This window comes from Streptomyces sp. NPDC079020 (genome assembly GCF_044542225.1).
Lineage (GTDB): Bacteria > Actinomycetota > Actinomycetes > Streptomycetales > Streptomycetaceae > Streptomyces.
On sequence record NZ_JBITUB010000010.1, the window covers coordinates 57672 to 113799 of the forward strand.

General features: G+C 71.8%; 51 protein-coding genes, 1 tRNA gene and 2 pseudogenes (1 of these 54 running past the window's edge). 29 read left to right on the forward strand and 25 right to left on the reverse strand.

Going from position 1 to position 56128, the window contains the following annotated elements; genetic code table 11:
- From ACIGJO_RS21550 to ACIGJO_RS21560, 3 genes are all read left to right on the forward strand, one after another.
- Positions 1-752 carry the 3' portion of an SDR family oxidoreductase gene (locus tag ACIGJO_RS21550; protein WP_399960369.1) on the forward strand. 13 nt of this gene lie to the left of the window's left edge, so the window shows 752 of its 765 coding nt (coding positions 14-765); its start codon lies beyond the left edge, outside the window; the stop codon is at positions 750-752.
- Positions 753-882: 130 nt separating this feature from the next.
- A complete protein-coding gene (locus ACIGJO_RS21555; protein WP_399960371.1) occupies positions 883-1476 on the forward strand; it encodes a TetR/AcrR family transcriptional regulator in 594 nt (197 codons plus the stop codon).
- A 368-nt stretch (positions 1477-1844) separates the two neighbouring features.
- A complete protein-coding gene (locus ACIGJO_RS21560) occupies positions 1845-3188 on the forward strand; it encodes a M28 family metallopeptidase (RefSeq protein WP_399960373.1) in 1344 nt (447 codons plus the stop codon).
- Positions 3189-3394: 206 nt separating this feature from the next.
- Here the strand turns inward: ACIGJO_RS21560 and ACIGJO_RS21565 are convergent, their stop codons facing one another.
- Both ACIGJO_RS21565 and ACIGJO_RS21570 read right to left on the reverse strand, forming a co-directional pair.
- Positions 3395-4609: an acyl-CoA dehydrogenase family protein gene (locus ACIGJO_RS21565; RefSeq protein ID WP_399960375.1), complete on the reverse strand. Its 1215-nt coding sequence runs from the start codon at positions 4607-4609 to the stop codon at positions 3395-3397.
- A gap of 8 nt (positions 4610-4617) precedes the next feature.
- A complete protein-coding gene (locus ACIGJO_RS21570) occupies positions 4618-5640 on the reverse strand; it encodes a phosphotransferase family protein (RefSeq protein WP_399960377.1) in 1023 nt (340 codons plus the stop codon).
- A 142-nt stretch (positions 5641-5782) separates the two neighbouring features.
- Between ACIGJO_RS21570 and ACIGJO_RS21575 the strand changes: the two genes are divergently transcribed.
- Positions 5783-7072 carry an enolase C-terminal domain-like protein gene (locus ACIGJO_RS21575; protein WP_399960379.1) on the forward strand — a complete coding sequence of 430 codons (1290 nt, stop codon included), beginning with the start codon at positions 5783-5785 and terminating at the stop codon, positions 7070-7072.
- A gap of 61 nt (positions 7073-7133) precedes the next feature.
- Positions 7134-8069: an NADP-dependent oxidoreductase gene (locus tag ACIGJO_RS21580; protein ID WP_399960381.1), complete on the forward strand. Its 936-nt coding sequence runs from the start codon at positions 7134-7136 to the stop codon at positions 8067-8069.
- Between the two features lie 76 nt (positions 8070-8145).
- Here the strand turns inward: ACIGJO_RS21580 and ACIGJO_RS21585 are convergent, their stop codons facing one another.
- From ACIGJO_RS21585 to ACIGJO_RS21605, 5 genes are all read right to left on the reverse strand, one after another.
- Positions 8146-8457, reverse strand: coding sequence for a DUF202 domain-containing protein (locus ACIGJO_RS21585; protein ID WP_399960383.1), 312 nt, complete (start codon positions 8455-8457; stop codon positions 8146-8148).
- On the reverse strand, positions 8454-8849 hold the full coding sequence (locus tag ACIGJO_RS21590; protein ID WP_399960385.1) for a YidH family protein: 396 nt from the start codon (positions 8847-8849) through the stop codon (positions 8454-8456). Before ACIGJO_RS21590 ends, ACIGJO_RS21585 begins: the two co-directional genes overlap by 4 nt.
- A 44-nt stretch (positions 8850-8893) precedes the next feature.
- Positions 8894-9421 (reverse strand): NUDIX hydrolase, encoded by a 528-nt coding sequence (locus tag ACIGJO_RS21595; protein ID WP_399960387.1) that lies wholly within the window; start codon positions 9419-9421, stop codon positions 8894-8896.
- A 104-nt stretch (positions 9422-9525) separates the two neighbouring features.
- The gene (locus tag ACIGJO_RS21600) at positions 9526-10299 is read right to left on the reverse strand and encodes a glucose 1-dehydrogenase (protein ID WP_399960389.1); all 774 of its coding nucleotides are present in this window, start codon (positions 10297-10299) and stop codon (positions 9526-9528) included.
- Between the two features lie 11 nt (positions 10300-10310).
- The gene (locus ACIGJO_RS21605) at positions 10311-10916 is read right to left on the reverse strand and encodes a TetR/AcrR family transcriptional regulator (RefSeq protein WP_399960815.1); all 606 of its coding nucleotides are present in this window, start codon (positions 10914-10916) and stop codon (positions 10311-10313) included.
- Between the two features lie 14 nt (positions 10917-10930).
- On the opposite strand from ACIGJO_RS21605, the pseudogene ACIGJO_RS21610 reads away from it, so the two are divergent.
- Positions 10931-10984, forward strand: a pseudogene (locus tag ACIGJO_RS21610) (hypothetical protein); the annotation flags it as partial.
- 51 nt (positions 10985-11035) lie between these two features.
- Here the strand turns inward: ACIGJO_RS21610 and ACIGJO_RS21615 are convergent.
- Positions 11036-11929: a DMT family transporter gene (locus tag ACIGJO_RS21615; RefSeq protein WP_399960391.1), complete on the reverse strand. Its 894-nt coding sequence runs from the start codon at positions 11927-11929 to the stop codon at positions 11036-11038.
- A gap of 193 nt (positions 11930-12122) precedes the next feature.
- Here ACIGJO_RS21615 and ACIGJO_RS21620 point away from each other — a divergent pair, with 193 nt between their 5' ends.
- Positions 12123-13778, forward strand: coding sequence for an FAD-binding dehydrogenase (locus tag ACIGJO_RS21620; protein ID WP_399960393.1), 1656 nt, complete (start codon positions 12123-12125; stop codon positions 13776-13778).
- A 273-nt stretch (positions 13779-14051) separates the two neighbouring features.
- On the opposite strand, the gene ACIGJO_RS21625 is transcribed toward ACIGJO_RS21620, so the two are convergent.
- Positions 14052-14480, reverse strand: coding sequence for an ASCH domain-containing protein (locus ACIGJO_RS21625; protein ID WP_399960395.1), 429 nt, complete (start codon positions 14478-14480; stop codon positions 14052-14054).
- A 226-nt stretch (positions 14481-14706) separates the two neighbouring features.
- Here ACIGJO_RS21625 and ACIGJO_RS21630 point away from each other — a divergent pair, with 226 nt between their 5' ends.
- Positions 14707-15678, forward strand: a complete 972-nt coding sequence (locus ACIGJO_RS21630) for a hypothetical protein (RefSeq protein WP_399960397.1) — start codon at positions 14707-14709, stop codon at positions 15676-15678.
- A 102-nt stretch (positions 15679-15780) separates the two neighbouring features.
- Positions 15781-17361, forward strand: coding sequence for an APC family permease (locus ACIGJO_RS21635; protein WP_399960399.1), 1581 nt, complete (start codon positions 15781-15783; stop codon positions 17359-17361).
- A 194-nt stretch (positions 17362-17555) separates the two neighbouring features.
- Here the strand turns inward: ACIGJO_RS21635 and ACIGJO_RS21640 are convergent, their stop codons facing one another.
- Together ACIGJO_RS21640 and ACIGJO_RS21645 are read right to left on the reverse strand one after the other, a co-directional pair.
- The gene (locus ACIGJO_RS21640) at positions 17556-18953 is read right to left on the reverse strand and encodes a gluconate:H+ symporter (protein ID WP_399960401.1); all 1398 of its coding nucleotides are present in this window, start codon (positions 18951-18953) and stop codon (positions 17556-17558) included.
- Positions 18954-18964: 11 nt separating this feature from the next.
- Positions 18965-19474, reverse strand: coding sequence for a gluconokinase (locus ACIGJO_RS21645; protein ID WP_399960403.1), 510 nt, complete (start codon positions 19472-19474; stop codon positions 18965-18967).
- 130 nt (positions 19475-19604) lie between these two features.
- Between ACIGJO_RS21645 and ACIGJO_RS21650 the strand changes: the two genes are divergently transcribed.
- Entirely contained in the window at positions 19605-20306 is a 702-nt protein-coding gene (locus ACIGJO_RS21650) for a FadR/GntR family transcriptional regulator (protein WP_399960405.1), read from the forward strand.
- A 33-nt stretch (positions 20307-20339) separates the two neighbouring features.
- Here the strand turns inward: ACIGJO_RS21650 and ACIGJO_RS21655 are convergent, their stop codons facing one another.
- A complete protein-coding gene (locus tag ACIGJO_RS21655) occupies positions 20340-21062 on the reverse strand; it encodes a TetR/AcrR family transcriptional regulator (RefSeq protein ID WP_399960407.1) in 723 nt (240 codons plus the stop codon).
- A gap of 99 nt (positions 21063-21161) precedes the next feature.
- Between ACIGJO_RS21655 and ACIGJO_RS21660 the strand changes: the two genes are divergently transcribed.
- The 4 genes from ACIGJO_RS21660 (at position 21162) to ACIGJO_RS21675 (ending at position 26207) form a co-directional block, all read left to right on the forward strand.
- A complete protein-coding gene (locus ACIGJO_RS21660) occupies positions 21162-22667 on the forward strand; it encodes an APC family permease (protein ID WP_399960409.1) in 1506 nt (501 codons plus the stop codon).
- A 51-nt stretch (positions 22668-22718) separates the two neighbouring features.
- Positions 22719-24362 carry an amidohydrolase gene (locus ACIGJO_RS21665; protein WP_399960411.1) on the forward strand — a complete coding sequence of 548 codons (1644 nt, stop codon included), beginning with the start codon at positions 22719-22721 and terminating at the stop codon, positions 24360-24362.
- A 130-nt stretch (positions 24363-24492) separates the two neighbouring features.
- Positions 24493-25578, forward strand: a complete 1086-nt coding sequence (locus ACIGJO_RS21670; RefSeq protein ID WP_399960414.1) for an S-(hydroxymethyl)mycothiol dehydrogenase — start codon at positions 24493-24495, stop codon at positions 25576-25578.
- A complete protein-coding gene (locus ACIGJO_RS21675) occupies positions 25578-26207 on the forward strand; it encodes an MBL fold metallo-hydrolase (RefSeq protein WP_399960416.1) in 630 nt (209 codons plus the stop codon). Before ACIGJO_RS21670 ends, ACIGJO_RS21675 begins: the two co-directional genes overlap by 1 nt.
- 33 nt (positions 26208-26240) lie before the next feature.
- Here ACIGJO_RS21675 and ACIGJO_RS21680 read toward each other — a convergent pair whose 3' ends face one another.
- Both ACIGJO_RS21680 and ACIGJO_RS21685 read right to left on the reverse strand, forming a co-directional pair.
- Positions 26241-27179, reverse strand: coding sequence for an RluA family pseudouridine synthase (locus ACIGJO_RS21680; protein WP_399960418.1), 939 nt, complete (start codon positions 27177-27179; stop codon positions 26241-26243).
- 186 nt (positions 27180-27365) lie between these two features.
- Positions 27366-27453 (reverse strand) — tRNA-Leu (locus tag ACIGJO_RS21685).
- A gap of 144 nt (positions 27454-27597) precedes the next feature.
- Here ACIGJO_RS21685 and ACIGJO_RS21690 point away from each other — a divergent pair.
- The 3 genes from ACIGJO_RS21690 to ACIGJO_RS21700 all read left to right on the forward strand — a co-directional run bounded on the left by ACIGJO_RS21690 (position 27598) and on the right by ACIGJO_RS21700 (position 30250).
- Positions 27598-28962, forward strand: a complete 1365-nt coding sequence (locus tag ACIGJO_RS21690; RefSeq protein ID WP_399960420.1) for a M20/M25/M40 family metallo-hydrolase — start codon at positions 27598-27600, stop codon at positions 28960-28962.
- Between the two features lie 141 nt (positions 28963-29103).
- The gene (gene chpH, locus ACIGJO_RS21695; RefSeq protein WP_266929372.1) at positions 29104-29337 is read left to right on the forward strand and encodes a chaplin ChpH; all 234 of its coding nucleotides are present in this window, start codon (positions 29104-29106) and stop codon (positions 29335-29337) included.
- Between the two features lie 139 nt (positions 29338-29476).
- Positions 29477-30250 carry a chaplin gene (locus tag ACIGJO_RS21700; RefSeq protein ID WP_399960423.1) on the forward strand — a complete coding sequence of 258 codons (774 nt, stop codon included), beginning with the start codon at positions 29477-29479 and terminating at the stop codon, positions 30248-30250.
- 69 nt (positions 30251-30319) lie between these two features.
- Here ACIGJO_RS21700 and ACIGJO_RS21705 read toward each other — a convergent pair whose 3' ends face one another.
- Positions 30320-30508 (reverse strand): DUF5703 family protein, encoded by a 189-nt coding sequence (locus ACIGJO_RS21705; RefSeq protein WP_399960425.1) that lies wholly within the window; start codon positions 30506-30508, stop codon positions 30320-30322.
- A 47-nt stretch (positions 30509-30555) separates the two neighbouring features.
- Here ACIGJO_RS21705 and ACIGJO_RS21710 point away from each other — a divergent pair, with 47 nt between their 5' ends.
- Positions 30556-31215 (forward strand): hypothetical protein, encoded by a 660-nt coding sequence (locus ACIGJO_RS21710; RefSeq protein WP_399960427.1) that lies wholly within the window; start codon positions 30556-30558, stop codon positions 31213-31215.
- A gap of 69 nt (positions 31216-31284) precedes the next feature.
- Here ACIGJO_RS21710 and ACIGJO_RS21715 read toward each other — a convergent pair whose 3' ends face one another.
- Together ACIGJO_RS21715 and ACIGJO_RS21720 are read right to left on the reverse strand one after the other, a co-directional pair.
- Positions 31285-33603: a helix-hairpin-helix domain-containing protein gene (locus ACIGJO_RS21715; protein ID WP_399960429.1), complete on the reverse strand. Its 2319-nt coding sequence runs from the start codon at positions 33601-33603 to the stop codon at positions 31285-31287.
- Positions 33600-34583: an aldo/keto reductase gene (locus ACIGJO_RS21720; RefSeq protein ID WP_399960431.1), complete on the reverse strand. Its 984-nt coding sequence runs from the start codon at positions 34581-34583 to the stop codon at positions 33600-33602. Before ACIGJO_RS21720 ends, ACIGJO_RS21715 begins: the two co-directional genes overlap by 4 nt.
- Before the next feature lie 139 nt (positions 34584-34722).
- Here ACIGJO_RS21720 and ACIGJO_RS21725 point away from each other — a divergent pair, with 139 nt between their 5' ends.
- Together ACIGJO_RS21725 and ACIGJO_RS21730 are read left to right on the forward strand one after the other, a co-directional pair.
- Positions 34723-35772: an LLM class F420-dependent oxidoreductase gene (locus tag ACIGJO_RS21725; RefSeq protein ID WP_399960433.1), complete on the forward strand. Its 1050-nt coding sequence runs from the start codon at positions 34723-34725 to the stop codon at positions 35770-35772.
- Between the two features lie 196 nt (positions 35773-35968).
- Positions 35969-36757 carry a ferritin-like domain-containing protein gene (locus ACIGJO_RS21730; protein ID WP_399960435.1) on the forward strand — a complete coding sequence of 263 codons (789 nt, stop codon included), beginning with the start codon at positions 35969-35971 and terminating at the stop codon, positions 36755-36757.
- 87 nt (positions 36758-36844) lie between these two features.
- Here the strand turns inward: ACIGJO_RS21730 and ACIGJO_RS21735 are convergent, their stop codons facing one another.
- Positions 36845-37840, reverse strand: coding sequence for a magnesium and cobalt transport protein CorA (locus tag ACIGJO_RS21735; RefSeq protein WP_399960437.1), 996 nt, complete (start codon positions 37838-37840; stop codon positions 36845-36847).
- Between the two features lie 111 nt (positions 37841-37951).
- Between ACIGJO_RS21735 and ACIGJO_RS21740 the strand changes: the two genes are divergently transcribed.
- The 4 genes from ACIGJO_RS21740 to mshC all read left to right on the forward strand — a co-directional run bounded on the left by ACIGJO_RS21740 (position 37952) and on the right by mshC (position 41489).
- A complete protein-coding gene (locus ACIGJO_RS21740) occupies positions 37952-38674 on the forward strand; it encodes a histidine phosphatase family protein (protein WP_399960439.1) in 723 nt (240 codons plus the stop codon).
- A gap of 71 nt (positions 38675-38745) precedes the next feature.
- Complete coding sequence (locus tag ACIGJO_RS21745; protein WP_399960441.1) at positions 38746-39336, forward strand: DUF3090 domain-containing protein; 591 nt, start codon at positions 38746-38748, stop codon at positions 39334-39336.
- Positions 39300-40136, forward strand: a complete 837-nt coding sequence (locus ACIGJO_RS21750) for an SCO1664 family protein (RefSeq protein ID WP_399960443.1) — start codon at positions 39300-39302, stop codon at positions 40134-40136. Before ACIGJO_RS21745 ends, ACIGJO_RS21750 begins: the two co-directional genes overlap by 37 nt.
- Before the next feature lie 123 nt (positions 40137-40259).
- Positions 40260-41489: a cysteine--1-D-myo-inosityl 2-amino-2-deoxy-alpha-D-glucopyranoside ligase gene (gene mshC, locus ACIGJO_RS21755; RefSeq protein WP_399960446.1), complete on the forward strand. Its 1230-nt coding sequence runs from the start codon at positions 40260-40262 to the stop codon at positions 41487-41489.
- Positions 41490-41636: 147 nt separating this feature from the next.
- Here the strand turns inward: mshC and ACIGJO_RS21760 are convergent, their stop codons facing one another.
- Positions 41637-42707 (reverse strand): PAC2 family protein, encoded by a 1071-nt coding sequence (locus tag ACIGJO_RS21760; RefSeq protein WP_399960448.1) that lies wholly within the window; start codon positions 42705-42707, stop codon positions 41637-41639.
- A gap of 258 nt (positions 42708-42965) precedes the next feature.
- Between ACIGJO_RS21760 and ACIGJO_RS21765 the strand changes: the two genes are divergently transcribed.
- The 5 genes from ACIGJO_RS21765 (at position 42966) to ACIGJO_RS21785 (ending at position 48870) form a co-directional block, all read left to right on the forward strand.
- Complete coding sequence (locus ACIGJO_RS21765) at positions 42966-44303, forward strand: enolase C-terminal domain-like protein (RefSeq protein WP_399960450.1); 1338 nt, start codon at positions 42966-42968, stop codon at positions 44301-44303.
- A complete protein-coding gene (locus ACIGJO_RS21770; RefSeq protein WP_399960452.1) occupies positions 44300-45079 on the forward strand; it encodes an SDR family NAD(P)-dependent oxidoreductase in 780 nt (259 codons plus the stop codon). The genes ACIGJO_RS21765 and ACIGJO_RS21770 overlap by 4 nt, the downstream gene beginning before the upstream one ends.
- A 191-nt stretch (positions 45080-45270) precedes the next feature.
- Complete coding sequence (locus ACIGJO_RS21775) at positions 45271-46305, forward strand: sugar ABC transporter substrate-binding protein (RefSeq protein WP_399960454.1); 1035 nt, start codon at positions 45271-45273, stop codon at positions 46303-46305.
- 7 nt (positions 46306-46312) lie between these two features.
- The gene (locus ACIGJO_RS21780; protein WP_399960456.1) at positions 46313-47830 is read left to right on the forward strand and encodes a sugar ABC transporter ATP-binding protein; all 1518 of its coding nucleotides are present in this window, start codon (positions 46313-46315) and stop codon (positions 47828-47830) included.
- Positions 47827-48870: an ABC transporter permease gene (locus ACIGJO_RS21785; protein WP_399960458.1), complete on the forward strand. Its 1044-nt coding sequence runs from the start codon at positions 47827-47829 to the stop codon at positions 48868-48870. Before ACIGJO_RS21780 ends, ACIGJO_RS21785 begins: the two co-directional genes overlap by 4 nt.
- Before the next feature lie 147 nt (positions 48871-49017).
- Here the strand turns inward: ACIGJO_RS21785 and ACIGJO_RS21790 are convergent, their stop codons facing one another.
- The 6 genes and pseudogenes from ACIGJO_RS21790 to ACIGJO_RS21815 all read right to left on the reverse strand — a co-directional run bounded on the left by ACIGJO_RS21790 (position 49018) and on the right by ACIGJO_RS21815 (position 56032).
- Complete coding sequence (locus ACIGJO_RS21790) at positions 49018-49689, reverse strand: FadR/GntR family transcriptional regulator (protein ID WP_399960460.1); 672 nt, start codon at positions 49687-49689, stop codon at positions 49018-49020.
- A 328-nt stretch (positions 49690-50017) separates the two neighbouring features.
- Positions 50018-50644, reverse strand: a pseudogene (locus tag ACIGJO_RS21795) (LLM class flavin-dependent oxidoreductase); the annotation flags it as partial.
- 231 nt (positions 50645-50875) lie between these two features.
- The gene (locus tag ACIGJO_RS21800; protein WP_399960462.1) at positions 50876-52486 is read right to left on the reverse strand and encodes an FAD-dependent oxidoreductase; all 1611 of its coding nucleotides are present in this window, start codon (positions 52484-52486) and stop codon (positions 50876-50878) included.
- 5 nt (positions 52487-52491) lie between these two features.
- Positions 52492-54039: a glycerol kinase GlpK gene (gene glpK / locus ACIGJO_RS21805; protein WP_399960464.1), complete on the reverse strand. Its 1548-nt coding sequence runs from the start codon at positions 54037-54039 to the stop codon at positions 52492-52494.
- A 40-nt stretch (positions 54040-54079) separates the two neighbouring features.
- Positions 54080-54853: an MIP/aquaporin family protein gene (locus ACIGJO_RS21810; RefSeq protein ID WP_399960466.1), complete on the reverse strand. Its 774-nt coding sequence runs from the start codon at positions 54851-54853 to the stop codon at positions 54080-54082.
- 414 nt (positions 54854-55267) lie between these two features.
- Positions 55268-56032: an IclR family transcriptional regulator gene (locus ACIGJO_RS21815; protein WP_399960468.1), complete on the reverse strand. Its 765-nt coding sequence runs from the start codon at positions 56030-56032 to the stop codon at positions 55268-55270.
- Positions 56033-56128 lie beyond the last annotated feature (96 nt).

Sequence of the window (56128 nt, forward strand, 5' to 3'; positions counted from 1 at the left end):
AGGGCGCCGGCGTAGTGGTCACAGGGGCCGGGGGCGGCATCGGCGCCGCGCTGGCCCGCAGATTCGCCGCGGAGGGCGCGCGGGTCGTCGTCAACGACCTCGACCCCGGCCGGATCGGGCCGCTCGCCGAGGAGATCGGTGGTGTCGCGGTCGCCGGTGACGCCTCACGGATCGTGGACGCCGCCCGCGACGCGCTCGACGGCACGGTGGACATCTACTGCGCCAACGCGGGCCTCGCCTCGCCCGGTGATGTCCTCGCCGACGAGGAGGTCTGGGCCGCCGCCTGGGACGTCAATGTCATGGCCCATGTCCGTGCGGCCAGGGCCCTGCTGCCGGACTGGCTGGAGCGGGGCGGCGGCCGTTTCGTCACCACCGCCTCGGCGGCCGGGCTTCTCACGATGATCGGCGCGGCCCCGTACAGCGTCACCAAGCACGGCGCCGTCGCCTTCGCCGAGTGGCTCTCCCTGACCTACCGCCACCGCGGCCTCAAGGTCCACGCGATCTGCCCGCAGGGCGTACGCACGGACATGCTCACCGCCGCGGGCTCCGCCGGTGAGCTGGTCCTCGCCCCCGGCGCGATCGAGCCGGAGGCGGTCGCCGAGGCGCTGTTCGACGCCATGGCCGAGGACCGCTTCCTGGTCCTGCCGCACCCCGAGGTGGCCGGGTACTACCGGGCCCGCGCCACGGACCCGGACCGCTGGCTGGGCAGCATGAACCACCTCCAGCGGAAGTGGGAGGGGACCGGGGCGTGACCGTCTCCCGCGCGGGCGGAGGTCCTGACCGGGCCCGCCGGGGCCGCGAGTGGGAAGATCCTCGGGCGGGAACCGCGTTTCCCTCCAGTCAGAACAGTTCACGCACGGCACGAAAGGCAGGTGGCCGCACATGGCCAAGGCGACGGACGGGGACGCCGCGCCCGTTCCCCAACGGCTGCTGGCCGCCGCCACCCGGCTCTTCGCCGAGCAGGGCTACGACCGCACCTCGGTCCAGGAGATCGTGGAGGCGGCGGGCGTCACCAAGGGGGCGCTGTACCACTACTTCGGCTCCAAGGAGGATCTCCTCCAGGAGGTGTACTCCCGGATGCTGCGGCTCCAGCAGGAACGGCTGGACGCCTTCGCGGAAGCTGACGCGCCGGTCGAGCAGCGGCTGCGGGACGCGGCCGCCGACGTGGTCGTCACGACCATCGACAACCTGGACGACGCCGCGATCTTCTTCCGCTCGATGCACCATCTGAGCCCGGAGAAGAACAAGCAGGTGCGGGGCGAGCGGCGCCGTTACCACGAGCGCTTCCGGGCGCTCATCGAGGAGGGGCAGAGGAGCGGGGTGTTCTCCACGGCGACCCCGGCCGACCTGGTGGTCGACTACCACTTCGGCTCCATCCACCATCTGTCCACCTGGTACCGGCCGGACGGCCCGCTCAGCCGCCAGGAGGTCGCCGACCACCTGGCGGACCTGCTGCTGAGGGCCCTGCGTCCGTAGCGGGTACGGCGTGGGCGCGCGGCCCACGGGCCTCCGGGCCGGTGCCCATGGGCCTGCCCGGGCGCACAACCGGCACAAAGGTGTCTCCGAAGGATTGTTCGTTTATAGAACGGACATGTCCGGTTTCCGCTCTTGACGGTGTGCCGTCATGTCGCTGACCATCGGTCACGCATCTCGCACCAGTAGCTCAGGCACCTCGCACCAGCAGCTCCAGGCACCTCGCACCAACAGCTCCAGGCACCTCGCACCAACAGCTCCAGGCACCTCGCACCAACAGCTCCAGGACCCGGCCGGGCCCGACGACGTCGGCGCGACCGGGTGCCCCCCGCACGTTCCGTCAGTCCCCGAACGGAATCCGGAGCCCCTCGATGAGCCCGAACCGCTTTGCCCTGCGCAGATCCCCGGCCCTTCCGGCCGCTGCCGTCCTCTCGCTCGCCGCACTCCTCGTGACCGCCGCCCCCGCCGCCCAGGCGACCGGGACGGCCACCGGAGCCGCGGTGGCCGCCGCCGCCCCCGACATCCCGCTCGCCAACGTCAAGGCGCATCTCACCCAGCTCCAGTCGATCGCCACCGCCAACGGCGGCAACCGCGCCCATGGCCGCCCCGGCTACAAGGCGTCCATCGACTATGTGAAGGCGAAGCTGGACGCCGCCGGATACACCACGACCCTCCAGCAGTTCACCTCCGGCGGCGCCACCGGCTACAACCTCATCGCCGACTGGCCCGGCGGGGACGCGAACAAGGTCCTCATGGCCGGGGCCCATCTGGACTCGGTGAGCTCGGGCGCCGGCATCAACGACAACGGCTCCGGGTCCGCGGCCGTGCTGGAGACGGCCCTGGCCGTCTCCCGCGCCCAGCTCGCGCCGGACAAGCACCTCCGGTTCGCCTGGTGGGGCGCCGAGGAACTGGGTCTCGTCGGCTCCCGGTACTACGTCAACAACCTGCCGTCCACCGAGCGTTCCAAGCTCTCCGGCTATCTCAACTTCGACATGATCGGATCGCCCAACGCCGGTTACTTCGTCTACGACGACGACCCGGTCATCGAGAAGACCTTCAAGGACTACTACGCCGGTCTGTCCATACCGACCGAGATAGAGACGGAGGGCGACGGCCGCTCCGACCACGCCCCGTTCAAGAACGTGGGCATCCCGGTCGGCGGTCTGTTCTCGGGAGCGGACTACACCAAGACCGCCGCCCAGGCCCAGAAGTGGGGCGGAACGGCGGGCCAGTCCTTCGACCGCTGCTACCACTCCTCCTGCGACAACACGAGCAACATCAACGACACGGCCCTCGACCGCAACAGCGACGCCATCGCCCACGCGATCTGGACCCTGTCCGCCGGCACGGGCGAACCGCCCACGGGCGAGGGCGTCTTCAGTAACGCCGCCGATGTCGCCGTCCCGGACAACGGTCCGGCGGTGTCCTCCTCGATCGCGGTCACCGGGCGTACCGGCAACGCGCCCTCCGCGCTCCAGGTCGGCGTGGACATCAAGCACACCTGGCGCGGTGACGTGGTCGTCGACCTGGTCGCCCCCGACGGCACCGCCTACCGGCTGAAGAACTCCAGCAGCGGCGACTCGGCCGACAACGTGATCACGACCTACACGGTCGACGCGTCGAGCGAGAGCGCCAACGGCACCTGGAACCTCCGGGTGCAGGACGTGGCCTCGCAGGACACCGGCTACATCGACAGCTGGAAGCTCACCTTCTGAGTCCCGGCCCCGGCCGCGTCACCTGTACGCGTGACCTGTACGCGTGACCTGTACGCGTGATCCGTACGCGTGATCCGTACGCGTGATCCGTACGCGTGATCCGTACCCGCGGCCGCCACGGCCGCCGGTACCCGCGCGAGCGGCCGTGCCCGGTCCCGGTGCGGGGCGGACCCCTCCGGTCCGCCCCGCACCGCCGGTATCACCGCTCACCGGTACTTCTTGATCTCCCGCCGGGCCAGCGAGCGCTGGTGCACCTCGTCCGGCCCGTCCGCCAGCCTCAGCGTCCGGGCCGCCGCCCACAGCTCCGCCAGCGGGAAGTCCTGGCTGACACCGCCCGCGCCGTGCAGCTGTACGGCCCGGTCGAGGATGTCCACCACCGCGCGCGGGGTCGCGATCTTGATGGCCTGGATCTCGGTGTGCGCCCCCCGGTTGCCCACGGTGTCCATCAGCCAGGCCGTCTTCAGCACCAGCAGCCGCAGCTGCTCCACCGTGACCCGGGCGTCCGCGATCCAGTTCTGCACGACGCCCTGCTGGGCGAGCGGCTTGCCGAAGGCCGTACGGGACACCGCCCGCCGGCACATCAGCTCGATCGCCCGCTCGGCCATGCCGATGAGCCGCATGCAGTGGTGGATGCGGCCCGGACCCAGCCGCGCCTGCGCGATGGCGAAGCCGCCGCCCTCCTCGCCGATCAGGTTGGACGCGGGCACCCGTACCTGGTCGAGGACGATCTCCGCGTGGCCGCCGTGGTAGTGGTCCTCGTAGCCGTACACCCGCATGGCGCGGCGCACTTCGAGGCCCGGGGTGTCCCTCGGGACGAGGATCTGCGACTGCTGGCGGCGGATGTCCTCGCCGTCCGGATCGGTCTTGCCCATCACGATGAAGACCCGGCAGTCCGGGTTCATCGCCCCGGAGATGAACCACTTGCGGCCGTTGATGACGTAGTCGTCACCGTCCCGCGTGATCCGGGTCTCGATGTTGGTGGCGTCGGAGGAGGCGACCTCGGGCTCGGTCATGGCGAACGCGGACCGGATCTCACCGGCGAGCAGCGGCTCCAGCCACCGCTTCCTCTGCTCGTCCGTGCCGAACTGGTGGAGCACCTCCATGTTCCCGGTGTCCGGCGCCGCGCAGTTCAGCGCGGTCGGCGCCAGCTGCGGGCTGCGGCCCAGGATCTCGGCCAGCGGGGCGTACTGGAGGTTGGTCAGCCCGGCACCGTACGCGGCGTCGGGGAGGAAGAGGTTCCACAGGCCCTGCCTGCGCGCCTCCGCCTTCAGATCCTCGACGACCTGCGGGGTGTCCCAGGGGGAGGCGAGGAGCGCGCGCTGTTCCTCCGCGGTCCTCTCGGCCGGGTACACATGCTCGTCCATGAAGGCGAGCAGCCTGGTGCGCAGTTCTTCGGTACGGGCGTCGAACGCGAAGTCCATGGGGGTGATCAGCCTTCCTGGAGGGTGGTGAGCCCGTGCTCGATGAAGACGGGGACGAGATCGCCGATCGTGTCGAAACCGGCGCCCACGGTCTGGCCCCGGGTGTAGCGGTAGTGGATGCCCTCCAGGATCACGGCGAGCTTGAACCAGGCGAACGCGGTGTACCAGGAGAGGGCGGAGGTGTCCCGGCCGGAGCGGGCCGCGTAGCGCTCGATCAGCTCGGCGGGCGCGGGGTGGCCGGCCGCGCCGCTGGTGGTGGAGACCGGCGACCGCGGCAGGCCGAGGTCGGAGCTGTACATCACCAGCAGTCCGAGGTCGGTCAGCGGGTCGCCGAGGGTGGACATCTCCCAGTCGAGCACGGCCCTGATCCGGTCGTCCGGGCCGATCAGGACGTTGTCCAGGCGGTAGTCCCCGTGCACCACGGTGGGCGCGGGGGAGCGCGGCAGCGCGCGGCCGAGCGCGGCGTGCAGTTCGTCGATCCCGGCGAGTTCGCGGTCGCGGGAGGCGTCGAGCTGTTTGCCCCAGCGGCGCAGCTGACGGTCCAGGAAGCCGTCGGGGCGCCCGAAGTCCCCGAGCCCGACGGCCCCGGGGTCCACGGCGTGCAGATCGACCAGGGTGTCGACCAGCCCGAGGACCGCGCCCCGGGTGCGCGCGGGGCCCAGCGGGGCGAGCTGCTCGGCCGTGCGGAACGGGGTGCCCTCGACGTACTCCATGACGTAGAAGGGCGAGCCGATGACGGTCTCGTCCTCGCAGAGCAGCACGGGCCGCGGTACCGGTACGGCGGTCGGGTACAGCGCGCTGATGACCCGGAACTCGCGCTTCATGTCATGTGCGGTGGCCAGCACATGGCCGAGCGGGGGCCTGCGGACGACCCACCGGCCGGAACCGTCGGTGACCGTGTACGTGAGGTTCGACCGCCCGCCCTCGATCAGCCGGGCCTCCAGCGGTCCGTCCATCAGCCCCGGCCGCTCGCGGTCGAGATGCCGGCGCAGCGGGCCGGGGTCGAGACCTGGCGGGTGGACTTGGCTCATGGTGCGCACCTCCGGGGCGACGGAACGATCGCAGCCCATGATGCCGACCAGTCGGTATGTCGTCCAGTGAACTCCCGGAATCGACTGCGGCAACTCCCTTCGGACTCTGGTGTTCAGTCGTATCCCTGAATAGAGTTCACGTATGGATACAGCCTTGTTGATCGACGAAGTCCGGCTCACCCCGATTCTCATTGCGGATCCGCCCCTTCTGAACACCCAGGGCGTCCATCAGCCGTACACCCCCCGGCTCATCGTCGAGGTCGTCACACGGGGCGGAGTGACCGGCATCGGGGAGACCTACGGCGACGGCACCTATCTGGACCTCGCCCGTCCGCTGGCCGAGGCCCTGCCCGGTCGCCGGGTCAGCGATCTGAACGGCCTGTTCACGCTCGCCGAGCAGGTGTGCGGCGACTCGCGCGCCGCCGACGACCGGGTCGACGCCGGTGGACTGCGCGGCGTGCGGACCGCCGACAAGCTCCGGCTCTCCGTCGTCTCCGGGTTCGAGGTCGCCTGCCTGGACGCGCTCGGCAAGAGCCTCGGCCTGCCCGTGCACGCCCTGCTCGGCGGCAAGGTCCGCGACACCGTCGAGTACAGCGCGTACCTCTTCTACCGCTGGGCCGCGCACCCGCGGACCGGGGAGCGGGACGACTGGGGGGCGGCCCTGGACCCGGCCGGCATCGTCGCCCAGGCCAGGCGCTTCGCCGACGAGCACGGCTTCACCTCCTTCAAGCTCAAGGGCGGTGTCTTCGAGCCCGACCAGGAGATCGCCGCCGTCCGTGCCCTCGCCCGGGAGTTCCCGGGGCGGCCGCTGCGCCTGGACCCCAACGGCGCCTGGTCGGTGGAGACCTCCCTGTACGTCGCAGGGCAGCTCAAGGGCGTACTCGAATACCTGGAGGACCCGGCGAGCGGTACGGCGGCGATGGCCGCCGTCTCCGCGGCCACCGATGTGCCGCTGGCCACCAATATGTGCGTCACGACCCTCGCCGAGGTGCCCGAGGCCTTCGCCCGGGACGCGGTCCAGGTCGTCCTGAGCGACCACCACTACTGGGGCGGGCTGCACCGCACCCGTGAACTGGCCGGGATCTGCCGCACCTTCGGCGTCGGACTCTCCATGCACTCCAACACCCACCTCGGCATCAGCCTCGCCGCGATGACCCAGGTCGCCGCCACCGTGCCCAACCTCGACTACGCCTGCGACAGCCACTACCCCTGGCAGACCGAGGACGTGATCACCACCCGGCACGTCTTCACCGACGGCCGGCTGACGGTCTCCGACGCCCCGGGTCTGGGCGTCGAACTCGACCGCGAGCGGCTGGCGGCGCTGCACCGGCGCTGGCTGGAGGACGACGGCGCGATGCGCGAGCGCGACGACGCGGCCGCGATGCGCGAGGCCGACCCGGAGTGGGTGACCCCGGCGATCCCGCGCTGGTGAGCGCCCGCCCGGTCCCCGGCCCTGAGTTGCGCCGAGTGTGGCCTGCGCCGAAGGTCGGAGGATGAAGGCGATCAGCTACAGCAGGTACGGCGGGGCCGATGTCCTGGAGTACGGGGAGCGGCCCGACCCGAAGGTCGGCCCGGACACCGTCCTGGTGAAGGTGCGGGCCGCGGCCGTCAACCCGGTCGACTGGAAGGCCCGCGAGGGCCACCTCCGGTCGGGCCTCGAAGCGGTCTTCCCCGTGATCCCGGGCTGGGACGTCTCCGGAGTGGTCGTGCAACCCGGGGTCGCGGTCGACGAGTTCACCGTGGGTGACGAGGTGATCGGCTATGTGCGGGAGGACTTCCTCTCCCGGGGCACGTTCGCCGAATACGTCGCCGCACCGGTGCGTACCCTCGCCCGCAAGCCGATGGGCCTGAGCTTCGAGGAGGCCGCGGGGCTGCCGCTGGCCGGCCTCACCGCCTACCAGGTGCTGCACCGCACCCTGAGGGTCCGCAGCGGCGAGACGGTCCTCGTCCACGCGGCGGCGGGCGGGGTCGGCTCGCTCGCGGTGCAGATCGCCCGGCACGCGGGCTGCCGGGTCATCGGCACGGCGAGCGCCCACAACCACGACCATGTGCGCAGCCTCGGCGCCGAACCGGTGGAGTACGGCGACGGGCTCACCGGCCGGCTGCGGGCCCTGGCCCCCGACGGCTTCGACGCCGCCTTCGACACCGTGGGCGGCGAAGCGCTCCGGGCCTCGGCGGACACCCTCGCCCAGGGCGGCCGGCTCGCCTCCATCGCGGACGGGGAGGTCTTCTCGTACGGCGGCCGCTACGCCTTCGTGCGGCCCGATGCCACGGACCTGGCCCACCTGGCGGAACTGGCCGAACAGGGGATCGTCACGGTCCATGTGGACCAGGTCTTCCCGCTGGACCGGGCCGCGGACGCGTACCGGCTCAACGAGCGCGGCCGTACCCGGGGGAAGATCGTCGTCACCGTGCCCTGGGACAACTGAGGGGTCGCGCACGGCCCGTGACAGCCCGGGAAGGGCGTGGCCCGCGGCAGCCGGGAGGGCCACGTCACGTGACGGCTCAGAACAGCATGGCCGCGGCGAACACCGCGAGCGCCACCGTGCACGCCGCCGCCGTCAGGGCGTGGCGCGAGGACAGCGGCTGCGGCCGCGCGACATGCATCCCCAGCACCCGCCGGTGCGCCACCCGGAGGAACCCCAGCCAGGCCAGCGCGCTCAGCGCCAGCGCGGCCACCGCACCGGGCGTCACGCCGCCGTGCAGCGCCTGCCGGCCCGCCAGCAGCGCCACCACCGTGCAGGACAGGGTGGTGCGCCGCCAGGCCAGCCTGGTCCGCTCCGGCTGCAGCCCCGGGTCCCTGGGGGCCTCGGTCACCGGCCTTCCCAGCCGAAGAGGACGACCACCACCATCGCCACGGCGACCACGGCGACCGCGAGACTCAGCAGCGTCGGGAAGCGGGAGACCGGCAGATCCTCACCGCGCCGCATCGCCCGTTCGCACCGCACCCAGTGATTGACCGCCCGCAACGCGCAGAGCACACCGGCGGCCAGCAGCGCCAGCGCCAGGCCCGCCCGGATGCCCCAGACGAGTTCCGGGAGGAACTGGTCGACGGCGAAACCGCCCCCGATGAGGGCCAGCGCCGTCCGGATCCACGCGAGGAAGGTGCGCTCATTGGCGAGCGAGAACCGGTAGTCCGGGGTGTCGCCCTCCTCGCGGATCCGCTGCGGCGCGAACCACAGCCGGATGCCCTGCACAAAATCGTTCACGCCCGAGCCCTGTCTGTCGTTCCGTTGCCGTCCGGGTGCCGTGCTCACCGGGAACGGAGCTCCCGCAGCCGGTGGTAGGCGGCCAGCCCGTCCGGCACCCAGGGCCACTCGCCGAGCCGGGCCGCCAGCTCCTCGTCGGTGAGAAAGGCGTGCCAGGCGACCTCTTCCGCCTGCGGATCCACCGGCGCCTCGCACCGCACCCGGTACACCTGCGACCACCAGGTGTGTTCGGCGCTCTCGTAGAGGAACTTGAAGAGCGGCTCGGGGCGGGGGAGCCCGGACACCCCCAGCTCCTCCTCCGCCTCGCGCAGCGCCGCCCCGTCGTAGGACTCGCCCGCGCCCACGACCCCGCCGACGAACATGTCGTAGTACGAGGGGAAGACCAGCTTGACGGGCGTTCTGCGGTGCACGAAGAGCCTGCCCGAGGCGTCGCGCACCTCGATGAACACACAGCGATGACGCAGGCCCCGCGCGGTCGCCTCACCGCGCGGGGCCTGCCCGACGACCTCGTCGTTCTCGTCGACGATGTCCAGGATCTCGTCAGTCGGGTCAAAGGGCTCCATACGCCCCATCCAACATCATGCCGCCGGCGGGGATCACGGCCCCATCACCCGCGGGGCGACTGATCCTGCGGGGCGACTGATCCTGCGGGGCCGGCGGGACGGCCCCTACGCGGTCACTGCCCCATGACGTACTTGACGGTCGGGCCGGTCGTCCAGCCGCCGTCCACCGCCAGCTCCGCGCCCGTGATGTACGAGGCGGCCTCCGAGAGCAGGAAGACGACGGCCTCCGCGATCTCGGGAGCCTCGCCGACCCGGCCCATCGGCGTGTTCGGGTAGTTGCCGTCGCCCTGCGCGATGCCCACGGCCGCGGTCATCGGGGTGTAGGTCATACCGGGGTGGACGGAGTTGACCCGGACCTTCGCCGTGCCCAGCTCCACCGCGCCGATCTTGGTCAGGCCGCGTACGCCCCACTTGGAGGCGCCGTAGCTGGAGGTCATGGCGAGGCCCATGAGACCGGCGGCCGAGGAGATGTTGACGATCGAGCCGCCGCCGTTCTCCTTCATCACCGGGATCACGGTCTTCATGCCGATGAACACCGCGGTCAGATTGATGTCGATCACCTTGCGGAAGTGCTCGACCGACTCGGTCTCCAGCGGCTGACCGGTGGAGACACCGGCGTTGTTCACCAGACCGTCGATCCGGCCGAACTCGTCGAGGGTGAACCGCGCGACGCGCTCCCAGTCCTCCTCGGAGGTCACGTCGTGGCGCAGGAACCGGGCCCGGTCCCCGAGCGCGGCGGCGGTCGCGGCGCCCTCCTCGTCGAGGATGTCGGTGATCACGACGTTGCCGCCGCCGGCGACGGCGAGACGGGCGGCCTCGGCGCCGAGGCCGCGGGCGCCGCCGGTGATGATGACGGTCCTGCCGGTGAGACTGGTCTTGTCGCTCATGGTGCTGTCCTTCATATGCGGGTGGTTCCGGTGCGGCCCGGCACGGGGGCGTGCAGGAACGCGGTGGTGGTCTCGACGAGATCGGCGAGGAAGAGCTCCTCGCCGGTCAGTGGTTCGGTGCCGTCGAGGTACTGGCGGGCGCGGTCGGCCATCGCCGCGCCGATCAGGGTGAGCGCCAGATCGAGCCGCTCCAGGCGCACCGGTGTGGGCAGCGCGCCCAGGCGGTCCGAGACGCGGGCGATCAGCCGTCCGTACGCGGTGGCGTCGACCGCGGGGTGCAGCTCGCCGGTGCGCAGCCCGGTCTCATGGCTGAGCTGCGCGGAGATGCGCAGACAGCGCCGGCCGCGGTCGTCGGCCAGGAGACCGGCCTCGGCCGTCACCAGCGCGCCGACCAGATCCCGTACGTCCGCGTCCGCGCCCAGCCCGTCCAGGAGCGGGGCCATCACCCGCTCGGTGCGGGACTGCCTCCCGGACATCACCGCGTCGAGCAGTCCGGCCCGGGAGCCGAAGTGATACTGCACGGCGGACGGATTGCTCTGCCCGGCGAGCCGCACGATGTCGCGTATCTGGCCACCCACGACACCGTGCGAGGCGAAGACCTCCTCGGCGGCGCGGATGAGCTTGTCCCTGGTGTCGGGCCCTGACGTTCTCGCCATGGGGCCACTGTAATGCTGGCCATTATTAATAACCAGTGCGGAGAGTACGGCCGCCGCGGGCCACCCGGACCCGGCCCGTGTCAGCGCGGCTGGAGATCCTTCGTCCGCCGCCCGCCCACCGGCCCCGCCGGCATCGCGGGATGCAGCCCGAGCAGCACGATCCCGGTGACGATCGCCGCCAGACCCGCCGCCTCCCAGGCCAGCGCCCCCGTGTCCGTGCGCACCCGGTCCCCCAGGAAGCCGATCCCGCAGGCGATCCCGGCCAGCGGCTGGGCGGCGGTCAGCGCGGGCAGCGACATCCGCAGCGGCCCCGTCTCGAAGGCGCTCTGGACCAGGATCAGCCCCGTCACCCCCAGGACGAGCACGCCGTACGGCTGCCAGGCCGTCACCAGCGCGTCCCAGCCGCCCTCGGTCAGCCGCTCACCGCTCGCCCGGGTCAGCGCGTCCTGGAGTCCGTACAGCAGCCCGGCCGCCACCGCGAGAAGAGCCGGGGCCGCCCCGATCCGCGAGTGCCTGGCGGCGGCCGTCAGCAGCAGGGCGAGCCCCACCACTACGCCGATCACCACCCAGTGCCGCAGCGGATCGGTCACCGGATCCCCACCGTGCGGCTCGCCGGCCAGCAGGAACGCCGCGACGCCCCCGGCCAGCAGCCAGAGCCCGGCCCAGCCCTGCCGGCCCAGCGGCTGCCTGGTGCGGCGGCGCGACAGGGCCATGGCGAAGAGCAGATTGGTCGCCAGCAGCGGCTCCACGACCGAGACCTCGCCCCGGCCGAGGGCCAGCGCGCCCAGCACCATGCCGCAGACCATCAGTGCGATCCCGGCCAGCCAGCTCCGCACCCGCATCAGGTCGAGCAGCAGCCTGGGGGAGAGGAAGTCGCTCATCGGGGCGCGCCGGGCGGCGTCCTGCTGCAGGACGAAGCCGAAGCCCAGACAGCAGGCGGCACCCACGGAGAGAACCAGGACCAGCACCGACACGATCTCTTCCTCAGGTCGGACCGGGAGGGGAAGTGATGTGGTTCGACGATAAGCCCTGCGCCGTACGGGAGCGGTGAGAATGCCGCCGACCGGGCGGTTGACGGCGCGGCGGACGGTGCCGAAGATCTAACGCACGAGTAACTTCGCCCACCGCTCCGCCCGGCACCGCCCCCCCCGACAAGGATGGAACCCCATGGCGTACGACGCTGATGTCATCGTGATCGGGGCCGGCCTCGCGGGGCTGGTGGCCACCGCCGAACTGGTCGACGCGGGCCGCTCGGTGATCCTGCTCGACCAGGAGCCCGAGCAGTCCATCGGCGGCCAGGCGCACTGGTCCTTCGGCGGCCTGTTCTTCGTCGACTCGCCCGAGCAGCGCCGGCTGCGGATCAAGGACAGCCGGGAGCTGGCCCTCCAGGACTGGTTCGGCACGGCGGGCTTCGACCGGAAGGAGGACCACTGGCCCCGGAAGTGGGCCGAGGCGTACGTCGACTTCGCCGCCGGTGAGAAGCGGTCCTGGCTCCACGCGCAGGGGCTGCGGATCTTCCCGGTCGTCGGCTGGGCCGAACGCGGCGGCTACGACGCCAACGGCCACGGCAACTCCGTCCCCCGCTTCCACATCACCTGGGGCACCGGCCCCGGCATCGTCGCCCCCTTCGAGCGCCGGGTGCGCGAGGGCGTCGCCAGGGGCCTGGTGCAGCTGAGGTTCCGCCACCGGGTCACCGGACTCGGCCGCTCGGCGGGCGCCCTCGACACGGTCACGGGCGAGATACTGGAGCCGAGCGGTGCCGCGCGCGGCACCGCGAGCACCCGCGAGGTCGGCGGCGCCTTCGAGCTGAAGGCCCAGGCGGTGATCGTCACCTCGGGCGGTATCGGCGGCAACCACGACCTCGTACGGGCCCAGTGGCCCGAGCGGCTCGGCACCCCGCCCGCGAAGATGCTCTCGGGAGTCCCCGCCCATGTCGACGGGCTGATGCTGGGCATCGCCGAGGAGGCGGGCGCGCACCACATCAACCGCGACCGGATGTGGCACTACACCGAGGGCATCGAGAACTGGAACCCGATCTGGGCCAGGCACGGCATCCGGATCCTGCCCGGCCCCTCGTCCCTCTGGCTGGACGCCCGCGGCAAGCGGCTGCCGGTCCCGCTCTTCCCCGGATTCGACACGCTCGGCACCCTCGAACACATCATGCGGTCGGGCTACGGATACACCTGGTTCGTCCTGGACCAGCGGATCATCGGAAAGGAGTTCGCGCTCTCCGGATCCGAGCAGAACCCGGACCTGACGGGCAGGTCGGTGCGCGACGTGATCGGGCGGGCTCGTGCCGATGTGCCCGCGCCGGTCAAGGCGTTCATGGACAACGGTGTGGACTTCGTGGTCGAGAACGACCTCGGCGCCCTCGTCCGCGGCATGAACGCGCTCACCGGCGACACCCTGATCGACGAGGACGGCCTGCGCCGCGAGATCACCGCCCGCGACCGCGAGATCGCCAACCCCTTCACCAAGGACCTCCAGGTCACGGCCATCCGCGGGGCCCGTGCCTACCTGGGCGACCGGCTGATCCGTACGGCGAAGCCGCACCGCATCCTCGACCCGGCGGCGGGTCCGCTGATCGCGGTGCGCCTCAACATCCTCACCCGTAAGTCCCTGGGCGGCCTGGAGACGGACCTGTCCTCGCGGGTGCTCGCCGCCGGCGGCGAGCCGCTGCCCGGGATGTACGCGGCGGGCGAGGCGGCCGGGTTCGGCGGCGGCGGGGTCCATGGCTACCGGTCGCTGGAGGGCACGTTCCTCGGCGGCTGCATCTTCTCGGGCCGCGCGGCGGGCCGGGCGGCGGCGCGGGCGGTCGGCTAGCGGGATCGGCGGGCAGCGGCGGCCGGCGGCGGGGCCGGTGGACGGCGGGAACCGCGCAGGCCGTGTCCCGCACCGGCCGCGTCCCGGCCGTGTCCCGCCCGGAATCCGCACCGGTCATGTCCGCCCCGGCTCCCGCACCGGCCATGTCCCGCCCGGAAACCGCACCGGCCATGTCCGTCCCGGAGCCGCGCCGCTCGCAGGCTGCCTCCCGCCCCGCTCCGTCCGCCCCGCCCCGCACGGTCCGCGCCCCGCGCAATCCGCGCGCCGCCCGTCTCACCCCGGCAGCCGCTCCACCACCCGGAACCGCTCAACCACGATCATCGTGTCGTCGTCGACGGTGAACTCCGGGTCGCCCAGCGCCTCCCGCATCTCCTCACCGTGCCAGAACCGCTCGTGCCCCGCCCGCCACTCGGCCACCGACCCGTAGCCCTCGCCCTCGTCGACCGCGTGCTGAAGGCCGATGTCGCCGAGCCGCAGCACCCGTACGTCGGTCACCTCGACCACGGCGACCTCCCGGCCCTGCGAGTCGATCAGGGCGGACCGTTCGCCGGCCGGCGGCAGTTCCTCCTTCTCCGCCTCGTACTCGGCCAGCAGCCCGGACGTGGACACCTTCTCGCCCCGGAGCACGGCCGCCACCAGCCGGTCGCGCAGCGGGCCGGGGAAGGCGAGGAGGAAGGGTTTGAGGGGTTCGCGGTTCTCCATCGCGTCAGTCTGGCACGCGTCCCCCGGCTCTCGGATCCGGGCGCCGGAGCGCGCGGGCCACCGGGGGCACGGCGGGCGAACACCTGGCGAGCAGCGTGTCATTCCAGCCAACTGTGTGGAATTCGGATGGAGTTGGCCAAGGGGATGCCCTTGACTGGGAGGCTTCCGGGCGGCTTGGCTGTGCGCGATCATTTTGCTCGTACACCGCGTCGAAAGAAGCCTGCGGATGTCTCCGCCTCCGCCGCCCCTGGGCCGCTCCCGCAGACGGGGCGGTCGCTCGGACCACTCCTTCGACCCGGCCCTGGACGACAGCGACCTCATCGACGCCCGCAACCAGTTCGCCCAGGGCAGGTGGACCAGGGCCCGCGCCCTGCTCGTCGGTACCGGCAGCGACTGGGACCGCCGCGGCCACCGGGTGCTCGCCCTCGCCGGCCTGCCCTCCGCCGTCGACTGGGCCCGTGACTGGCTGATCGCCGAACCCGACAGCGCCGATGCCACCACCCTGCTCGGCTGCGCCTCCGTCGCCCGCGTCCGGCACCGGCGGGCCGCCGCCGACGAGGCGTCCCGGGCCCGCGAAGCCTGTCTGGCCGCCGCCGGGCTCGACCCGGCCGACCCGACCCCCTGGCTCGGGCTCCTCCTGCTGGACCGCACTCTCGGCGGCGACGGAGCGGACACCGGCAAGCTCTTCGAAGAGGTACGTTCCCGGCACCCCGAACACCACCACGCGCACCACCTGATGGCCGCCCACCTCGCCGAGAGCCGCCCGGACGCCGGACAGGACCCGCTCCACGAGGTCTACGACTTCGCCGCCTGGGCCGCCGAACAGGCCCCCGCGGACTCCCCGCTCGCGGTGCTCCCGGTCATCGCCCACGCCGAGCGGTACCGCGTCCTGGTCGCCGCCGGCACGGAGTCCGAGGACCCCGTGGCCTCCGGGCACTGGTCGGGGCGGCGGGCCCGCCAGGTCATGAAGACCGCCTTCGACTGGTGGCTGGAGTGGGAGCGCGAGGACCACCCCCGCCACCGCACCGACCTCAACTTCCTGGCCCACGCCAAGTTCTGCGAGGGCCGGCCCGCCGAGGCGGCCGCGCTCTTCCACCGCATCGGCCCGCACGCCACCCCCGCCCCCTGGTCCTACTCCGGCGGCGACCCGTACCCCGCCTTCCTCGCCGCGCGGCGCTTCGCGCTCGGTACCCCCTGAGGGACACGGCACACAGACGCACCGAACACAGAGCACCGCACACAGACGCACAGCACGGACACGCACAGCACAGACGCCACCGAAGAAGGGAACAACCCCGCGATGTCGACGGGCAGTTCATTTCCGAGCGATACCGGCACCACGAAGGCGACCGGCGATACCGGCGGGATCAACACGTACAAGGGCGAGGAACGCGCCCTGCGGGCGAACCGGCTCGGCACCCCGGGCCTGCTGCTCTCGGTGCTCGCCGCCAGCGCGCCGCTGATGGTCGTCGCCGGGGTCATGCCCACGGTCTTCGGTGTGATGGGCATCGTCGGCCAGCCCCTGCTGTACGTCATCCTCGGCATCGTCCTGATGCTGTTCAGCGTCGGGTACGCGGAGATGAGCCGGCACGTCCACAACGCCGGCGCCTTCTACGCGTACATCGCCCGCGGGCTCGGCCCGACGGCCGGGGCGGGCGCCTCGCTCGTCGCGCTGGTCGCGTACAGCGCGATGCAGGTCGGCATCTACGGCATTCTCGGCTTCGAGGTCTCCGGACTGTTCGCCGTCTACCTCGACATCGACCTGGACTGGTGGGTACCGGCCCTCGTCGCCGTCGCGGTCGTCGGCTTCCTCGGCTGGCTGAAGATCGACCTCAACGCCAGGGTGCTGGGCGTGCTGCTGGTCGTCGAGTGCGCCCTTGTCGTGATCTTCGACATCGCGGCCGTCAGCAAGCCCGGCCCCGAGGGCCTGTCCCTGCACGCCTTCGACCCGGAGACCCTCACCGGCGCGGGGCTCGGCACCGCCCTGTGCTTCTGCATCGCCGCGTTCGTGGGCTTCGAACAGGCCCCGGTGTACGCGGAGGAGACCAGCCGCCCGCAGATCGTCGTCTCCCGGGTGATGTTCCTGGCCGTCGGCTACGCGGCGCTGTTCCTCGCCATCAGCTCCTGGGCCCTGACCGTCGCCACCGGACCCGGCTTCATCGCGGACACCTCCCTCAAGGAGGGCCCCGGAATGCTCTTCGGGCTCACCGAGGAGCGGCTCGGCACCACCTTCACCGACGTCCTGCACGTCCTGTTCGTCACCGGTATGTTCGCCGCGCTCCTGAGCTTCCACAACGTCGTGGCCCGCTACGCGTTCGCGATGGGGCGCGAGGGTCTGCTGCCCGCCGGATTCGGCCGCACCAACAAGGCGAGCGGCGCCCCCGTCACCGGGTCGCTGCTCCAGTCCGTCCTCTCCGCCGTGATCGTGCTGGCCTTCGCACTGACCGACGACAATCCGGTGGGCGACCCCACCGCGCCCGTCCTGCATCTGTTCACCTGGATGGGCAACGTCGGGGCGCTCGGCATCATCCTGCTGATGGCCGCCGCCTCGTTCGCCGTCATCGCCTTCTTCGTACGCCGCGGCGCGGGCCGGGCCCAGGCCCCCCGGCTCGTCGCGTCCGGGCTGGCCGGAATCGCCCTGCTGGCCATCGCCGTCTTCACCATCAGGGACTTCGGCGTCCTCGTCGGCTCGGGCCCCGGCTCGGTGCTCAACTGGGTGCTGCCCGGCGTGATCCTCGCCGCGCTCGCCGGCGGACTGGTGTACGGAGCGGTGCTGCGCTCCACCAAGCCGGAGGTGCACGCGAGGATCGGCCTCGGCAACGAGGCGTTCCAGCTGGAGAAGGCCGCCGAGAACACCGCCGCCCCGCGCCGGACGTACTGATCCGCGCGGGCGCTCCGGGAATTCCGCGGGCCCCGCACAGGGCGATGGCGCCCGTCGGCCGGTACGCATGCCGTACATGCGTACCGGACCGGCGGGCGCCATCGTGCACGGTCCCCGTACGAGCGTGGGGGGAGGGCCGTGCGGGCAGCCGGTGCCGGGGCCTCTCCGTCCGGACGGGCCGGACGGAGAGGCCCCTAGAGCACCAGCGAGAGCAGCAGGATGAAGGCCATCGAGACGACGGAGATGATCGTCTCCATCACCGACCAGGTCTTGACGGTCTGGCCGACGTCCATCCCGAAGTACTCCTTCACCAGCCAGAACCCGGCGTCGTTGACATGGCTGAAGAAGAGCGAGCCCGCGCCGACGGCGAGGACCAGCAGCGCCGCGTGCGAGGTCGACATATCGGCGGCCAGCGGGGCGACCAGACCGGCCGCCGAGATGGTGGCCACGGTCGCCGAACCCGTCGCGAGCCGGATCGCGACGGCGATCAGCCAGCCGAGCAGCAGCGCTGGGATCGACCAGTTCTCGGAGAAGTCCAGGATCATCCGGCCGACACCGGCGTCGATCAGCGTCTGCTTGAAGCCGCCGCCCGCGCCCACGATCAGCAGCACACCGGCGATCGGGGCGAGCGACTTCTCGACCGTGGTGGAGAGCCGGCCCTTGGTGAATCCGGCCGCCCGGCCGAGCGTGAACATCCCGACGACAACGGCCGCGAGCAGGGCGATCAGCGGCGAGCCGATCACATCGGTGACCCGCTGGACACTGTTCTCCGGATCGTCCACGACGATGTCGACCAGGGCCTTGACCAGCATCAGGACCACGGGCAGCAGAATCGTCGCCAGGGTGGCGCCGAAGCTGGGGCGGCGGTCCAGTTCCTCCGAGGGGCGCTGCGGGATCATCTTCTCCGGCGCCTTGATGTCCACCCAGCGTGCCGCGTAACGGGAGAAGACGGGGCCCGCGATGATCACGGTGGGGATGGCGACCAGTACGCCGAGGGCCAGCGTCACACCGAGGTTGGCACCCAGCGCGTCGATCGCCACCAGCGGGCCGGGGTGCGGCGGGATCAGTCCGTGCATCACGGAGAGCCCGGCCAGCGCCGGGATGCCGATCCGCATCAGCGAGTAGTTGCCGCGCTTGGCGACCAGCAGCACCACCGGGATCATCAGCACGATCCCGACCTCGAAGAACAGCGGCAGACCGATGATCGAGGCGATCAGGACCATCGCCCACGGCATGGCCCGTCGGCTCGCCCTGGCGAGGATGGTGTCGACGATCTGGTCCGCGCCGCCGGAGTCGGCGAGCAGTTTGCCCAGAATGGCGCCGAGCGCGATGAGGACACCCACACCCGCGACCGTCGAACCGAGCCCTGCGGTGAAGCTGGCGATGGTCCTGGCCGGCGCGGCGCCCGCGAACGAGCCGAGCGCCAGCGAACCGATGGTCAGCGCGAGGAACGCGTGCATCTTGAACTTGGTGATGAGCAGAACGATGACGGCGATGCCCGCCAGGACGGCGATGCCCAACTGCGCGTTGCCGGCCGAAGTGATCGGTTCGACGGCGTCCGCTGCCAGCGTCTCGACGCTGAGACTGGTCACGGTGATGATCCTTAACTGTCGAGCCGGCGCAACGCGGCGACGGCTCGCTGGGTGATTTCCTCGGGTGTGCCGGACACATCGACCCCGACGCCGGCCTCGTCCTCCCCGAGCGGCTCCAGGGTGGCGAACTGCGAATCGAGCAGCGCGGTCGGCATGAAGTGACCCCTGCGGTCCGCCATCCGCCCCTCGATCAGGGCCCGGTCGCCGGTCAGATGAAGGAAGACGGCACCGGGGGCCTCGGCCCGCAGCCGGTCGCGGTAGACCCGCTTGAGCGCCGAACTGCTGACGACACCGCCGAGTCCGGCCCGGCCGTGCGCCCACCGGCCGATCGCGTCCAGCCAGGGCCGGCGGTCCGCGTCGTCCAGCGGGGTGCCGGCCGACATCTTGGCGATGTTCGCCGCGGGGTGGAAGTCGTCGCCCTCGGCGTACGGAACGCCGAGGGCGGCGGCGAGCAGGGGACCGATCGTGGTCTTGCCGGTTCCTGCCACGCCCATCACCACGACGACGTGGGGGGTGCTCATGGGTGCCTCGCTGTCTTCTTCGACATCGGTCCGTCGCGCTACTGAAACTCATTAGGTACGACTTATTCAAGTGGGTGTGACGCAAACGTCGTACTTTTTGTTCCCGGGAGGTGCCCCGTAGGCTTGCCCCATGACCACACAGGGCCAGGGGCTGCATACACATGTGCTGGACTCCCTGGGTCTGGAGATCGCCTCCGGCCAGTGCCCGCCGGGCATGGTGCTGCGTACCGACGAGCTGGCCCAGCGCTTCGACGTCTCCCGTACGGTCGTGCGCGAAGTGGTCCGCGTCCTGGAGTCCATGCACCTGGTCGAGTCCCGGCGCCGGGTCGGGGTGACCGTGCGGCCGGCCGAGGCCTGGAACGTCTACGACCCCCAGGTCATCCGCTGGCGGCTGGCCGGCCGCGACCGGCCGCGGCAGCTGCGCTCGCTGACCGTCCTGCGCTCGGCGATCGAACCCGTCGCCGCCCGCCTCGCCGCCCGCAACGCCACCCCCCAGCAGTGCGCGGAGCTCACCGAACGCGCCCTCGGCATGGTCGCCACCTCGCGCGGCCAGCAGCTGGAGGGATATCTGGAACACGACATCGCCTTCCACCGGATCGTCCTCAATGCCTCCGGCAACGAGATGTTCGCCCGCCTCGGTGACGTGGTCGCCGAGGTCCTGGCAGGCCGCACGCACCACCAGGTGATGTTCGAGGACCCCGACCCGGCCGCGGTCACGCTCCATGTGCGGCTCGCCGAGGCCGTACGCGAACGGGACGCGGACGGCGCCGAGCGCCTCACCAAGGAGATCGCGGTGGGCGCCCTCCACGAACTGGACGTCCTCGCGCCCTGACCGAGGGGCCCGGCGGGGCGTGCCGGCCGGGCCCTACACCGTCCCGCCCCGCACATGCGCCAGCCGCCCCGCGGCCGCCGCGAGCACCATCTCCAGCGCCGCGGGATACCCGCTGCGCTCCATCTCCGCGACCAGCACCCCGGACGTCGCCGCGATATGCGGATGCGTCGCGGCCGGCAGCCGCGCGTACGTCTCACGCCAGGTCCGTTCCTCCAGGTCCCGGGCCCGTTCCGGAAGCGCCAGGGTCGACGCCTCGAGCGCGGCGAACGACAGCGTCTGGTCGACGAACACGTGGTAGATGCGGACGGCCTCCGCGTCCGGGAACCCCGCGCCGCGCAGCACCCCGAGGATCGCGTCGACCGACCGGATCTCGTGCCTCCGCCCCGTCACCCGGGCGCAGGCCAGCACGGCGGCCCGCGGATGTGCCATGTAGTCCGCGTACATCCTCAGTCCCAGCGTCCGCAGATCGGCCCGCCAGTCACCGGTGGGGCGCCAGTTGTTCAGCGTACGGCCGATCAACTCGTCGGCCACCGCCAGCAACAGCTCGTCCGTGTCCCTGAAGTACCGGTAGACGGCGCTCGGATCGCACCCCAGTGCCGCACCGAGCCGGCGCACCGTCAGCGCCGCCGCCCCGTGCTCGCCGATCAGTCTCAGCGTCGTCTCCACGATCAGCTGCTCGGACAGCACCGTGCCGCCCTTGGTGGGACGTCTGCGCCGACGCGCGCTCTCCGGCACCACCCTCTCGCTCGCACCCATGGGGCGCACCTTATGACAACGGCGTTGACGTGTGAACCCGTTGAGGAGTTCGATGTGCCGCCATCGGGGCCGACGGTGCCCCTCGGCGAAGGAGCGACGGTGACGGCCTCATCGACCCCGTACAGCAGCGACCCACCGGCCCCCGGGCCCCCACCGGCCCTGAGGAAGAGCCTCGGCGTCATCGACGGCGTGGCCATCGCCGCCTCCTCCACGGCGGCGACCACCAGCATCGGCATCGGCCTCGGTGTCACCGCGGGCGCCGTCGGGCTGCATCTGCCGATCATCATGCTGCTCGCCTTCCTGCCGATCCTGGGCATCGCGAGCGCCTACTCACGGCTCAACCGGGTCGAGCCGAACATGGGCAGCGGCTACGTCTGGGTCGGCCGCTCCCTCAGCCCCTGGCTGGGCTTCCTCGTCGGCTGGATCGCCATCGCCGCCACGGTCGTCTTCCTCTCGTACACCACGACCGTCACCGGCTCCGCCCTCATCCAGCTCGCGGGCGAGGCGGGGCTGCGCGAGCTCGCCGGCCTGCGCCTCGATCCCGACTCCACCGCCCAGGCGACCGCCCTCGGGATACTCGTGCTGGCGGCCGTCACCTTCACCGCGATCACCGGCCTCCGGGCCGCCGCCACCTTCCAGAAGTACCTGCTCGTCTTCGAGTACGCCGTCCTGCTCGGCTTCTGCGGATACGGACTCGTCGTCGGCCCCCACCCGTTCAGCCTGGACTGGATCAACCCGTTCACCATCCCGTCGGGGCAGCAGCTCGCCCAGGGGCTCCTGCTCTCGGTGTTCTGCTACTGGGGCTTCGAGTCCTCCTTCAGCGTCACCGAGGAGGTCCGTGACCCCGAGGACGCCTCACGGGCCGGGCTCATCACCCTGTTCACCATGCTCGGCCTCTTCCTGCTCGGCTCCTTCGCCTTCCAGCGTGTGCTGTCCCTCGACGAACTGACCGCCAACGGAGCCCAGGGCCTCACCTACTTCGGCGACCGCCTGGCCGGGCAGCCGCTCGCCGCGCTCCCGCTCATCGCCCTCACCTTCTCCGCCGTGGCATCGCTCCAGTCGGGGGTGATCCCCACCGTCCGCGGCATGTTCGCCATGGGCCGCGACCGTACGCTCGGCCCGCTGTGGAGCAAGGTCAGCCCCCGCTACGGAACCCCGGCGGCCGGGACCGTCGCCATCGGCTGCGTCGCCATCGCCGTGGCCGTCCTCTCCCTGGTCATCCCCAAGGTCGGCGACAGCATCCTGGCCTCGGTCAACGCGATCGGCGTCGTCGTCTCCCTCTACTACGCGCTGACCGCCCTGGCGGCCGCCGCCCGCTTCCGCGGCACCCTGCGCGAGAGCCTGCCGGAGGCGCTGCGGGCCGTCGTTCTCCCCGTCCTCAGCGCCGTCGTGCTGCTCGGCCTCGGCGGTTATCTGAGCTGGACCTTCTACACATCGGCCGATCACTTCGAGGTCAGCCCGGACAACGGCTGGTTCATGCTGCTGTGCCCGGCGGTCATGCTGCTGACCGGCGTGATCGCGGCGGCCTGGGCCAAGTGGGTACGGAAGTCCCCGTACTTCGTCACCGGCCGCTCCGCCGCCCCGGCCGTCGCGGAAGCGGCCTGACGGCGCACCGCACCCCGCCCCGCACACCAACGGAACGAAACGGAACCGCCCATGCGCCACGCACCCGCCGACCTCGTCCTCACCGGCGGCCCCGTCCTCACGATGGACCCGGCCGGCACCCGCGCCACCACCCTCGCCGTCACCGGCGACCGGATCACCGCCGTCGGCCACGACGAGGTCCGCGAGCTCATCGGCCCCCGGACCGAGGTCGTCGACCTCGCCGGACGCCTGCTCGTGCCCGGCTTCCAGGACGCCCATGTCCACCCGGTCGCCGCCGGACTGGAACTCGCGCAGTGCGATCTCACGGACACCCGAACGGCGGCGGACACCGTCGCCGCCGTTCGCGCCTACGCCGACCGGCTGCCCGAGCGGGAATGGATCACCGGCGGCGGCTGGTCCATGGACGCCTTCGAAGGAGGGGCCCCGACCAGGGACCTGCTCGACGCGGTCGTACCGGACCGCCCCGTCTTCCTGGTCAACCGCGACCACCACGGCGCCTGGGTCAACACCCGCGCCCTGGAACTCGCCGGCGTCACCCGGGACAGCCCCGATCCGGCCGACGGACGCATCGAGCGCGACGGGCGGGGCGAGCCCACCGGGCTGCTCCAGGAGGGCGCCATGGACCTGGTCGCCCGTCTCACCCCGCGCTCCACCCCCGCCGACCGGCTCGCCGCACTGCTGCGGGCCCAGCGGATCCTGCACGGCTACGGCATCACCGCCTGGCAGGACGCCATCGTCGGCTCGTACGGGTCGATGGACGACGCCGCCGACGCCTATCTCACCGCCGCTCGGGACGGATCGCTCACCGCCCGGGTCGTCGGCGCCCTGTGGTGGGACCGCGAGCGGGGCGCCGAGCAGATCCCCGAACTGGCCGCCAGGCGGGCGGAGCTGAGCGCGGGCCGGTTCCGGGCCGGCTCCGTGAAGATCATGCAGGACGGGGTCGCCGAGACCGGCACGGCCGCACTCCTCACCCCGTACCTCGACGCCTGCGGCTGCGCCACCGCGAACAGCGGCACCAGCTTCATCGACCCCGTGGCACTGCGCGGCTACGTCACCGAACTCGACGCCCTCGGCTTCCAGGCCCACTTCCACGCCCTCGGCGACCGCGCCGTACGCGAGGCCCTGGACGCGGTGGAGGCCGCCCGCGCCGCCAACGGACGCAGCGACACCCGCCCCCACCTCGCCCACCTCCAGGTCGTCCACCCGGACGACATCCCCCGCTTCCGGGAACTCGGCGCCACGGCCAACATCCAGCCGCTCTGGGCCGCGCACGAACCGCAGATGGACGAGCTGACCATCCCCTTCCTCGGCCCCGAGAGGGCCGCCCTGCAGTATCCGTTCGGCGCGCTCCTGAACGCCGGCGCCACCGTCGCGGCGGGCAGCGACTGGCCGGTCAGCAGCGCCGATCCGCTCCACGGCATCCACACCGCGGTCAACCGGATCACCCCCGACGGCGAAGGCCCCGCCTTCCTCCCCGGGCAGCGCATCACGCTCACCTCCGCCATCGCCGCGTACACGGCGGGATCCGCCCATGTGAACCACCTCGACGACACCGGCTCGCTGCGCGCCGGGGCCCTCGCCGACCTGGTCGTCCTGGACCGCGACCCCTACGCCGGCCCGGCCGACGAGATCGGCGCGACCCGTGTGCTGCGCACCTATGTGGGCGGCCGGAAGGTCCACGACGCGGAGGGCTGACCCCGGGGGCGCGACCGGGCGGTCCCGTGGGCGTGACGCTCCGCGGGGCCGCCGCGGCACATCATGAGGCGTACGGTTGTCCGTGATCAATCTTCACAAGAGCCTCATTCGGAAACAGGGAGTCCACGGTATGGCGCAGCAGGTGCAAGGGGTCATCGCACCGGGCAGGAACGAGCCGGTGCGGGTCGAGACGATCGTGATCCCGGACCCCGGTCCCGGTGAGGCCGTGGTGAAGATCCAGGCGTGCGGGGTCTGCCACACCGACCTGCACTACAAGCAGGGCGGCATCAACGACGACTTCCCGTTCCTGCTGGGCCACGAGGCCGCGGGCGTCGTGGAGTCCGTCGGCGAGGGCGTCACGGACGTCGAGCCGGGCGACTTCGTCGTCCTGAACTGGCGTGCGGTGTGCGGACAGTGCCGTGCCTGTCTGCGCGGCCGGCCCTGGTACTGCTTCGACACCCACAACGCCAAGCAGAGGATGACCCTGCTGGACGGCACCGAGCTGTCGCCCGCCCTCGGTATCGGCGCGTTCGCCGAGAAGACCCTGGTCGCCGCGGGCCAGTGCACCAAGGTCGACCCCGAGGTGTCCCCGGCCGTCGCCGGACTGCTCGGCTGCGGCGTCATGGCGGGCATCGGCGCCGCCATCAACACCGGCGAGGTCGGCCGCGGCGACTCGGTCGCCGTCATCGGCTGCGGCGGCGTCGGGGACGCGGCCATCGCCGGTGCCCGGCTGGCGGGCGCGGCGAAGATCATCGCCGTGGACATCGACGACCGGAAGCTGGAGACGGCGAAGAAGATGGGTGCCACGCACGCCGTCAACTCCCGTGCCACCGACCCCGTCGAGGCGATCCGCGCGCTGACCGGCGGCAACGGCGCCGACGTCGTCATCGAGGCGGTCGGCCGCCCGGAGACGTACAAGCAGGCCTTCTACGCCCGCGACCTGGCCGGCACGGTCGTCCTGGTCGGCGTTCCGACCCCGGAGATGCAGCTCGAACTGCCGCTCATCGACGTCTTCGGACGCGGCGGCTCCCTCAAGTCCTCCTGGTACGGCGACTGCCTTCCCTCGCGCGACTTCCCCATGCTGATCGACCTGCACCAGCAGGGCCGCATCGACCTCGGCGCGTTCGTCACCGAGACCATCGGGCTCGGCGACATCGAGCAGGCCTTCGCCCGTATGCACGACGGGGACGTCCTGCGCTCGGTGGTGGTCTTCTGATGACCGCCCGCATCGACCACCTCGTCACCTCCGGCACCTTCGCCCTCGACGGCGGCGAGTGGGACGTCGACAACAACGTCTGGATCGTCGGCGACGACACCGAGGCGGTCGTCATCGACGCCGCCCACGACGCCGACGCCATCCTGGCCGCGCTCGGTGGCCGTACGCTGCGCGCGGTCATCTGCACGCACGCGCACAACGACCACATCGACGCGGCCCCGGCCCTCGCCGCCGCCACCGGCGCACCGGTCCTGCTGCACCCGGACGATCTGCCCCTGTGGAAACAGACCCACCCGGACCGCGCGCCCGACGGCGAACTGGCCGACGGCCAGGAGCTGGAGATCGCCGGTACGGTCCTGAAGGTCCTGCACACCCCGGGCCACGCCCCGGGCGCGGTCTGCCTGTACGCCCCCGGGCTCGCCACCGTCTTCACCGGCGACACGCTCTTCCAGGGCGGGCCCGGTGCCACGGGCCGTTCGTTCTCCCACTTCCCCACGATCGTGGACTCGATCAGGGACCGGCTGTTCGCCCTGCCCGCCGAGACCGCCGTCCGTACCGGGCACGGCGACTCCACCACCATCGGCGCGGAGTCCCCGCACCTGGACGAGTGGATCGCCCGCGGCCACTGACCGCGCCGTGCGCCGCGCCGCGCACCCCGCCGTTCACTGCTCCGGCCACGCGGAGAGCCGCAGCCCGCTCTCGAAGCGGCGCGGTTCTCCCGTGACCGGGTCGGTGAACTCCAGCGTCCTGGCGAGCAGTTGGAGCGGGCGTGCCCAGTCCTCCGGGGTGCCCTCCGGCACCACCACCGGGTAGAGCGGATCGTGTACGAGCGGGAGACCCAGGCTGTTCATGTGGACCCGCAGCTGATGGGTCCGTCCGGTGGCGGGCAGCAGCCGGTAGCGGCCCAGCCCGCCCCGGTGCTCCAGCAGCTCGATCCGGCTCTCGCTGTTCGCCGCGCCCGGCTCCTCCCGGGCGGCGAGCACCCCCCGCTCCTTGACGATCCGGCTCCGTACGCTGCGGGGGAGGGCGAGCGACGGATCGTACGGGGCCACCGCCTCGTACTCCTTGCGCACGAGCCGGTCCCGGAACAGCGTCTGGTACGCGCCCCGCTCCCCGGGCCGCACGACGAGGAGCACCAGCCCCGCGGTCAGCCGGTCCAGCCGGTGGGCGGGCTGCAGCGCGGGCAGGTCCAGCTCGCGGCGCAGCCGGGCCACCGCGGTCTCGGTGATGTGCCGGCCACGGGGAGTGGTGGCCAGGAAGTGCGGCTTGTCGGCGATGACGAGGTGCGCGTCGCGGTGCACGACCCCGACGGGGAAGGGCACCGGCTCCTCCGGCGCGAAGTCCCGGTGGAACCAGATCAGCCGCCCGGCGGTGTACGGCTCGTCGCCGCTCACCGCACCGCCGTCCGCGCCCACGAACCGGCCCTCGTCGAGCATCGCGGCCACCCGCCCCGCCCCGATCGCCCCCGCGAACCGTTCCAGCAGATGGTCCCGGACGGTGGCCCAGGTGCCGTCGGCGTCCTCGGGCAGCCGTACCCGCACGGCGTCGACCCCGTTCCGCTGCGGCAGCGGTGCGGCGGGCGGCCTCCCACGCCCCCTCACCGGCTGGTGCCGGACGGGGCGGGAGCGGGAGCGGGAGCGGGAGCGCGGTGCCGGCAGTCGGCGGTCGTACGGGGCATGCGGTCGTCCTCCCGGCGGGCGGCGGTGCGCGAGGCGCCGCGCGCCCGGACGCACAGCGCGAAATGGCCCTCATCGTGTTCACGATGAAGGCCACTGCGGTGTACTGCATGGTGTCCGAGGGGGGACTTGAACCCCCACGCCCGATAAAGGGCACTAGCACCTCAAGCTAGCGCGTCTGCCATTCCGCCACCCGGACAAGGTGTCTGTCTCGCGGGCCCGGCCCGTTCCGACGTGGAAAACCATAGCAAACAATCGGGGGTGCTCGATCACGCACCAGGAGGTGTGAACGGCGCATGACGGGGGGTGGGTGCCCTTGGGTGTGCGCCGCCGGCGCGGGAGGATGAGAGGGAGCACCACAGCGACAGCGGAAGGAATCAGTGTGAGCGAGACCAACGCGGCCCGGACCGTATCCGGCGAGGACGAGGTCGTGGACCTCTGCCGTGAGCTGATCCGGATCGACACCAGCAACTACGGCGACCACTCGGGCCCCGGTGAGCGGCTCGCCGCCGAGTACGTCGCGGAGAAGCTCGCCGAGGTCGGGCTCGAACCGCAGATCTTCGAGTCCCACAAGGGCCGTGCCTCCACCGTGGCCCGCATCGAGGGCGAGGACTCGTCGAGGCCCGCGCTGCTCATCCACGGGCACACCGATGTCGTCCCGGCCAACGCGGCCGACTGGACCCATGACCCGTTCTCCGGGGAGATCGCGGACGGCTGCGTGTGGGGCCGGGGTGCCGTCGACATGAAGGACATGGACGCCATGACCCTCGCGGTCGTCCGTGACCGCATGCGCAGCGGCCGCAAGCCCCCGCGCGACATCGTGCTGGCCTTCGTCGCGGACGAGGAGGCGGGCGGCACCTACGGCGCCCGTTACCTGGTCGACAACCACCCCGGGCTGTTCGAGGGGGTCAACGAGGCGATCAGCGAGGTCGGCGGGTTCTCCTTCACCGTCAACGAGAAGCTGCGGCTCTACCTCGTCGAGACGGCCCAGAAGGGCATGCACTGGATGAAGCTGACCGTGGACGGCACCGCCGGCCACGGCTCGATGATCCACCGGGACAACGCCATCACCGAGCTGTCCGAGGCCGTCGGGCGGCTGGGCCGGCACAAGTTCCCGGTGCGGGTGACCAAGACGCTGCGGCACTTCCTCGACGAGCTCTCGGACGCCCTGGGCACGGAGCTGGACCCCGAGAACATGGAGGAGACGCTCGCCAAGCTGGGAGGTATCTCCAAGCTCATCGGCGCCTCGCTGCAGAACACCGCGAACCCGACCCAGCTCGGTGCGGGCTACAAGGTCAACGTCATTCCGGGGCAGGCGACCGCCCATGTGGACGGCCGCTTCCTGCCGGGGTACGAGGAGGAGTTCCTGGCCGACCTGGACCGGATCCTCGGGCCCAACGTGAAGCGCGAGGACGTGCACGCGGACAAGGCCCTGGAGACGACGTTCGACGGCGCCCTCGTCGACGCGATGCAGACGGCTCTGGTCGCCGAGGACCCGATCGCGCGGGCCGTGCCGTACATGCTCTCGGCCGGCACCGACGCCAAGTCCTTCGACGACCTGGGCATCCGGGGCTTCGGGTTCGCCCCGCTGAAGCTCCCGCCGGAGCTCGACTTCGCCGGGATGTTCCACGGTGTGGACGAGCGGGTGCCGGTCGACGGTCTGCAGTTCGGCGTGCGGGTGCTCGACCGATTCATCGACAACTGCTGAAGCACCGGCACGTATTCGACTGCCTGTGCGTATGTGACCGGAAAGGGTGAAAGGGGTTCCCCACTCGTAGCCCCGTTGACCACCCCTCGTTACAAGGGATGCGGTCCGCGGCTGGGACCGCGTTTCCAACGAGGAGGAATAATGATCAAGAAGGTCGTCGCAATCGCGGCTGCTACCGGTGGTCTGGTGCTCGCGGGTGCGGGTATGGCCGCCGCCGACGCCGGTGCCCAGGGTGCCGCTGTCGGCAGCCCCGGCGTGCTCTCGGGCAACGTCGTCCAGGTTCCGGTCCACGTGCCGATCAACCTGTGCGGCAACACGATCTCCGTCATCGGGCTGCTGAACCCCGCCTTCGGCAACACCTGCGTCAACGCGTGACGTTGTGCATCAACCCGTAAGGGTGTGAGCCCGGCCGGTCCCGGAGTGCGTGCCATGCACTCCGGGGACGCTCGGCATTCGGCCCTCGCACGGTTGTGTCCGGGGGTATTTCGAAAGGCAGAAGGCAGGAAACGAACCTATGCGACAGGTCACTCGAAAAGGCCTGATCACCATCGCGGCGGCGGGCGGAGTGCTCGCGCTGAGTGGTGGCTACGCACACGCCGACGCCGGGGCGAACGGTGCGGCGACCAATTCCCCGGGGGTACTGTCCGGGAATTCGGTCCAGATTCCGGTCGAGGTACCGGTCAATCTGTGCGGCAACTCCGTGAACGTGGGCGGACTGCTGAACCCGACGTTCGGCAACGACTGCGAGAACGGAACGTCGGGGACCGCGTCGCACGCCGGTGCGGCCGACAGCGGCGGCTCGGGCAGCCACGCGGCGGCGGGCAGCACCACCGCGCAGGCGCCGGGCGCTGACGCCGGGACAGCGGGCGGCGGGACCGGCGGCGGGAAGCACCGTGCCCCCGGCGCCTCGGCGGAAGGCACGGCGCAGGGATCCCCCGGACTCCTGTCCGGCAACAACGTCGCGGTGCCGATCGACATCCCCGTGAACGCCTGCGGCAACAGCGTCACCATCGGCGGGCTCCTCAACCCCACCTTCGGCAACAGCTGCGGCAACGACGCCGGGATCACCCCGCCGCGGCCGGAGGTGCCCGTCACGCCGGAGACGCCCCCCACCCCGCCGGTGAACAGTCCGCCCGAGCCCAACGCCCCGCAGGCCCAGGGCCACCCCGGCGAGCAGCTCGCACAGACCGGTGGCGGCGGGCTCGACCTGCTGATCCCGGCGGGCGCGGGCCTGCTCCTGGCCGGTGTCGGATCAGTCCTGTACCGCCGCTCCCGGAGCGCCGCGTAGCGGCTCCGAGACGGTCGCGGACCGTACGGTGAGCGGAGCGGGCCCCTCATCCGCGGGGCCCGCTCCGTGCTACCAGGTGGCCCGTATCTGGCGGATGATCCGTCTGCGCAGCCGCACTCTGCGGCTGCCGTCGAGGCGCCGGGTCAGGCGGTCCAACTCCCAGTGCCCGTACTCGGCGTGGTCGGTCAGCAGTCGGGCCGCATCGTTGCGGGACACCCCGCGCGGCACGTACACGTCGATAAATTCGTATTCCGGCATCGCATCTATTGTGCGGGCACAGCCCCGGTACGGATAGCGTCTGCTCTATGTCTGATGCTGTGCAGCCCACCGCTGCCGAGGTACGTGCCGCCGCCGAAGCGGTCAAAGCCGCGCTCGACCATCACCTTGAGGCGGTCGAACGCCGTACCGGGGACGACGACCCCGCCGTCTATGACGCGTTCAATGAACTGGCCGCCGCGGCCGAGGTCTACGACGAACTCCTCTACGACCGCTACGACGAGGTCACACCCTTCGAGATCCCCGGCGCGGACGACTCCCTGCCGCCCTATGCCGGTCCCGGGGAGCCCAGCGCGCTGAGCGTGCTGATCCGGCGCGACTACACGGTCGTGGAACCCCCGCGACTGCTCGCTCAGGCACAGCGCCTCGCAGATCTGGAATCGGACGACCTGGGCACCGGGGACGGCCCTGTCGTCGGCACCAGCGTCCATGCCGCGCTCGGCGTGCTCTTCGGTGAGTACGAACCGGACGAGATCGCCTCCCGGCACAAGGAGTTCGGCCTTGAGGAGGGTGACTCCACGCTCTGGGTCGCGGCCGCCGACGTGCCCCCCGAGCCGGGCGAATGGCTCGGAGCACCGTTCGACCACGCCGATCCCCGGCTCGTGGTGTGCCGGTTCGACGTCAGCTCGGTCTTCGACGAGGAGGAGCTGGACGAGGACCTGGACGATATGACGGCAGGTACTTCCTGAACACCCGGTGAGCACCCGTCGGCCGTGGCCCCCGGCACACCGGGGGCCACAGTGCTGCCGGGGCGGTCCTCAGGACGCGGCGCCGGGGGTCGGCAGAGCCTCCAGCAGGGCGCGCAGCCGCGTTGTCCGCTCCTGGGCGGGGATGTGGGCGACCGCGTGCGCGAGCGCCTGGTCCACACCGTGCACGACGGACAGATGCCGCTCCCCGCGGCTGAAGGCGGTGTACACCCAGGGGCGGCTGAGCCCCTGCGCGGCGTCGCCGGGCAGCACGACGACCGCGGCGGGCCAGCGCATCCCGGCCGCCTGATGGGCACTGAGCGCCCAGCCGTGCCGCACGGCCGACTCCACCCGGTCCTGGGGTACGACGACGGGGACGCCCGCGCAGTCCAGGCGCAGTCCCTCGGCGTCGGCCGAGAGCACCACCCCGGGCACGGTCCGGCCGGGCGCGGGGACATGGACGACGCGGTCGCCGGGATCGAAGCCGCCGAACCGTCCGGGGCCCGGGTTCAGACGCTGCTTCAGCGCGGCGTTCAACGCCAGGGTGCCCGCCGAGCCGCCGTGCCCGACGGTGATCACCTGGGTGTCGGCGGAAGGGATGCCGAAGGCACGCGGAACCGAGTCGGCGACCAGCTGGACGGTGCGGTGGACCGCCTCGCCCGCATCGCGCACGGGGACGATCACCACCTCCTTGCCCGGCGCCTCGACCTGGTTCAGCTCACCGATGCCGATGCCGGAGACGAGCTCACCGACCGGGCCCGGGTCCGGTGTACGGGACACGACCTGCGGGCACGCACGCGCGGCCAGCACATCCGCGAACACCCGGCCCGCGCCCGCCGAACCCAGCACACCGGGGTCGCCGCTCAGCACCAGCCGGGTGCCGTCCGCGAGCGACTCCACCAGGATCGCCGCCGCTTCCACGTCCAGCTGCGGGGCGTCCAGCACGACCAGCAGATCCAGGGCCAGCGCACCGTCCTCGTCCCGCCCGGGGCCCTCGGCGCCGCTGAGCAGCCCGGCGACGGTGACCGCCGACAGCGGGTCGCCGACCGCCCCGGCCAGCCTGTCGCGGCCGTCCTCGCTGTGGGTGGCGCCCAGGGCGCGCAGCCCCAGGCCCCGGGCCGCCGCGATCAGGGCGGCCGGTTCGGCGCGGGCCGCCTCGCCGCCGCTGTGGGTGACCAGACCGCCGGTGGCGGCCGTACGGATCAGCTCGGCCGCGGACGGGGACGGGGCGGCGGCAGCGGCGGCGGACCAGTCGGCGGTCCTCCCGCCGGCGTTGACCAGCCGGGCCAGGCCGTCGGCGAGGCTCTCCTCGGCCAGTGCGTACCGGTCCAGGCCCAGCAGAACCTGGACCGGCTCCGGCGCCTGACCGGCGCCGCCCTCCGCGTCCTCCCCGTCGGCGGGGCCGGGCTCGTCCGCGGCCTCCGCCGCCTCCAGGCCGTCCTGGAAGACCAGCACGACGCCCTCGGCGACGGCGTGTTCCACGGCCGCGTCCGGGTCGCTCACCGCGCGCTCGGCGAGCGCGGCCCGTACGTCCGCGGCGTCCAGCGCCGTATGGCCCTGACGGGCCGCCCGCTCCAGCAGCCAGCCGACCAGTGCCGCCGTCCTGCGCTCGTCGTCCGGGCCGCATCCGGCGCCCAGCAGCGCCCGCGCGAACCCGTCCGCCTGCTCCGGTCCGACCCCGGGAACGGCGAGCAGCCGCCACGGGTCCTCGCGCAGGGCCTCGGCGGCCTGCTCGCCCAGCGTTTCGGCGGCCGGGCGGGCCAGCGCCCCGGGAGCCCCGCCCTCGGCGAGCAGCGCCCGCACCGAAGCGGCCGCCTCGGGCGAGGCGCCCGGTGCCGCGGGGGCCGGCCCGGCCGGCCGGGGGCGCGGCGCGGCGGGCTGCGTGGGGGCGGGGGCGGCGCGGCGGGGGGCGGGGGCGGTCGCGGGGGAGTCGAAGAACTCGGTGCCGGCCTGGTCACCGCTCTCGACGGCCCGGACGGCCGCGAGGAGATCGGCGGCGGTGCCGCTGAGCTTCGTACCGGCGGGGATGGGCCCGGCCTTGTCGGCCTTGCGCTTCTCGATCCGCTCCCGCAGTTCGCGCTGGGCGGCGAGCTCGGCCTCCGCCTCGGAGGGCGCGGCGGCGGCTTCCGCCGCACCGGCCCCCTCGCCGGCGGCGGCTTCCGTCCCGTCGGCCTTCTCGTCGGCCGTCCCGTCGTGCGGGGCCGGTGTCCCAGGACCGCCGGACTCCGGCACGGCTTCGGAGACGGCCTCGTCGGCGGCGTCACCCCCGGCACTCCCGTCCGCGGCGGCCTCCGCCCCGTCGCCCGTCGCCCCGTCCGGCGTGTCGGGGGCGTCCGGCGGGCCGTCCTCGGCCGAGGGGCCTGGGGTTTCCCCCCGGGGAAGCGCAGTCACAGAGTGCTCCAGTCCTGGTCGGGATAGCGGTGCACGGGCGCCGACACATCGTCGAGCGCCCGGCAGATCTCGTCAGGAAGACTAAGCGCCTCCACTGACAAAGCCTCTCTGAGCTGTCGCGCGTTGCGCGCGCCGATGACCGGGGCCGCCACCCCGGGCCGGTCCCGGACCCAGGCCAGTGCCACCTGGAGCGCCGTCGTGGCGAGGCCGTCCGCCGCCGTCGCCACCGCGTCGACGATCCGGCTCGCCGCATCGTCGAGATAGGGCTCGACGAAGGGGGCCAGCTGATCGGAGGCGCCCCGGGAGCCGGACGGGGTGCCCAGCCGGTACTTGCCGGTCAGCACCCCGCGGCCCAGCGGGGACGAGGGCAGCAGGCCCACCCCGAGGTCCAGCGCGGCCGGCAGCACCTCCCGCTCGACGCCGCGCTGGAGCAGCGAGTACTCCATCTGCGTGCTGGCCAGCCGGGTGCGTACGCCGGGCGAGGCGAGCTGCCAGGTGGCCGCCTTGGCCAGCTGCCAGCCGCAGAAGTTCGACACCCCCGCGTACCGGACGCGGCCGGACGACACCGCCAGGTCCACCGCCTGCAGGGTCTCCTCCAGCGGGGTCGCCGGATCGAAGGCGTGGACCTGCCACAGGTCCACGTAGTCCGTCCCGAGCCGTTCCAGCGAGGCGTCGAGCGCGGCCAGCAGATGGCCGCGCGATCCGTCGAAGCGGCGGTAGGGATCGGGGACGCTGCCCGCCTTCGTCGCTATGACCAGATCCTGCCGGGGCACGAGGGTGTCCACGAGCTGCCCGAGCAGATACTCGGCCTCCCCGCCCCCGTACACATCGGCGGTGTCGATCAGCGTGCCGCCCGCGTCCCAGAAGGCCTTCAGCTGGTCGGCGGCGTCGTGCTCGTCGGTGTCCCGGCCCCAGGTGAGGGTGCCGAGCCCGATCCGTGACACGCGTAGGCCGGTACGGCCGAGTTGCCTCTGCTCCATGGGCGCTGAGATTACTGGCCATGGCCCCACGGAGTGGAGGCCTGTGGACAACCGATGGGCCGCCGAGCCTGCCGGAACGCCGTGACGCGCGCTAGAGTCCGGACCACAGGGACGTTACTGATCAGTAAGGGGAGCGGTTATGCGGCTCGGCATCAATCTCGGTTACTGGGGCGCGGGCATGGACGGCGACAACCTCGCCGTCGCCCAGGAGGCCGACCGGCTCGGTTACGACGTGTGCTGGGCCGCCGAGGCCTACGGCTCCGACGCGCCCACCGTGCTGGCCTGGGTCGCCGCGCAGACGGAGTCCATCGACGTCGGCTCCGCGATCCTGCAGATCCCGGCCCGTCAGCCCGCCATGACGGCGATGACCGCGGCCACCCTCGACTCGCTCTCCGGCGGCCGTTTCCGGCTCGGCCTCGGGGTGTCGGGCCCGCAGGTCTCGGAGGGCTGGTACGGCGTCAAGTTCGACAAGCCGCTGGCCCGCACCCGTGAGTACGTCGAGATCGTCCGCAGGGCGATGTCCCGCGAGCGTCTCAGCTACGAGGGTCAGCACTGGACGCTGCCGCTGCCGGACGGTCCGGGCAAGCCGCTCAAGCTCACCGTCCACCCGCAGCGCGAGCACATCCCGCTCTACATCGCGGCCATCGGACCGAAGAACCTGGAGCAGACCGGCGAGATCGCCGACGGCGCCCTGCTGATCTTCCCGTCCGCCGACCACCTGGAGGACACCGCGCTGCGGCACCTGCGGGCGGGCCGTGAGAAGGCCGGGAAGACCATGGACGGCTTCGACGTCTGCCCGACCCTGCCGCTCGCCGTCGGCGACGACATCAACGGCCTGGCCGACATGTTCCGCCCGTACACCGCGCTCTACGTCGGCGGTATGGGCAGCCGCAAGCAGAACTTCTACAACCAGCTCGCCCAGCGCATGGGGTACGAGAAGGAAGCCGCCGAGATCCAGGACGCGTACCTGTCCGGCGACAAGAGCGGCGCCGCCGCCGCCGTACCGCACCGGCTCATCGACCAGACCACGCTGCTCGGACCCGTGGAGCGGATCGCCGAGCGGATGCAGGCGTACGCCGCCGCCGGGGTCACCACCCTCACCCTCGCCCCGGCCGGCTTCACCCTCGACGAGCGGATCGCCGCCCTGCGCGCCGGCACGGACGCCCTGGAGCGCTCCGGCCTGGCCTGAGCACCGCCGGGCAGCGCCACGGCCGTGGTGGGGGCTCGGGGTCGACCCCGCCACGGCCGTCACGCGGAACAACGCGCCGCGCGGCCGACGGTTACGCGGCGCGTCCCGGTGTCCTGCCGCGCCCTCCTCCGGTTGCCGACCGTCGCGCACCGCATTTGACTTTGCCTCTGCGGACACCCGTACGGAGGTGGCATTGATGCTCTCGGCAAAAAGCCTGTTCCAGGAGATCCTCGACGACGACGAGTCCTTCCGGCTCTTCTGTTCCATCGCTGCCAGCGGGGAGTCCCAGGGCGGCTGGGAGAACGGCCGGATCGCCGCTCTCGTCCCCGAGAGCCAGCGGGAGCTGGCTCCCCGGATCGTCCGCCACGGCGCCGACGAGGACAAGCACGGCCGGATCTTCAACGCGCTCCTGAAGAAGCGCGGACTGCGGCCCGTGGAGGTCCCGGGGGAGACCGACTACACGATGCTGCTGGAGAGGAACGGCATCGGCCTCGCGCACGGCCGGCTCAAGCGGGAGGAGCCGCTCTCCGAGCGCGACATCATCACCTATCTGGCCCACAGCAGGGTCACCGAGCAGCGGGCCTCGGAGCAGATGCGGCTGCTGTGCAGATACTTCGCCGACCACCCCGACATCGGCCGCGCGGTGAAGATGATCTCCAACGACGAGGACAACCACCTCGCGTACTGCCACGAGGAACTGCTCCGCTTCGCCCGCGCCGGACACGGCCGCGCGATCCAGCGCACCCTGCGGGAGTGCGCGCTGGCCGAGATCCGGGTCTACCGCGACGTCAGCCTCGCCGTGATGGCGCACATGGGCGAGGTGCTGCGCTGGCCCCGTGCCAAGGCCGGCGTGCTGGCGGCGGGCATCCACGCGATGTACGCGTACGAGCGTCTCATCGGCTGGCGGCGCATGGTGAGCCTGGCCCCGCCCGAGCGGCGTGACGCGCTGGGCGGCCCGGTGGTCGCCGAAGCCGAGTACGCCTGAGCCCCGCAGGCCCCGCAGGCCCCGGAGGCCCCGCAGGCCCCGCGCGGCCCTGGCCGGCCCCGGCCGCTCCGGGCCGGCCGCCCCGGCTCAGAGCCAGTCGCGCCGCTTGAACTGGCGGTACAGGCCGATCACCGCGCAGGCCATCAGCCCGATCACCACCGGGTAGGTCCATACCCAGTGCAGTTCCAGCATGTGGTCGAAGTTCATGCCGTAGATGCCCGCCACCATCGTGGGGACGGCGGCCATGGCGGCCCAGGCGGAGATCTTGCGCATGTCGTCGTTCTGCCGCACGCCCATCTGCGCCAGATGCGCCGACAGGATGTCCGAGAGGAGCCGGTCCAGGCCTTCCACCTGCTCGTTGGCGCGCGTCAGATGGTCGGCGACATCGCGGAAGAACGGCTGGGAGTGCTCGTGGACGAACGGCACCCCCGCGCTCGCCAGCCGGGACATCGGCACCGCCAGCGGCCCGCTCGCCCGGCGGAACTCCAGCACCTGGCGCTTGAACGTGTAGATCTCGGCCGCCGTGTTCTTGGAGTTGCCGCTTCCGCTCGGCGCGAACACCTGGGTCTCCAGCTCCTCCAGGTCGACCTGGAGCTCGGCCGCGACATCGATGTAGTGGTCCACGACCGCGTCGCTGACCGCGTACAGCACCGCCGTGGGGCCGTGCTTGAGCACCTCGGGCTCGGCCTCCAGGCGGCGGCGGACGGCCGCCAGCGGGGCACCCTCGCCGTGCCGGACCGTCACCACGAACGAGTCGCCCATGAAGACCATCAGCTCATCGGTGCTGACCGTGTCGCCCTCGGGTTCGTAGACGATCGGTTTGATGACCGCGAACAGCGAGTCGTCGTACACCTCCAGCTTGGGCCGCTGGTGCGCGCCCAGCGCGTCCTCCACCGCCAGCGGGTGCAGCCCGAACTCGTGGCTGACCAGGTCGAACTCTTTCTCGGTCGGCTCGTGAAGGCCGATCCAGAGGAAGGCGTCCCCGGTGGCCCGCGCCTCGTCGAGCGCGTCGGAGAAGTCGGCGGGTCCGTCGGTACGGCGCCCGTCGCGGTAGATGGCACAGTCCACGATCATTCGGGACATACTTCCTGGTTATGGGCCATTGCGTAGATGGCACGGTCCACGATCACGGCGGGCATTCTTCCCTGCCGCCGCCCGCTGTGCACCTTTGCCGGGCCAACTACCCTGGCCCGTATGCCCACGCTGATCCTCGTACGCCACGGACGCTCCACCGCCAACACGGCCGGAGTGCTCGCGGGCCGCACCCCCGGTGTCTCCCTCGACGAACGCGGTGCCGAGCAGGCCGCCGCACTTCCCGGACGGATGTCCGCGCTCACGCTCGCCGCCGCCGTCAGCAGTCCCCTGCAGCGCTGCCGGCAGACGCTCCAGCCGCTGCTCGACGCCCGCCCCGGCCTGCCCCTGCACACCGAGGAGCGGATCAGCGAGTGCGACTACGGGGACTGGTCGGGGCGCAAGCTCGCCGAGCTCTCCGACGAGCCGCTGATGACCGTCGTGCAGCAGCACCCCTCCGCCGCGGCGTTCCCGGGCGGTGAGTCCATGCGGGCCATGCAGGCCCGCGCCGTGGACGCCGTACGGGACTGGAACACCCGCATCGAGGCGGAGCACGGCGACGACGCGGCCTATGTGATGTGCTCGCACGGCGACATCATCAAGGCGCTCGTCGCCGATGCGCTCGGCATGCATCTGGACCTGTTCCAGCGCATCCACGCCGACCCCTGCTCGGTCACGGCGATCCGCTACACACGGCTGCGCCCCTTCCTCCTCAGGCTCGGCGACACCGGCGACCTCGCCCCGCTGGCACCGCGCGAACGGACCGCCGGGGCGGACGCCCCGGCGTCAGCCGCCCCGGACACCTCGGCGGACGCGGCGGTCGGGGGCGGCGCGGGGGCGCCGTGATCGCTTCGCACAGTAGGGTGGACGCGCCGTAGCGCCCCTCATCCGCCGTCAATTCTCAAGGGAGACAGGACGTGTCCCGTCAGGTGTTCCTCTACGACCCGCCGGACCGGTTCGTGGCCGGTACGGTCGGGCTGCCTGGCCGCCGTACGTTTTTCCTCCAGGCGTCGTCGAGCGGCCGCGTCACCAGCGTGGCGCTGGAGAAGACCCAGGTGGCCGCCCTGGCCGAGCGGATCGACGAACTGCTCGACGAGGTCGTACGGCGGACCGGCGGCAACTCGCCGGTGCCCGCCGTGGCCCCCACCGATGTCGCCGACACGGCGCCCCTCGACGCACCCGTCGAGGAGGAGTTCCGGGTCGGCACGATGGCGCTGGCCTGGGACGGTGAGGAGCAGCGCATGATCGTCGAGGCGCAGGCCCTCGTCGAACTGGACGCCGACTCCGAGGCCGACCTCGCGGAGGCCGAGGAACGGCTTCTGCAGGACGAGGAGAACGGGCCGCCCATGCTGCGCGTCCGGCTGAGCGGCGTCCAGGCGCGTGCCTTCGCCAAGCGGGCGCTGGACGTCGTGAACGCCGGCCGCCCGCCGTGCCCGCTGTGCAGCCTGCCGCTCGATCCGGAAGGACACGTATGCCCGCGCCAGAACGGATACCGTCGCGGGGCCTGACGGACACCGAGCTGCTCACCCTGCTCGCCGAGGGGCGGCTCACGGTCCTGGGACAGGTCCGCGGCGCGTCCAACGCGGTGCTGCACTGCACGGTCGCGTACGAGGGTGAGGAGCGCACCTGCGTCTACAAGCCCGTCGCAGGGGAGCAGCCGCTCTGGGACTTCCCCGACGGGACGCTCGCCCAGCGCGAGGTGGCCGCCTACGAGGTCTCCGAGGCGACCGGGTGGGGACTCGTGCCGCCCACGGTGCTGCGCGACGGACCGTACGGCCAGGGCATGTGCCAGCTGTGGATCGAGACCCCCGGGGGTGGGACGGAGCCGTCGCTGCTCGCGCTCGTCGAGTCCGAGGAGCCCGGGGAAGGCTGGAAGGCCGTGGGCTTCGCCGAGGTGGGGGAGGGCCGGACGGCGCTGCTGGTGCACGCGGACGACCCGCGGCTGCGGCGGCTGGCGGTCCTCGACGCGGTGATCAACAACGGCGACCGCAAGGGCGGGCATCTGCTGCCCGCGCCCGGCGGGCGGCTGTACGGCATCGACCACGGCGTCACGTTCAACGCGGACGACAAGCTGCGGACGCTGCTGTGGGGCTGGGCCGGGGAGCCCCTGACGTCCGAGGCGGTGGAGGCGCTCGGCCTGCTCGCCGCGGAGCTGGCGCCGGGGGCGGCCCTGGCCACCCGTCTGGCCGAACTCATCACACGGGCCGAGGTGGAGGCGCTGCGCGGAAGGGTCGCGGGGCTGCGTACGGCGGGGCGGCATCCGGAGCCCAGCGGGGCGTGGCCGGCGATTCCGTGGCCGCCGGTGTGACAGCCGGGAACGTGCCGTCCCGGGGCTCATAGACGAACCGCCGCGCCCGCGCAAGACCGCCTCTTCGGCCACGTTCCCCTATCCGGTTCGTATCCGGAAGCATCGTCCGGTTACGCTCATGACATGCATGCCTGGCCCGCTTCTGAGGTCCCCGCCCTGCCTGGCAAGGGCCGCGACCTTCGGATCCACGACACCGCGACCGGCGGACGGATCACCCTTGACCCCGGTCCCGTCGCCCGCATCTACGTCTGCGGCATCACGCCGTACGACGCGACCCATATGGGTCATGCGGCGACCTACAACGCGTTCGACCTCGTTCAGCGCGTGTGGCTCGACACCAAGCGGCAGGTTCACTACGTCCAGAACGTGACCGACGTGGATGATCCGCTGCTGGAGCGGGCCGTGCGCGACGGTCAGGACTGGACCGAGCTCGCGGAGCGCGAGACGGCACTCTTCCGGGAGGACATGACCGCCCTGCGCATGCTCCCGCCGAAGCACTACATCGGCGCGGTGGAGGCGATACCCGGCATCGTCCCGCTCGTCGAACGCCTCCGCGACGCGGGCGCCGCCTACGAACTCGAAGGCGATGTGTACTTCTCCGTCGAGTCCGACCCGCACTTCGGCGAGGTCTCGAACCTCGACGCCGAGGCGATGCGCCTGCTCTCCGCCGAACGCGGCGGCGACCCGGAGCGCCCCGGCAAGAAGAACCCCCTCGACCCGATGCTCTGGATGGCCGCCCGTGAGGGCGAGCCGAGCTGGGACGGGGCCTCGCTCGGCCGCGGCCGGCCCGGCTGGCACATCGAGTGCGTGGCCATCGCGCTGGACCATCTGGGCATGGGCTTCGATGTCCAGGGCGGCGGTTCCGACCTGGCCTTCCCGCACCACGAGATGGGCGCCTCGCACGCCCAGGTGCTGACCGGCGAGCACCCGTTCGCCCAGGCCTACGTCCACGCCGGCATGGTCGCGCTGGACGGCGAGAAGATGTCCAAGTCCCGGGGCAACCTGGTGTTCGTCTCCGCGCTGCGCCGTGAGGGCGTGGACCCGGCCGCCATCCGCCTGGCCCTGCTCGCGCACCACTACCGGGCCGACTGGGAGTGGACCGGCCAGGTGCTCACCGACGCCGTGGAGCGCGTGGGCCGGTGGCGTGCCGCCGTCTCCCGCCCCGACGGGCCGTCCGCCGACGCGCTGGTCGAGGAGGTCCGCGAGGCCCTCGCCGATGACCTGGACGCCCCCGCGGCGCTCGCCGCGGTGGACCGCTGGGCCGCGCTGGCCGTGGCCGAGGGCGGTACGGACGAGAGTGCGCCGGGGCTCGTCTCGCGCACCGTCGACGCCCTGCTGGGCGTCGCGCTGTAGGCCCCGGTGCCGTAACCACCGCTCGACCCGTTCACGACGGCCGGCCCCGGACTTCTTCGCGAAGTCCGGGGCCGGCCCTCGTTCCTGCCCGTTGCCGTGCCGTGCCGTGCCGCGCCCCCGCCGGACGGCGCCGCGGCCCGCCGTAGCTCAGTCCTCGGACGAATCCTCGGACGAGTCCTCGGATGTTTCGTCCGGTCCGCTGTCCTTGTCGGAGGACGAGGGCGTAGAACCGTCCTGCGGCGGGGCGCCGGGGGCGTTCTCGGGGCCTGTTTCCGGCCGCGGTGGTCTGGGGGGTCTGGCGCGGCCGGAGGAGGTGTCCCGCAGGTACGAGGCGTCCCCCGACTCCGTGGCATGGCCGCCGGGCGCCTGCCCCGGGCCGCCGTCCCGGCGCCGCAGATAACGCTCGAACTCCCGGGCGATGGCCTCGCCGGACGCCTCGGGCAGCTCCGCGGTGTCCCGGGCCTCCTCCAGCGTCTGGACGTACTCCGCGACCTCGCTGTCCTCGGCGGCCAGCTGATCGACGCCGAGCTGCCAGGCGCGGGCGTCCTCGGGCAGTTCGCCCAGCGGGATCCGCAGGCCGATCAGGTCTTCGAGGCGGTTCAGCAGCGCCAGCGTCGCCTTGGGGTTGGGCGGCTGCGACACATAGTGCGGCACCGCCGCCCACAGGCTCACCGCGGGCACGCCCGCATGGGTGCAGGCTTCCTGGAGGATGCCGACGATGCCTGTCGGGCCTTCGTACCGGGTCTCCTCCAGGTCCATGGTCCTGGCCAGATCCGGGTCCGAGGTGACGCCGCTGACCGGTACCGGCCTGGTGTGCGGGGTGTCGCCCAGCAGCGCCCCGAGGATGACAACCATCTCGACGCCCAGCTCATGGGCGTATCCCAGGATCTCGTTGCAGAACGAGCGCCAGCGCATCGACGGTTCGATGCCGCGGACCAGGACCAGGTCGCGGGGTTTGTCCCCGCCGACGCGGACCACGGAGAGCCGGGTGGTGGGCCAGGTGATCTTGCGCACCCCGCCGTCCAGCCACACCGTGGGCCGGTTGACCTGGAAGTCGTAGTAGTCCTCGGCGTCGAGCGCCGCGAACACCTCGCCCTTCCATTCCCGGTCCAGATGTCCGACCGCTGTGGAGGCGGCGTCACCGGCGTCGTTCCAGCCCTCGAACGCGGCCACCATGACCGGGTCGATCAGCTCGGGTACCCCCTCGAGCTCGATCACCCAGGCCTCCTTCCGAAGTCTTCTTGTGTACGGAGCAACCTTACGGGTTGGGCCCCCTCCCGCAGCAGCCTCTTTGCACGGGTGGGTGAACCTTGCCACTGAGGGGTGCATCAACGGTCGAATCAGGGCATCAGCCCCTGGATTCATCCGAGCTGTATGACGGAATTTCCCCTCAACCCTGGACGTCCGCCCCTGTACGGCGCTATACATCGGATGACCACACCAGAGATCCGATGTTATTTGCCCTGGGGGGCGCACATGAGTCAGACCGTCACGGATTTCGAGGTCCACGACATCCGTTTTCCCACCTCGGAACAGTTGGACGGCTCGGACGCCATGAACCCCGACCCGGACTACTCCGCCGCCTACGTCGTCCTGCGCACGGACCTGCCCGGCGGTGACGGCGCGGGTATCGAGGGACATGGCTTCTGTTTCACCATCGGACGCGGCAACGAGGTCATGGCGGCCGCCATCGAGACGCTGCGCCCCTACGTGGTGGGGCGCCCCGCCCCCCGTACCGCCGCCGACCTTGCCGCGCTGTACCGCGATCTCACCCATGACTCGCAACTGCGCTGGCTGGGCCCGGAGAAGGGCGTGATGCACATGGCGGCCGGCGCGGTCGTCAACGCGGCGTGGGACCTGGCGGCCACAGCGGCCGGCCTGCCCGTCTGGCGGTTCCTCGCCGGAATGACGCCCGAGGAACTGGTCTCCCTCGTCGACTTCCGCTACCTCACGGACGCGCTCACCCCCGAGGAGGCCCTCGCGATCCTGAGGGCCGCCGAACCGGGCCGCGCCGAGCGCGCCGAGCGGCTCCTCGACCGGGGCTACCCCGCGTACACCACCTCGCCCGGCTGGCTGGGCTACTCCGACGAGAAGCTCGCCAGGCTCGCCCGGGAGGCCGTCGCCGACGGCTTCGGCCAGATCAAGCTGAAGGTCGGCGGCGACCTGGACGACGACATCCGCAGACTCGCCATCGCCCGCGAGGCAGTCGGCCCCGGCGTCCGGATCGCCGTCGACGCCAACCAGCGCTGGGACGTCGCGGACGCGGTGGCCTGGATGAGCGCGCTCGCGCCCTACGACCCGCACTGGATCGAGGAGCCGACCAGCCCCGACGACATCCTCGGCCACGCCGCCGTGCGCGCCGGACAGTCCGTCAAGGTCGCCACCGGCGAACATGTCGCCAACCGCGTCGTGTTCAAGCAGCTCCTCCAGGCCGGTGCCGTCGACTTCGTCCAGATCGACGCGGCACGCGTGGCGGGCGTCAACGAGAACCTGGCGATCCTGCTGCTCGCCGCCAAGTACCGGGTGCCCGTCTGCCCGCACGCCGGAGGCGTCGGGCTGTGCGAACTGGTCCAGCACCTCTCGATGTTCGACTATGTGGCGGTCTCCGGAACCTGGGAGGACCGCGTGATCGAGTACGTCGACCATCTCCACGAGCACTTCGCCGACCCCACCGTCATCAAGGACGGCCGCTACGTCGCACCGCGCGCACCGGGCTTCTCCGCCCGCATGCTCCCCCGGTCGATCGCCGAACACCGCTACCCGCAGGGCCCCGTCTGGCAGGCCCGCATTACGCCTCAGGAGGCCGACCGATGACCGGCACACAGGACTTCGACGGGATGTCCGCCCTGGTGACAGGCGGTGCCTCCGGGATCGGGGCCGCCGTGGCGACGATGCTCCTGGAGCGCGGCGCACAGGTCGCCGTCCTCGACCGGGAGACCGCGGGCGCCCCCGCCGGAGCGCTCGCGCTCAAGGCCGACGTGAGGGACGACGCGGCCGTGCGCGAGGCCGTGGACCTGGCCGCCGCCGAACTCGGCGCCCTGCACACCCTCGTCTCCAACGCCGGGATCGGCTCCGTCGGCACCGTCGAGGACAACGCCGACGACGAGTGGACCCGGGTGCTGGACATCAACGTTCTCGGCATGGTCCGCACCGCCCGGCACGCGCTGCCCCATCTGCGCCGCGCGGCCGCCGCCCGGCCGGGTTCCGTATCGATCACCCAGACCTGCTCGATCGCCGCCACCGCGGGACTGCCGCAGCGCGCCCTGTACAGCGCGAGCAAGGGCGCGGTGCTCTCGCTGACCCTCGCCATGGCGGCCGACCACGTACGCGAGGGAGTCCGCGTCAACTGCGTCAACCCCGGCACCGCGGACACCCCGTGGATCGGCCGGCTGCTGGGGCAGGCCGATGACCCGGACGCCGAACGCGCCGCGCTCAACGCCCGTCAGCCGCTCGGCAGGCTGGTCTCGGCCGACGAGGTCGCCGCCGCCATCGTCTATCTGGCGAGCCCGGCCGCCGCCTCCGTCACGGGCACCGCACTCGCCGTCGACGGGGGGATGCAGGGCCTGAGACTGCGCCCCGCCGACGCCTGACACCGGCGGTCCCGCACGGACCCGCACCGCCGGGCGCCCCCCCCGTGACCACCGTACGAAAGCGACCACCACCGTACGAAAGCGACCACCGTACGAAAGCGACCACCGCACGCCCCGGAACCGCCGCACGAGCCGCCCCATCCCGCACCGCCGAAATACTCCGAGCCGGTACTTCACGAAGGACGGGACCCATGAGAGTGCGTACGACGAGTGCGGCGGCCTGCGCCGTACTGCTGGCCGTCACGGCCCTGGCCGGCTGCAACCGCGACTCCGCCGGCAGCGGGGACGGGGGCGGCAGGGTCGGGATCGATCTGCCGCGCAGCGACAGCGACTTCTGGAACTCCTACCAGCAGTACGTGGAGAAGGGCGTCAAGGGCGGCGAGGTGGAGGCGCTGCCGCTGACCAACTCGCAGAACGACATCGGCAAGCTCGTCGCCAACGTCCGGACGTTCACCGACCAGGGTGCGAAGGCCGTCGTGATGGCCCCGCAGGACACCGGCGCGATCGCCGAGACGCTCAGCACGCTGAACGGGAAGAAGATCCCCGTCATCAGCGTCGACACCCGCCCCGACAAGGGCAGCGTGTACATGGTGGTGCGTGCCGACAACAAGGCGTACGGCGCCAACGCCTGCAAGTACCTCGGCGAACAGCTGGGAGGCAAGGGCAAGGTCGTCGAATTCCAGGGCGACCTGTCCTCGATCAACGGGCGCGACCGCTCCCAGGCCTTCAAGGCCTGTATGGACAAGGACTTCCCCGGCATCGAGGTCTTCGAGCTGGCCACCGACTGGAAGGGCGACGTCGCCTCCGCCAAGCTCCAGTCGACGCTGGCCGCGCACCCCGACATCAACGGCATCTACATGCAGGCCGGCGGGGTCTTCCTCCAGCCCACGCTCGCCCTGCTGGAACAGAAGAAGCTGCTGAAGCCGGCGGGTACGCCGGGGCACATCACGATCATCTCCAACGACGGTATTCCGGAGGAGTTCGACGCCATCAGGGCCGGGAAGATCGACGCGACGATCTCCCAGCCCGCGGACCTGTACGCGAAGTACGCCCTGTACTACGCCGGGGCGGCCCTGGACGGCAGGACCTTCAAGGAGGGACCGACCGACCACGGCTCCCGCATCATCAGGATCCCGGGCGGTTACGAGGACCAGCTCCCGGCACCCCTGGTGACCGAGGAGAACGTCGACGACCCGAAACTGTGGGCCAACCAGCTGGAGAGGTGAGCCGGCCATGAACCAGGCACCACCACCGGCGGTACGGGCGGCGGGCATCGTCAAGCGCTTCGGGCCCACCGTGGCGCTCGACGGCGTCGGGCTCACCGTGCGGCCCGGCGAGTCCCACGCACTCGTCGGCCGCAACGGCGCGGGCAAGTCCACCCTGGTCGGCGTGCTCACCGGACTCCACCGGGCGGACGAGGGAACGGTGACCTTCGGCGGCGAGCCGTCGCCCGCCTTCGGGGACACCACGGCCTGGCAGTCCAGGATCGCCTGCGTCTACCAGAAGTCCATGGTCGTCCCGGATCTGACCGTCGCCGAGAACCTCTTCCTCAACCGGTTCGACGACAGGGCCCGCTGGATCAGCTGGGGCAGGCTCCGCAGACGCGCGCAGACGCTGCTGGCCGAGTACGGGGTGCAGGTCGACCCCGGCGCACGGGCCCGGGATCTCGCCGTGGAACAGCGGCAGTTCGTGGAGATCGCGCGGGCGCTGTCGTTCGGCGCCCGACTGATCGTCCTGGACGAGCCGACCGCGCAGCTCGACGCCCGTGGCATCGGGCGGCTCTTCGGCAAACTGCGGGAACTCCAGGGCCAGGGGGTGGCGTTCCTGTTCATCTCCCACCACCTCCAGGAGGTGTACGAACTGTGCACCGCCGTCACCGTCTACCGGGACGCCCACCATGTGCTGACCGCCCCGGTCGCCGACATCGGCAAGGCCGATCTGGTGGCGGCCATGACGGGGGAGCGGGGCAGTGGCGCGGGTGCCTGGCACGCCCCCGCGGCGGGGGCGGCCGATCAATCGGCCGCCCCGGTGCTGCGTACCGAACGGCTTTCGCTGGAGGGCGAGTTCGAGGCGATCGACCTCCAGGTGCGGCCCGGTGAGGTGCTCGGCCTCGCCGGTTCGGCGGCCAGCGGCAACACCGCGCTCGGCGAGACGCTGGCCGGTATGCGCAAGGCGTCCGGCGGCACGGTCCTGGTGCACGGCGTCGTCGTACGGCCCGGCAGCGTGCCGCACGCCCTGGCCGCCGGGATCGGGTACATCCCCGAGGACCGCCACGACCAGGGGCTCGTGCCGGACCGGAGCGTCGCCGAGAACGCCACGCTCACGGTGACCGACCAGCTGGGCCCGTGGGGGACCGTACTGCCCTCCCGTACCCGGCAGTTCGCCCGGTCGATGATCGACTCCCTGGACATCAAGACCCGGGGGCCCGAACAGCCGGTCTCCGGCCTCTCCGGCGGCAACCAGCAGAAGGTGGTGGTCGCCCGCGCGCTCGCCCGGAAGCCGAGCGTGCTGGTCGCGGTCCGGCCCACGGCGGGAGTGGACATCAAGTCCAAGGACTCGCTGCTGGGCGTGGTCCGGCGGGTCGCCGACGAGGGGAACGCCGCAGTGATCGTCTCGGACGAGCTGGACGACCTCCGGGTGTGCGACCGGGTGCTCGCCCTGTTCCACGGGCGGGTCGTCGCGACGTTCGCGAGCGGGTGGACCGACGGGGAACTCGTCGCCGCCATGGAAGGTGTGGGGGAGAGCGAATGACCGCGACGACACAGCCGTCCGTCACCGACGACGGCACCACGAGCGGGACGAAGCACACCGGCCCGCGCGGCCGCCTGGCGCTGATCCGGTGGAGCGACTTCTCCCTGGTGCCGGTGATCCTGGTACTGATGGTGATCGGGTTCATCGTCTCGCCGGTCTTCCTCACCTCCAGCAACCTGATCAGCGTCGTCCAGCAGTCCTCCGAGCTGAGCCTGCTGGTGCTCGGCCAGGCGCTGATCCTGATCTGCGGCCGGATGGACCTGTCGCTGGAGTCGACGATCGGCATCGCGCCCGTCGTCGCCATGTGGCTGGTGCTGCCGGAGGACGGCGGCCGTTTCGCCGGTCTGGAACTCTTCCCGGCCTGGTCCGCCATCCCGCTCTGTCTGCTTGTCGGCCTGGCCGTGGGCGTGATCAACGGCTTCCTGATCCTCAGGCTCCGGGTCAACGGCTTCATCGCCACGCTCGGCATGCTCACCATGCTGCGCGGTCTCCACATCGGCATCACCGAGGGCAAGTCGATCACCGACGTCCCGGCGTCCTTCCGCTACCTCGGCAGGAGCGAGTGGTTCGGTGCCCCGGCCGCGGTCTGGATCTGCCTGGCCCTGTTCGCGGTGGGCGGTGCCGTGCTGGCCTGGCTGCGCCACGGACGCGCGCTGTACGCCATCGGCGGCAACCCGGAGGCGGCGCGGGCGGCCGGTATCCGGGTGGACCGGATCACCTGGACCGTGCTCGCCGTCGGCGGTCTGCTGGCGGCCTTCGCGGGCATCCTCTACACCGGCCACTACGGATCGGTGGCGGCCACCCAGGGCAACGGCTGGATCTTCCAGGTGTTCGCCGCGGCGGTGATCGGCGGCATCAGCCTCAAGGGCGGGCGCGGGACGCTGTTCGGCGCCCTCACCGGCGTGCTGACGCTCCAGCTGGTGGTCAATGTGATGACCCTCGGCGGTGTGCCCGTCCTGTGGAACCAGTTCCTCAACGGCGCGATCATCATCGTCGCGCTGGTCATCTCCCGCTTCGCCAGCGGTGAGAAGCAGGACTGAGGAGGGCCGTGGGGAGCGGCTGCCGGGCACCGGGGCGTGCCGGCCGCGCGGCAGGGGCCGGAGGAGCGGCGCCGTACGGGCCCGGCGGGGAGGTGCTCCCGCCGGGCCCGTACGCGTGTCATGGCCGGATCGCCGGCGCCGTCCGCCTCAGAGCGTGGACCTGAGCCACTGTTCCACGCTCGCCACATGCACCGTGGCCCAGGCCCGTGCGGCCTCCGCGTCCCGGTCCCGCAGTGCGGCGAGGATCGCCCGGTGCTCGTGCAGGGTGCGGCTGACGGCGTCCTCCTGTGTCAGTCCGCGCCAGACCCGCGCCCGTGTGGTGGGACCGGAGAGACCGTCGAGCAGGGAACAGAGCACCGAGTTGCCGGAGGACTGCACGATCCCGCGGTGGAAGTCCAGGTCCGCGGCGACCAGTTCCCCCACCGAGGGCTGCCCGCCCAGGGCATCCAACTGGGAGCTGAGTACGTCCAGTTGACTTTCGCTGATGCGGCCCGCCGCCATCGCCGTGGCGGCCGGTTCCAGGATCCGGCGCACCGCGAGGAACTCCAGCACCGTGTCGTCGCGGTGGAAGTCCACCACGAAGCTCAGCGCCTCCAGGAGCAACTGCGGGTCCAGGCTGGTGACATAGGTGCCGTCGCCCTGCCGCACATCGAGGATCCGGATCAGCGACAGCGCGCGCACCGCCTCCCGCAGGGAGTTGCGCGACAGCCCCAGCTCCGCGGCGAGTTCGCTCTCCTTGGGCAGCCGGTCGCCGGGGCGTAGCGCACCCGAGACGATCATTCCCTTGATCTTCTCGATCGCCTCGTCGGTGACAGCCATGACGGTCCTCCTGGATTCGGACTGGATTCAGACATCCGATGTCTGTCTCCATTATGCGGGTCCGTACCCCCGGAAGAGCAGCCCCCGGCGCATCCGCGCCGCCAGGACGTGGTGCCGGGCCGTGACGCCGACCCGTGACGTCGGCTCGTGACGCCGGCCCGTGACGCCGGCCCGTGACGCCGGCCCGTGACGCCGGCCCGTGGAGGCCCGGCCGGTGGAGCCGGTCACTCCCAGAGGGAGGACGGCGCCTCGCGGCGTACGACGGGGGCGATCTCCTCGGCGAACCGCTGCAGGGTCTCCAGCTGCTCCGCGCGCTCCAGCCCGAAGGGGCGTAGGCCTCGCGCGGCTGGACGGCATTCGCCGTGAACAGCGGATCGCCGTGCTTCGCCGCCAGCTCGGGGGAGTTGAGACTGGTCGCCGAGCCGTGCCAGACGCGGGGCGGCCCGGCGAACGGACGGGGGACCGTCGTCACGTTCTTCAGGGGCGGCCGGAACTCACCCTCCCAGTCCACCCCTTCCTCCGTCCACAGCCGCCGCAGCAGCTCGTACTTCTCCTTCTGGAGGTCCCACTGCCGGTCCTCGTCGAGCCCGAAGAGGTCGAAGTGCCCGGCCTCCGCACCCTTGCCGACGACCAGTTCGATCCGCCCCCGGGACAGCTGGTCCAGCGTCGCGAAGTCCTCGGCCACCCGCACCGGGTCGAGGATCGCGACGACCGTGACTCCGGTCAGCAGCCGGATGGCGCGGGTGCGGGCGGCTATCGCGCCCAGCACCACGCTCGGGCTCGACGAGAGGAAGGGGCCGGCGTGCCGTTCCCCGATCGAGTACGCGTCGAACCCGAGCCGCTCCGCCGCGACACCGGTCTCGATCACCTCCTCGAACCGGTCCGCGGCGGAGGGGAGTTCGCCGGTCAGCGGGTGCGGGGCGTGGCCGATCAGGGAGAGTACGGAGAATTTCATGACGACCACTCTCCCCGCGGCGTATTGCGCGCGTATGGCGGCGGTGTGGCACATACCGGCGACGCCCGCGGCCCGCACGCCGACCGCCGGGCACCCGCGCCCACGGACCTGCGTACGGGCACGCGCACGGGGCCCGCCCGCCCGGCACACCGCCGGCCGCACCCGGTCATGGATACGCGGAAGGGGGCGCCTCCCGTCCGCGGGAAGCGCCCCCGTCGTACCCCGTCCGGTTCAGCCCCGGTCGGCCAGCATGCCGTCGACCCTGTCGCGGATCCCGTCCGTCGCCAGGCCCCGGATCGTCAGCGTCGTCCGCCGGCGCAGCACATCGTCCGCGGTCTCGGCCCACTCGTGGTCCCGGGCGTAGGCCACCTGCGCCCAGATCTCCGGTGCGTCCGGGTGGACGCGCTCGGCCAGGGCCGGGTCCTCGTTCGCCATCCGCGCGATGTCGAAGGCCAGCGAACCGTAGTGGGTGGCCAGGTGCCGCGCGGTGTCGGCCGCCATCCGCGGACCGGGTGTGCCGCCGTCGATCAGCAGCCGGTGCGCGACCGCGTCGGGGTTGGCTATGCCGGGCAGCGGCAGCTTCTTCGGCAGCCGGGCCATCGGCTCCATGTCCTCCGCCAGCGGGTGCCCCGGCAGCGCGGCGAGCTTGTTCATCACGGTGCGGCCGATGTGGCGGAAGGTCGTCCACTTGCCGCCGGCCACCGACAGCATGCCGCCGCGGCCCTCCGTCACGACCGTCTCCCGCTTGGCCTTGGACGTGTCCCCGGGGCCGCCGGGCAGCACCCGCAGACCCGCGAAGGAGTACGTGATCAGGTCGCGGGACAGCTGCTGGTCCCGGATCGAGAACGCCGCCTCGTCCAGGATCTGCGCCGTGTCCGCCTCGGTCACCGCGACATCGCCCGGGTCGCCCTCGTACTCCTCGTCGGTCGTACCGAGCAGCAGCATGTCCTCCCACGGCAGGGCGAACGTGATGCGGTACTTGTCGATCGGGGTGGCGAGCGCCGCCTTCCAGGGGCGGGTGCGCTTGAGCACCAGGTGCGCGCCCTTGGACAGGCGTATGGAGGGGGCCGCGTCCGGGTTCTCCATCTTCCGCAGGTGGTCCACCCACGGCCCCGTCGCGTTCAGCACGAGCCGGGCGCCGACCCCGAACTCCGTACCGTCCGTACGGTCCTTCAGATCGGCGCCCGTGACCCGGCCCCCGGTGAACCGCAGGCCGGTCACCTCCGCGTGGTTGAGGACGACGGCACCCGCCTGGACGGCCGCGCGGACCGTCATCAGGGCCATGCGGGCGTCGTTCATCTGGTCGTCGCCGTAGACCGCGACGGCCTTCAGATTGTCCGTGCGCAGCTCGGGGACGTCGCGCCGCGCCTTCGCGGGGCTGATCACATGGCCGACGCCGTCACCGAACGCGGACAGCGCCGAGTACGCGAACACCCCCGCCCCGAGCTTGGCGGCGCCGTGCGGCCCGCCCTTGTACACCGGCAGGTAGAAGGTGAGCGGGTTGGCCAGGTGCGGGGCGACCTCGCGGGAGACCGCCCGCCGTTCGAAATGGTTCTCCGCGACCAGCTTCACCGCGCCGGTCTGCAGATAGCGCAGACCGCCGTGGAGCAGCTTGGAGGAGGCGGAGGAGGTGGCGCCGGCGAAGTCGCCGGCGTCCACCAGCGCCACCCGCAGCCCGGACTGCGCGGCGTGCCAGGCGGTGGAGATGCCCAGGATGCCGCCGCCGATGACCAGGAGGTCGTACGTCGCCCTGGAGAGCTGCTCCCGAGTCTCGGCGCGGCTCGGGAGGGAGCCGGAGGCCGGGTGCGTCCCGAGAGCCGGGACGCATCGCAGGGTGGTCATGGTGATTACTCCTCGACTGTGTCGTCGAGCCAGCCCATGGTCCGCTGCACGGCCTTGAGCCAGCTCTTGTACTCGCGGTCGCGGACGTCCGCGTCCATGCGGGGGGTCCACTCCGCGGCCCGGCGCCAGTTGGCACGCAGGGCATCGGTGTCCGGCCAGAAACCGACGGCCAGACCGGCGGCGTAGGCCGCGCCGAGGCAGGTGGTCTCGGCGACCATCGGACGCACCACGGGCGCGTCCAGGAAGTCGGCGAGCGTCTGCATCAGCAGGTTGTTGGAAGTCATGCCGCCGTCGACCTTGAGCGCGGTCAGTTCGACGCCGGAGTCCTTGGTCATGGCGTCGCTGATCTCGCGGGTCTGCCAGGCGGTGGCTTCGAGCACGGCACGGGCGATGTGCGCCTTGGTGACGTACCGGGTGAGACCGGCGATGACGCCACGGGCGTCGGGGCGCCAGTACGGGGCGAACAGACCGGAGAACGCGGGCACGAAGTACGCGCCGCCGTTGTCCTCGACCGACGAGGCGAGCGTCTCGATCTCGGCCGCGGACTTGATCAGGCCCATCTGGTCCCGCATCCACTGCACCAGCGAACCGGTGACCGCGATGGATCCCTCCAGGGCGTACACCGGGCGCTGGTCGCCGATCTGGTACCCCACGGTCGTCAGCAGGCCGTTGTACGAGTTCACCGGGGTGTGACCGGTGTTCATCAGCATGAAGGTGCCGGTGCCGTACGTGGACTTGGCCTCGCCCTCGGCGAAGCACGTCTGGCCGAACAGCGCGGCCTGCTGGTCGCCGAGCGCGGAGGCCACCGGGACCCCGTCGAGCACACCGCCCCGGGCGGAGCCGTACACCTCGGCGGAGGAGCGGATCTCGGGGAGCACGGCGGCGGGGATGCCGATGGAGTGGAGGATCTTCTCGTCCCACGCCATGGTGTGCAGGTTCATCAGGAGGGTCCGCGAGGCGTTGGTGACGTCGGTGACGTGGACGCCGCCGTCGGTGCCGCCGGTCAGATTCCAGATGACCCAGGAGTCCATGGTGCCGAAGAGGATGTCGCCGCGCTCGGCGCGCTCGCGCAGCCCCTCGACGTTGTCGAGCAGCCAGCGGACCTTGGGCCCGGCGAAGTACGAGGCGAGCGGCAGCCCGGTCTCGCGCCGGAAGCGGTCCTGGCCGACGTTGCGGCCGAGCTCCTTGCAGAGCGCGTCGGTGCGGGTGTCCTGCCAGACGAGGGCGTTGTGGACGGGCTCGCCGGTGTTCTTGTCCCAGAGCAGTGTGGTCTCGCGCTGGTTGGTGATGCCGATCGCCTTGACGTCGGCGGAGGTGATGCCCGCCTTGACGATGGCTCCGGCGACGACCTCCTGGACGTTCTCCCAGATCTCGGCCGCGTCGTGCTCGACCCATCCCGGCTTCGGGAAGATCTGCTCGTGCTCCTTCTGGTCGACGGAGACGATCCGGCCGTCCTTGTCGAAGACGATGCAGCGGCTGGAGGTGGTGCCCTGGTCGATGGCCGCGATGAACGGGCCGGTGCCGTGGGTGCCGGTGGTGTGTGCGTCGGTCACGGTGTGCTCCCGGAAGTCTGTGTAGTACGGCTCTGAGGGCTCAGGCGAAGGCGAGCTGGTAGATCCCGCCCGCGAGGGCGCCGCCGATCAGCGGACCCGCCACGGGGATCAGGGCGTAGCTCCAGTCCGAGCCGCCCTTGTTGGGCAGTGGAAGCAGAGCGTGCACGATCCGGGGGCCGAGGTCACGGACCGGGTTGATCGCGTATCCGGTCGGGCCGCCGAGCGAGAGACCGAGCCCGACGACGACGAACGCGGTGATCATCGCGCCGAGGACACCCGGACCCTTGGGGTCCTCGGGGGTGAGGCCGGGGATGGTGCTCTGGGTGAGGATCGCGAGGACCAGGACGGTGGTCGCGATGATCTCGGTCGCCATGTTCTGGCCGACGTTGCGGATCTGCGGCGAGGTGAAGAACACGCCGTGCACCGGGCCCGGGTTCTCCGCCCCGCGCGCGGCGACCTCGGGGTCGTTCAGGTGCAGCTTGAAGTGACCGAAGTACGCGGTCCACACGAGCACCGCGCCGATCATCGCGCCGAGGAGCTGTCCGGCGAAGTAGACCGGGAGGTCGCTCCACTCGGTGGCGCCCTTGATCGCGAGGCCGACGGTCACCGCCGGGTTGAGGTGGGCGCCGGACGTGCCGGCGGAGATGTACGCGCCGGTCAGCACGGCGAAGCCCCACCCGAAGGTGATGGCGACCCAGCCGGCGTTGAACGCCTTCGAGCGCTTCAGCGTGACGGCGGCACAGACGCCACCGCCCAGCAGGATGAGCACGGCGGTACCGATGGTCTCGCCGGTGAAGATGTCGGAGCTGGACACCCGTGACTCCTTTGTCCTTCGTCCAGGGGAGGGCGAATCGCCGGGTCCCTCCGGTGATTCGCGCCCCAGATGGGTATCCACGTGCTGTGGTCACGCCACCTGTAAGGGCTTGACCGGCCCTTGGCACTGTCACACCCTAACGTGTAATTCCGTTAAGTGTTCGACAATGCCGACCGGTGAACGGCAGTGTTTCCCCCGAACGAATGACGCGTCAAGGGTGTGTGGCGTACGACTCGGTGCGGAACCCGATCGTTACTGATCGTGTGCGGTCCGCTCGCGAGCGGACCGCATGCGCGGGGAGGCCCCGGCGCGCGGCCGGGGCCCGGGAGTGCGGGTGCGGGTGGGTGCGGTGGTGCGGACGGTGCGCGTGGCCGTACGGGCCCGCGCGGGCCGCTCCGCGCGGCCCCGTACGGCTCAGAAGCGGCCGGCGCCCAGGTCCCGGGAGACCGCGCGGGCGCAGTCCCGTACCGCCGCGATCAGCTCGGGGCGCAGCTCGCCGTCCGGGCACACCCGCTCCACGGCGCCGGTGACGGCCACGGCGCCCACCGGCATCCGCCGCCGGTCGTGGATGGGCGCGGCCACGGCGGCCACCCCCTCCCAGGTCTCCTCCGCGTCGGTGCCGTAGCCCCGTGCCCGTACCAGGTCGAGCAGCGGCTCGAACTCGTCCGCCGCGGTCACGGTGCGCGCGGTGAAGGACCGCCGCTCCGCCTCCATGACCTCGCTGTGCGCCACCGGGTCGAAGGCGGCGAGCACCTTGCCCAGTGCGGTGGAGTGCAGCGGCTGCATGGCCCCGACCTCCAGCACCTGGCGGCTGTCGTCGGGGCGGAAGACATGGTGGACGATGAGGACGCCGTGCTGGTGCAGGACGCCCAGGTGCACGCTCTCGCCGCTGGAGCGGGCCAGGTCGTCGGTCCACACCAGGGCGCGCGCCCGCAGCTCGTGGACGTCCAGATAGCTGTTGCCCAGGCGCAGCAGTTCGGCGCCGAGCTGATAGCGCCCGGACGCCGCGTCCTGCTCGACGAAGCCCTCCAGCTGGAGCGTGCGCAGGATGCCGTGCGCGGTGCCCTTGGCCAGCCCCAGGGAGGAGGCGATGTCGGAGAGGCCGAGCCGACGCTCACCGCCCGCCAGCAGACGCAGCATCGCGGCCGCCCGCTCCAGCGACTGGATGTTCTTGGCCATCGCGCCGTACTCCTCCACCTCGGTTCGACAATGCTGAACACTATCGGTCGATGCCGACCTGTGCTCGGCGCCCAGGAAAGTCCGTTCCACCACTTG

What these genes read in the sequence shown, in the direction of transcription:
- mshC (WP_399960446.1), top strand. Translation starts at nt 40,260, where the DNA reads ATGCATGCCTGGCCCGCTTCTGAGGTCCCCGCCCTGCCTGGCAAGGGC.
- ACIGJO_RS21555 (WP_399960371.1), top strand. Translation starts at nt 883, where the DNA reads ATGGCCAAGGCGACGGACGGGGACGCCGCGCCCGTTCCCCAACGGCTG.
- ACIGJO_RS21650 (WP_399960405.1), top strand. Translation starts at nt 19,605, where the DNA reads ATGACCACACAGGGCCAGGGGCTGCATACACATGTGCTGGACTCCCTG.
- ACIGJO_RS21625 (WP_399960395.1), bottom strand. Translation starts at nt 14,480, where the DNA reads ATGGAGAACCGCGAACCCCTCAAACCCTTCCTCCTCGCCTTCCCCGGC.
- ACIGJO_RS21815 (WP_399960468.1), bottom strand. Translation starts at nt 56,032, where the DNA reads ATGGCCAAGAACATCCAGTCGCTGGAGCGGGCGGCCGCGATGCTGCGT.
- ACIGJO_RS21635 (WP_399960399.1), top strand. Translation starts at nt 15,781, where the DNA reads ATGTCGACGGGCAGTTCATTTCCGAGCGATACCGGCACCACGAAGGCG.
- ACIGJO_RS21620 (WP_399960393.1), top strand. Translation starts at nt 12,123, where the DNA reads ATGGCGTACGACGCTGATGTCATCGTGATCGGGGCCGGCCTCGCGGGG.
- ACIGJO_RS21780 (WP_399960456.1), top strand. Translation starts at nt 46,313, where the DNA reads ATGAACCAGGCACCACCACCGGCGGTACGGGCGGCGGGCATCGTCAAG.
- ACIGJO_RS21575 (WP_399960379.1), top strand. Translation starts at nt 5,783, where the DNA reads ATGGATACAGCCTTGTTGATCGACGAAGTCCGGCTCACCCCGATTCTC.
- ACIGJO_RS21735 (WP_399960437.1), bottom strand. Translation starts at nt 37,840, where the DNA reads ATGTCCCGAATGATCGTGGACTGTGCCATCTACCGCGACGGGCGCCGT.
- ACIGJO_RS21720 (WP_399960431.1), bottom strand. Translation starts at nt 34,583, where the DNA reads ATGGAGCAGAGGCAACTCGGCCGTACCGGCCTACGCGTGTCACGGATC.
- ACIGJO_RS21750 (WP_399960443.1), top strand. Translation starts at nt 39,300, where the DNA reads ATGCCCGCGCCAGAACGGATACCGTCGCGGGGCCTGACGGACACCGAG.
- ACIGJO_RS21700 (WP_399960423.1), top strand. Translation starts at nt 29,477, where the DNA reads ATGCGACAGGTCACTCGAAAAGGCCTGATCACCATCGCGGCGGCGGGC.
- ACIGJO_RS21710 (WP_399960427.1), top strand. Translation starts at nt 30,556, where the DNA reads ATGTCTGATGCTGTGCAGCCCACCGCTGCCGAGGTACGTGCCGCCGCC.
- ACIGJO_RS21645 (WP_399960403.1), bottom strand. Translation starts at nt 19,474, where the DNA reads ATGAGCACCCCCCACGTCGTCGTGGTGATGGGCGTGGCAGGAACCGGC.
- ACIGJO_RS21595 (WP_399960387.1), bottom strand. Translation starts at nt 9,421, where the DNA reads ATGGGGCGTATGGAGCCCTTTGACCCGACTGACGAGATCCTGGACATC.
- ACIGJO_RS21785 (WP_399960458.1), top strand. Translation starts at nt 47,827, where the DNA reads ATGACCGCGACGACACAGCCGTCCGTCACCGACGACGGCACCACGAGC.
- ACIGJO_RS21800 (WP_399960462.1), bottom strand. Translation starts at nt 52,486, where the DNA reads ATGACCACCCTGCGATGCGTCCCGGCTCTCGGGACGCACCCGGCCTCC.
- ACIGJO_RS21730 (WP_399960435.1), top strand. Translation starts at nt 35,969, where the DNA reads ATGCTCTCGGCAAAAAGCCTGTTCCAGGAGATCCTCGACGACGACGAG.
- ACIGJO_RS21560 (WP_399960373.1), top strand. Translation starts at nt 1,845, where the DNA reads ATGAGCCCGAACCGCTTTGCCCTGCGCAGATCCCCGGCCCTTCCGGCC.
- ACIGJO_RS21670 (WP_399960414.1), top strand. Translation starts at nt 24,493, where the DNA reads ATGGCGCAGCAGGTGCAAGGGGTCATCGCACCGGGCAGGAACGAGCCG.
- ACIGJO_RS21665 (WP_399960411.1), top strand. Translation starts at nt 22,719, where the DNA reads ATGCGCCACGCACCCGCCGACCTCGTCCTCACCGGCGGCCCCGTCCTC.
- ACIGJO_RS21580 (WP_399960381.1), top strand. Translation starts at nt 7,134, where the DNA reads ATGAAGGCGATCAGCTACAGCAGGTACGGCGGGGCCGATGTCCTGGAG.
- ACIGJO_RS21740 (WP_399960439.1), top strand. Translation starts at nt 37,952, where the DNA reads ATGCCCACGCTGATCCTCGTACGCCACGGACGCTCCACCGCCAACACG.
- ACIGJO_RS21675 (WP_399960416.1), top strand. Translation starts at nt 25,578, where the DNA reads ATGACCGCCCGCATCGACCACCTCGTCACCTCCGGCACCTTCGCCCTC.
- ACIGJO_RS21690 (WP_399960420.1), top strand. Translation starts at nt 27,598, where the DNA reads ATGAGAGGGAGCACCACAGCGACAGCGGAAGGAATCAGTGTGAGCGAG.
- ACIGJO_RS21790 (WP_399960460.1), bottom strand. Translation starts at nt 49,689, where the DNA reads ATGGCTGTCACCGACGAGGCGATCGAGAAGATCAAGGGAATGATCGTC.
- ACIGJO_RS21775 (WP_399960454.1), top strand. Translation starts at nt 45,271, where the DNA reads ATGAGAGTGCGTACGACGAGTGCGGCGGCCTGCGCCGTACTGCTGGCC.
- ACIGJO_RS21770 (WP_399960452.1), top strand. Translation starts at nt 44,300, where the DNA reads ATGACCGGCACACAGGACTTCGACGGGATGTCCGCCCTGGTGACAGGC.
- ACIGJO_RS21565 (WP_399960375.1), bottom strand. Translation starts at nt 4,609, where the DNA reads ATGGACTTCGCGTTCGACGCCCGTACCGAAGAACTGCGCACCAGGCTG.
- ACIGJO_RS21765 (WP_399960450.1), top strand. Translation starts at nt 42,966, where the DNA reads ATGAGTCAGACCGTCACGGATTTCGAGGTCCACGACATCCGTTTTCCC.
- ACIGJO_RS21705 (WP_399960425.1), bottom strand. Translation starts at nt 30,508, where the DNA reads ATGCCGGAATACGAATTTATCGACGTGTACGTGCCGCGCGGGGTGTCC.
- ACIGJO_RS21570 (WP_399960377.1), bottom strand. Translation starts at nt 5,640, where the DNA reads ATGAGCCAAGTCCACCCGCCAGGTCTCGACCCCGGCCCGCTGCGCCGG.
- ACIGJO_RS21725 (WP_399960433.1), top strand. Translation starts at nt 34,723, where the DNA reads ATGCGGCTCGGCATCAATCTCGGTTACTGGGGCGCGGGCATGGACGGC.
- ACIGJO_RS21600 (WP_399960389.1), bottom strand. Translation starts at nt 10,299, where the DNA reads ATGAGCGACAAGACCAGTCTCACCGGCAGGACCGTCATCATCACCGGC.
- chpH (WP_266929372.1), top strand. Translation starts at nt 29,104, where the DNA reads ATGATCAAGAAGGTCGTCGCAATCGCGGCTGCTACCGGTGGTCTGGTG.
- ACIGJO_RS21655 (WP_399960407.1), bottom strand. Translation starts at nt 21,062, where the DNA reads ATGGGTGCGAGCGAGAGGGTGGTGCCGGAGAGCGCGCGTCGGCGCAGA.
- ACIGJO_RS21630 (WP_399960397.1), top strand. Translation starts at nt 14,707, where the DNA reads ATGTCTCCGCCTCCGCCGCCCCTGGGCCGCTCCCGCAGACGGGGCGGT.